Annotated in this window: 36 protein-coding genes and 2 pseudogenes (2 of these 38 cut by a window edge); 26 read left to right on the top strand and 12 right to left on the bottom strand. The window is 55.2% G+C overall.

Annotation, left to right across the window (positions count from 1 at the left end; genetic code table 11):
- From DMG62_02975 to DMG62_02965, 3 genes are all read left to right on the top strand, one after another.
- A protein-coding gene (locus DMG62_02975; GenBank protein PYY24541.1) for a hypothetical protein crosses the window boundary here: on the top strand, window positions 1–1,412 show its 3' portion. The gene continues 70 nt to the left of window position 1, outside the view; 1,412 of the gene's 1,482 nt are visible here — the last part of the coding sequence; its start codon lies beyond the left edge, outside the window; its stop codon occupies window positions 1,410–1,412.
- Window positions 1,413–1,629: 217 nt separating this feature from the next.
- Complete coding sequence (locus tag DMG62_02970; GenBank protein ID PYY24540.1) at window positions 1,630–2,106, top strand: hypothetical protein; 477 nt, start codon at window positions 1,630–1,632, stop codon at window positions 2,104–2,106.
- Between the two features lie 192 nt (window positions 2,107–2,298).
- Window positions 2,299–3,978 carry a hypothetical protein gene (locus DMG62_02965; protein PYY24604.1) on the top strand — a complete coding sequence of 560 codons (1,680 nt, stop codon included), beginning with the start codon at window positions 2,299–2,301 and terminating at the stop codon, window positions 3,976–3,978.
- Between the two features lie 65 nt (window positions 3,979–4,043).
- On the opposite strand, the gene DMG62_02960 is transcribed toward DMG62_02965, so the two are convergent.
- Entirely contained in the window at window positions 4,044–7,631 is a 3,588-nt protein-coding gene (locus DMG62_02960) for a TonB-dependent receptor (protein PYY24539.1), read from the bottom strand.
- Window positions 7,632–7,782: 151 nt separating this feature from the next.
- Here DMG62_02960 and DMG62_02955 point away from each other — a divergent pair, with 151 nt between their 5' ends.
- From DMG62_02955 to DMG62_02935, 5 genes are all read left to right on the top strand, one after another.
- Window positions 7,783–8,031, top strand: coding sequence for a hypothetical protein (locus tag DMG62_02955; protein ID PYY24538.1), 249 nt, complete (start codon window positions 7,783–7,785; stop codon window positions 8,029–8,031).
- Between the two features lie 121 nt (window positions 8,032–8,152).
- Window positions 8,153–9,865 (top strand): membrane protein, encoded by a 1,713-nt coding sequence (locus tag DMG62_02950; GenBank protein ID PYY24537.1) that lies wholly within the window; start codon window positions 8,153–8,155, stop codon window positions 9,863–9,865.
- Window positions 9,862–11,307, top strand: coding sequence for an FAD-dependent oxidoreductase (locus DMG62_02945; GenBank protein PYY24536.1), 1,446 nt, complete (start codon window positions 9,862–9,864; stop codon window positions 11,305–11,307). Before DMG62_02950 ends, DMG62_02945 begins: the two co-directional genes overlap by 4 nt.
- 77 nt (window positions 11,308–11,384) lie before the next feature.
- Window positions 11,385–12,299, top strand: a complete 915-nt coding sequence (locus tag DMG62_02940) for a peptidase T (protein PYY24535.1) — start codon at window positions 11,385–11,387, stop codon at window positions 12,297–12,299.
- Between the two features lie 387 nt (window positions 12,300–12,686).
- Window positions 12,687–16,292, top strand: coding sequence for a hypothetical protein (locus DMG62_02935; protein ID PYY24534.1), 3,606 nt, complete (start codon window positions 12,687–12,689; stop codon window positions 16,290–16,292).
- Between the two features lie 66 nt (window positions 16,293–16,358).
- Here DMG62_02935 and DMG62_02930 read toward each other — a convergent pair whose 3' ends face one another.
- Window positions 16,359–16,643, bottom strand: a complete 285-nt coding sequence (locus tag DMG62_02930) for a hypothetical protein (protein PYY24533.1) — start codon at window positions 16,641–16,643, stop codon at window positions 16,359–16,361.
- A 630-nt stretch (window positions 16,644–17,273) separates the two neighbouring features.
- Between DMG62_02930 and DMG62_02925 the strand changes: the two genes are divergently transcribed.
- The 3 genes and pseudogenes from DMG62_02925 to DMG62_02915 all read left to right on the top strand — a co-directional run bounded on the left by DMG62_02925 (window position 17,274) and on the right by DMG62_02915 (window position 24,366).
- Complete coding sequence (locus DMG62_02925) at window positions 17,274–19,100, top strand: activator of (R)-2-hydroxyglutaryl-CoA dehydratase (GenBank protein PYY24532.1); 1,827 nt, start codon at window positions 17,274–17,276, stop codon at window positions 19,098–19,100.
- A gap of 107 nt (window positions 19,101–19,207) precedes the next feature.
- Entirely contained in the window at window positions 19,208–20,551 is a 1,344-nt protein-coding gene (locus DMG62_02920) for a hypothetical protein (protein PYY24531.1), read from the top strand.
- A gap of 350 nt (window positions 20,552–20,901) precedes the next feature.
- Window positions 20,902–24,366, top strand: a pseudogene (locus DMG62_02915) (CoA activase).
- A gap of 228 nt (window positions 24,367–24,594) precedes the next feature.
- On the opposite strand, the gene DMG62_02910 reads toward DMG62_02915, so the two are convergent.
- Entirely contained in the window at window positions 24,595–26,670 is a 2,076-nt protein-coding gene (locus DMG62_02910; GenBank protein PYY24530.1) for a hypothetical protein, read from the bottom strand.
- Window positions 26,671–26,896: 226 nt separating this feature from the next.
- On the opposite strand from DMG62_02910, the gene DMG62_02905 reads away from it, so the two are divergent.
- On the top strand, window positions 26,897–27,526 hold the full coding sequence (locus DMG62_02905; GenBank protein ID PYY24529.1) for a nitroreductase family protein: 630 nt from the start codon (window positions 26,897–26,899) through the stop codon (window positions 27,524–27,526).
- Window positions 27,527–27,793: 267 nt separating this feature from the next.
- On the opposite strand, the gene DMG62_02900 is transcribed toward DMG62_02905, so the two are convergent.
- A complete protein-coding gene (locus tag DMG62_02900) occupies window positions 27,794–29,179 on the bottom strand; it encodes a hypothetical protein (GenBank protein ID PYY24528.1) in 1,386 nt (461 codons plus the stop codon).
- A 159-nt stretch (window positions 29,180–29,338) separates the two neighbouring features.
- On the opposite strand from DMG62_02900, the gene DMG62_02895 reads away from it, so the two are divergent.
- Window positions 29,339–31,699, top strand: coding sequence for a hypothetical protein (locus DMG62_02895; GenBank protein PYY24527.1), 2,361 nt, complete (start codon window positions 29,339–29,341; stop codon window positions 31,697–31,699).
- A gap of 48 nt (window positions 31,700–31,747) precedes the next feature.
- Here the strand turns inward: DMG62_02895 and DMG62_02890 are convergent, their stop codons facing one another.
- The 5 genes from DMG62_02890 to DMG62_02870 form a co-directional block, all read right to left on the bottom strand.
- Entirely contained in the window at window positions 31,748–31,999 is a 252-nt protein-coding gene (locus DMG62_02890) for a hypothetical protein (protein PYY24526.1), read from the bottom strand.
- 194 nt (window positions 32,000–32,193) lie between these two features.
- On the bottom strand, window positions 32,194–34,305 hold the full coding sequence (locus DMG62_02885; GenBank protein PYY24525.1) for a molybdopterin oxidoreductase: 2,112 nt from the start codon (window positions 34,303–34,305) through the stop codon (window positions 32,194–32,196).
- A 96-nt stretch (window positions 34,306–34,401) separates the two neighbouring features.
- The gene (locus DMG62_02880) at window positions 34,402–35,832 is read right to left on the bottom strand and encodes a replicative DNA helicase (GenBank protein ID PYY24524.1); all 1,431 of its coding nucleotides are present in this window, start codon (window positions 35,830–35,832) and stop codon (window positions 34,402–34,404) included.
- Between the two features lie 320 nt (window positions 35,833–36,152).
- Window positions 36,153–36,770, bottom strand: a complete 618-nt coding sequence (locus tag DMG62_02875) for a repressor LexA (protein PYY24523.1) — start codon at window positions 36,768–36,770, stop codon at window positions 36,153–36,155.
- 261 nt (window positions 36,771–37,031) lie between these two features.
- Window positions 37,032–38,204, bottom strand: a complete 1,173-nt coding sequence (locus DMG62_02870) for a kynureninase (GenBank protein ID PYY24522.1) — start codon at window positions 38,202–38,204, stop codon at window positions 37,032–37,034.
- A gap of 317 nt (window positions 38,205–38,521) precedes the next feature.
- Here DMG62_02870 and DMG62_02865 point away from each other — a divergent pair, with 317 nt between their 5' ends.
- The 6 genes from DMG62_02865 (at window position 38,522) to DMG62_02840 (ending at window position 47,290) form a co-directional block, all read left to right on the top strand.
- Window positions 38,522–41,110: a hypothetical protein gene (locus DMG62_02865; protein ID PYY24521.1), complete on the top strand. Its 2,589-nt coding sequence runs from the start codon at window positions 38,522–38,524 to the stop codon at window positions 41,108–41,110.
- Window positions 41,111–41,226: 116 nt separating this feature from the next.
- On the top strand, window positions 41,227–42,429 hold the full coding sequence (locus DMG62_02860; GenBank protein PYY24520.1) for an acetyl-CoA C-acyltransferase: 1,203 nt from the start codon (window positions 41,227–41,229) through the stop codon (window positions 42,427–42,429).
- Window positions 42,430–42,468: 39 nt separating this feature from the next.
- Complete coding sequence (locus DMG62_02855; protein ID PYY24519.1) at window positions 42,469–43,362, top strand: 3-hydroxybutyryl-CoA dehydrogenase; 894 nt, start codon at window positions 42,469–42,471, stop codon at window positions 43,360–43,362.
- Between the two features lie 88 nt (window positions 43,363–43,450).
- The gene (locus DMG62_02850) at window positions 43,451–44,233 is read left to right on the top strand and encodes an enoyl-CoA hydratase (GenBank protein PYY24518.1); all 783 of its coding nucleotides are present in this window, start codon (window positions 43,451–43,453) and stop codon (window positions 44,231–44,233) included.
- 216 nt (window positions 44,234–44,449) lie between these two features.
- Entirely contained in the window at window positions 44,450–44,803 is a 354-nt protein-coding gene (locus DMG62_02845) for a hypothetical protein (GenBank protein PYY24517.1), read from the top strand.
- A 357-nt stretch (window positions 44,804–45,160) separates the two neighbouring features.
- Window positions 45,161–47,290: an elongation factor G gene (locus DMG62_02840; protein PYY24516.1), complete on the top strand. Its 2,130-nt coding sequence runs from the start codon at window positions 45,161–45,163 to the stop codon at window positions 47,288–47,290.
- 1 nt (window position 47,291) lies between these two features.
- Here DMG62_02840 and DMG62_02835 read toward each other — a convergent pair whose 3' ends face one another.
- A complete protein-coding gene (locus DMG62_02835; protein ID PYY24515.1) occupies window positions 47,292–47,639 on the bottom strand; it encodes a hypothetical protein in 348 nt (115 codons plus the stop codon).
- A gap of 550 nt (window positions 47,640–48,189) precedes the next feature.
- Between DMG62_02835 and DMG62_02830 the strand changes: the two genes are divergently transcribed.
- From DMG62_02830 to DMG62_02800, 7 genes and pseudogenes are all read left to right on the top strand, one after another.
- On the top strand, window positions 48,190–49,806 hold the full coding sequence (locus tag DMG62_02830) for a trehalase (protein ID PYY24603.1): 1,617 nt from the start codon (window positions 48,190–48,192) through the stop codon (window positions 49,804–49,806).
- Window positions 49,807–50,160: 354 nt separating this feature from the next.
- Window positions 50,161–51,447 carry a porin gene (locus DMG62_02825; protein PYY24514.1) on the top strand — a complete coding sequence of 429 codons (1,287 nt, stop codon included), beginning with the start codon at window positions 50,161–50,163 and terminating at the stop codon, window positions 51,445–51,447.
- A gap of 176 nt (window positions 51,448–51,623) precedes the next feature.
- Window positions 51,624–53,237, top strand: a complete 1,614-nt coding sequence (locus DMG62_02820) for an ammonium transporter (protein ID PYY24513.1) — start codon at window positions 51,624–51,626, stop codon at window positions 53,235–53,237.
- 107 nt (window positions 53,238–53,344) lie between these two features.
- Complete coding sequence (locus tag DMG62_02815; GenBank protein PYY24602.1) at window positions 53,345–53,683, top strand: P-II family nitrogen regulator; 339 nt, start codon at window positions 53,345–53,347, stop codon at window positions 53,681–53,683.
- Between the two features lie 142 nt (window positions 53,684–53,825).
- Window positions 53,826–54,620 carry a hydroxypyruvate isomerase gene (locus DMG62_02810; protein PYY24512.1) on the top strand — a complete coding sequence of 265 codons (795 nt, stop codon included), beginning with the start codon at window positions 53,826–53,828 and terminating at the stop codon, window positions 54,618–54,620.
- 103 nt (window positions 54,621–54,723) lie between these two features.
- Window positions 54,724–55,512 (top strand): hypothetical protein, encoded by a 789-nt coding sequence (locus tag DMG62_02805; GenBank protein ID PYY24601.1) that lies wholly within the window; start codon window positions 54,724–54,726, stop codon window positions 55,510–55,512.
- 203 nt (window positions 55,513–55,715) lie between these two features.
- A pseudogene (locus DMG62_02800) lies at window positions 55,716–56,149 on the top strand (GxxExxY protein).
- A gap of 356 nt (window positions 56,150–56,505) precedes the next feature.
- On the opposite strand, the gene DMG62_02795 reads toward DMG62_02800, so the two are convergent.
- Together DMG62_02795 and DMG62_02790 are read right to left on the bottom strand one after the other, a co-directional pair.
- On the bottom strand, window positions 56,506–57,243 hold the full coding sequence (locus DMG62_02795; GenBank protein ID PYY24511.1) for an ROK family protein: 738 nt from the start codon (window positions 57,241–57,243) through the stop codon (window positions 56,506–56,508).
- 83 nt (window positions 57,244–57,326) lie between these two features.
- Window positions 57,327–57,671: the end of a DNA polymerase I gene (locus tag DMG62_02790; GenBank protein ID PYY24510.1), read on the bottom strand. Its footprint extends 2,403 nt past the window's final position; only the last 345 of its 2,748 coding nucleotides appear in the window; its start codon lies beyond the right edge, outside the window; the stop codon is at window positions 57,327–57,329.

Below are 57,671 nucleotides of genomic sequence, written 5' to 3'. Positions count from 1 at the left end.
CTATCGGGACGCTGTTTCTCATCGCGTTCCTCAATGCCGTCAATCAATTCCGGCCGCTGCTGGGAGAACGGGGGTTGATGCCAGTTCCCCTGTTTGTGCGGGAGGTGCCATTTCGGGAATCACCGAGCCTGTTCTTCTTCTTTCCGCATGACAGAGCATTTGCCATGTCCGCATGGATTGGCGTGGCCCTCTCCGCATTGATCGTCTCAAGCCTCATCGATGGATATTCATGGGCATTGCTTGCGATCTGGGTTGTGCTCTGGGCGCTGTATCTCTCATTTGTGAATGTCGGCCAGATTTTTTACGGATTTGGTTGGGAATCGATCCTTCTTGAGGCTGGGGCTTACGCCGCGGTGCTGGGCGGCTCGGAAGCAAATAGTCAAGTTGCAGTGATGTGGCTCTTCCGCTGGCTGCTCTTTCGTGTGATGTTCGGCGCGGGGCTAATCAAGCTTCGGGGCGATTCCTGCTGGCGCGACTTCACCTGCCTCGACTACCACTATGAAACCCAGCCGATACCGAATCCGCTGAGCTGGTTTCTTCACCATGGGCCACAGTGGTCGAAGAAGGGGGGAGTGCTCTTTAATCACTTTGCCGAGTTGATCGTTCCATTCGCGTATTTTTTGCCGCAGCCGTTTGCGAGCATCGCCGGAGCGTTGACGGTCATTTTTCAACTGCTCATCTTTGCCAGCGGCAATCTCTCCTGGCTGAATGCTCTGACTGGTGTTCTAGCTCTCAGTTGCTTTGATGATCAGACGCTCGGATGGTTGGGCTTGCATGGGCGGGCAACGTATCCTCCCGATCTAGTGTTTAGGATTGTGACCGGAGCCGTTGTCTTTTTGGTCGTAGTGCTGAGCGTGAAGCCGGTAAGGAACCTTGTGTCCCGGCGACAGATCATGAACACCGTCTATAACCGCTTTCATTTTGTTGGGACGTATGGCGCGTTCGGCGGCGTTACGCGCGGACGCTACGAAATCGTGATCGAAGGAACCCCTGAAACTGTCATCACCGCCTCAACCAAATGGCGCGAATACGAATTCCAAGGCAAGCCTGGGGACCCGTCGCGCATGCCTCCGCAGATCGCGCCTTACCATCTTCGCCTGGATTGGCTGATGTGGTTCGCCGCCATGGGGTCCTATCACCGGCATCGGTGGTTCATTCATCTGATCGCGAAGCTGCTTCAGGGAGATGAAGCCGTCATTGGTCTCTTAAAGAGCAACCCTTTTCCTGACCAGCCGCCACGCTTTATCCGCGCTCAGCTCTATCTGTATCGATTTTCCTCCTGGCAGGAGAGAAGAAAGTTCGGTTTGTGGTGGATACGCGAGTTGTCGGGAAGCTACTTTCCCGCTGTGTCGCTCCAGAGTCCTGCGCTGCAGATGCTCCTTCGGCAGATGCGATGGAGTGAGGTTGAGTGAAATTTGATCCCCGTCATCCATACCTTAGAGATCAATCTTCCCGCTACTCAATTCACTACGTCTTCATGCGCCGAATTCTCAGGGAAAAAGCCTGAGAAGATTCCGGGGACGAACGCCTGAATTTCCGCAATGAGTGGTCGCTGCACAGGGATAGGACCAAAACAGAACCGTGTATAACGAAACCGGCGCGCTCTACTAAGTCGCTTCTGGCACGCCAATGCAAGAAGTGAGCATGCAGGTGCTCACAATTGCCATTGGGATAAACAGCGTTTCGCGCATTGATGAACACCAGACGCAGTTCAGAGGGAGCTCTGCTCGACACCGAATGGTACGTCGTTTGCATTCAGGTACTCAGAATTCAAAATCACAAAACAGCGCTCACGAGGAACCGTTCACGCAGACAAGGTTGCAATCCTCTGGGGCACGTTTGTTGCGCAGTCCTGACCGGCCGCGCTCGCAGGCGCTGTGTTTGTCAAAACCAGCGAGTCCCAAGATGAACCGCAAGCGCCGCACCGTTCTTTGGCTGTATACGGAAGATTATGACTACCTCAGCGCTGTGGCTGAGCACGATATGGATTCGAAGAATGTCTCTATGCACCGGCTTGTGAAAGCTCTGCGCGCCGCAGGCGTAAAGAGTTTTCTGCGTCTGGACGAGACTTTAAAGCGATTGCCCCCTCCACAAGGGCGGGCTTGAGCAAACGCCGGGATCCCCGGGGCTTCTCCGTCGGAGGAGCAAGCAGCGTAATCCTTGAGGGCACGTTAGCGGAGAGGGAGCGAAGAGGCATTGAACTTCTCCGCTCCCAATACAATGCTCCTTCACCTTAGGAGCGTGTTGATGAACTCTGCTTTTGGGAGATGGCGAGCTACTCACTTCTTAATTGCAGGAATACTGTGCTTGTCTGATCGAACAGGATTTGGCCAAAACTCGGCTGACGCCAACAGGTTGCGCTTCGAGATCAGCTTCCCCGCCAGCCTAAGCAGCAAGCCGCTGGATGGTCACATCTTGTTCGGCATTGCGAAGGACGAGAAGCCGGAACCGCGCTTCCAACTGCGGGAGGAGGAGGCGGAAAGTGCGCAGTTTTTCGGACTCGATGTGGATGCGCTCGCTCCCGGGAATAGCGCAATCATCGATTCCTCTACTCTCGGTTATCCGCTGGTCAGTCTCGAAGCGGTTCCAGCCGGCGACTACTACGTTCAGGCCGTACTCAATGTCTACGAAACCTTCCATCGGTCGGACGGACATACGGTGAAGCTCCCTCCCGATATGGGAGAGGGGCAACAATGGTACGAGAAGCCGGGCAATCTCATGAGTAAGCCGCAGCGCCTGCATATCGATCCCTCCCATGGAGGAGTCGTTCGCATTGCGCTTTCTGAAAGGATTCCGCCGATTCAGCCGCCGCAGGACACGCAGTACATCAAGCATTTCCGTATTCAGAGCAAGCTGCTCAGTGACTTCTGGGGCAAGCCTGTGTACCTGGGCGCGATCGTGGTTTTGCCCGAGGGCTTCGACAAGCATCCGAATGCTCACTATCCGCTGCTGATCGATCAGGGCCACTTCCCGGCGGATTTTCGCGGCTTTCGCACTGAACCGCCAACGCCGGATTTGAAAGACCGCGCGCGTAAGCGCGCTGAGGCGCAATACAAGCTGTATCAGGACTGGACCTCTGGCCGACTGCCGAAGATGTTGTTGCTGCAGATTCAGCACGCGAATCCTTACTACGACGACTCTTATGCCGTGAACTCCGCGAATTTGGGGCCATACGGCGACGCAATCCTGAGAGAACTCATTCCCGAAGTGGAGAAGCGCTTTCGCGGAATCGGCCAGCCTTGGGCTCGTGCGCTGACCGGCGGATCAACCGGCGGATGGGAGGCGGTTGCTGATCAGGTCTTCTATCCGGATGATTTCAACGGCGCCTGGGGTTTCTGTCCCGATCCTATCGACTTTCGCGCTTATCAGATTGTGAACATCTACGAAGATAAGAATGCGTTCTGGAGGCAGGGACCCTTTGGGCGAGTCCCGCGTCCGGAGATGCGGGAGCCGGATGGCAGTCTGAAAGCTGTGATGGAGCCGGCGGTTCGGCGCGAAGAAGTTATGGGCACTCACGGGCGCTCGACTGAGCAGTTTGGCATCTGGCAGGCGGTCTTCAGTCCGGTTGGTCCGGAGGGGTATCCAAAACCAATCTGGGATCCCAAAACGGGAGAGATCGACTCCTCAGTGGCGAGCTATTGGAAGGAACATTACGACCTGAATCACATTATGCAGCGGGACTGGTCCACTCTAGGACCGAAGCTCGCAAGTAAGCTGCATATAACAGTCGGCGATATGGATACGTGGTATCTCAACAATGCTGTACATTTCGCCCAGGATTTTCTCGACAGTCCGAAAAATCCGTACAAGGTAGCGACCTTCGAATATGGCTATCGCCAGCCGCATTGCTACGAAGGGGGCGGCAACATCAGCGTGACAGAATCGGCGGCGACGATGTTTCAGCGCGTCATGCCGCAAATGGGGCAGCACATGAAGGAAACTGCGCCCAAGGGCGCGGATATGAGCTGGGATTATTGATCTGCTGTACTGCTGAAGAAAAAAGGGGAGCACATGTGTGCTCCCCTTCGACTGTCATTCTGGGTTTAGAAAGTCAGCTTCAGGCCGTATTCCAATTGCCGTGGAGAACCGGCTGCATTCACGCCAGTTCCGAGCCCTATTCTGACCGAATCACGTCCACCCGGCAGTCCAGGTTTATCTACGGTTGTGCCGTTAATGTTGCCAGCCGAACCGTTCAGCACGCTGCCGAGCGTGTGTCCAGGAGAATTGAAGTTGGCGAAGTTAAAAGCATTGTAGAAGCCAACAGACGGCTCCAGCGAAATGTTCTCTCGTATTTTGATCGGATAGGCCAGCTTGAGATCGATGGTCTTCAGCCAGGTAAGTCCCATTTCACCAGCAGGCGCGAGCGGAAGGCTGTCCATAACCGCGCCTAATAGTACGAGCTGAGATTGAGTAAACAGGCCTGCGCTGACTAGAGCCTGTCCTGCAGGCGACAGCGTGCCGGCTACAGTCTTGTTGTAATTGTTAATCACGTTGTTAAGGCTTCCGGGACTGACACTTCGGTTGAAGGCCCCCAGATTTGTTTGCGGAAGGAGATGATTGATATTGGCTCCATCCCCAACGGGGTCGCTGGAGAAGATTTCCCCAGACCGTCCTTGATTCTCAATTCTCATGTCCTGGGCCAGCGGCGAGAAGAAGTGAGAACCGAAGCTCAGCATCGGACCATGCGTAATTTGGAAGCTGCCACCAAAGGAGATCTGGTTAGTGCGATCGAGCGAGTTTGGGCCCATGTGAGCTGTGGGATTGCGGAAGTCATCGGCCTCGGGAATGAAGTCCTGGTCGGAAGCCATGCTGTTGAATCTCGAAAGCGCATATGAGATCTGATAGCTGGCTGCGGTGATGCCGCGAATCGGGTTTCCTCTGTTTCCCACCAGCTTGACTTGTAGTCCGTTGTACTCGGACCGTCCGATCGGGAAGAGCATGTTGTTCTCGCCTACTAACGGATTAATGCCCGGGAAAGCGGCTCCAGTGTTTGGAGTTATAGGATTTCCGTTGCAATCGACGTTGAAAGCAGCTGGGGTTCCGAACAGGTAAGTGTTTCCTGAATCGAGACCGCAGCCGGCAAAGTCACTGATAGTCGCTCCTGCCGCGATCGCGCAATTGATGGCAGTTGCGTTCGTACCGCTGCAGCCTGTAAAGCCGCTGGTCGTCAATGCAATGGCATTCAAAGCCGCGTTCTTGTTTAAGAAGCGCGCATCTCCAACGTGATTCGTGTCATACGAGATCAGGTAATGTTCGCCGATGTTTCGAATGAAATCGGCACTCAAAACAAGACCCTGAGCCAGCTCGCGTTGAATTCCAATATTCATTTGAATGGAGCGCGGCGTCCGATAGTTGGGAGCAATGAAACCGTTTCCAGTGGAGTTTGGTCCATTGGCTAGAATATTGCCCAGGAAGTTCCCGTTTGCTTGCGGTCCGGCAGCCTTGGTCGCCGATATGAACGTACTCTCCAGCGCGGCGACCAGCGGAAGAACGGACCCAACTCGCTGACCGCAGATACCTGTAGCTATATCAACTCCGTTGACGCTGGTGACCGTCCCGCCGCCCGGCAGCCCAAGCTTGCCGCTGGGGCAGGGACTGTCTGTGCCGAAGAATAATCCCTTCTGCAGGCGGCTCGGACGATCGAAGAGAATGTTGTTGAAGACGGCGTTTTCCCAATAGAGGCCAGTGCCACCGCGAATGACCGTCTTACCCGAGTTGCCGGGGCTATAGGCAAAGCCAAACTGCGGACCGAAGTTAGAATTCGGCTGGCGCACGCGCCCGCCGAGTCCCGTTTGCCCAAATTGGTCCAAGATGAAGGCCTTTCCAGTGCACGGAACCAGCCCGTTGAACAATGTTGGATCGATCTGATCACAGGTCATAGGCGGCAGGTCGCTGTCTTGCCGTCCGGTGTCCCGCGAGTAGCGTATTCCGTAAGTCAGGGTGAGGTTTGGTCTGACCTTCCAGCTGTCTCCCATGTAGATGCCGAGCCGGTCATCATACTGTCCACCAGCGGGATAACTGAACTGAGGGATTTCAGTGAAGAATCCTTGGCCGTTGCCGACCAGAATGGACGAGATTTTGTAGTTAAGGGGATTTCCCGCTCCGCCGGGGAAAGGTCCTGTAGCCGCGTCGGCTTGCGCGGACAACGAATTCCTTGTTCTCGCTTCGGGAGCAAGCCCATAGAACGCTGCGAATCCGCCGCCCAGAATCTTATTGAAACTGAATCCATAGCGAAGAATATGGGCGCCAAGAATCTTGCTTCCGTCGTATTTAATCTGCTTGTTCGATTGGAAGGTCGCCTGAGGGGCAAGTCGCGAAGGTCCGAAACGAGTGACCACGCCCGGAGGTCCAATCCGAATCGCCACTGGAACGTTTCCAGCAGGATTGAAGACGCCAGGGTTACCGAGGACTGAGTCTGCGATGTGATTCTGGAACTTCAGGTAGCCGAAGCGGATGCTATGGGTGAAGGTTCCCGTATTGAAATCGAGTCCCACGCCGTGAGCAGGAGTGTTATCGCGATTGGCAAAGGGCTGGTATGTCGCACCGAACGCGCTGACGTCGCTGTTTGTGTGGTACGTGAAGCGGTAAAAGAGATGCATGTCGGGCCTGATTTGCCAATCCAGTTTGCCCATTGATGTGCTGTCACTAAATTTGGCGGGATAACCCGATGGCAAGCTCTGAAATGGCGGCGGCGGACTTAACGGCGTCAGAAATGGCTGGCGGATATGTTCGAGGTTCCCAAAAAAGAACAGCCTATCCTTAATCAGCGGACCACCGAGGCTGCCACCCATTTGATTTCTCTGGAAGCGAGTGTCCTGTCCTCCCGGGAAGTTCGCGATGCCCGCGCGTTTGTCACGGAAGAGATAAAACCCCTGGCCATGGACATGATTCGTGCCAGACCTCGTCACAACGTTTACAGCGCCTGAGGAGGTCAGCTCCGTAGATAAATCCAGCGTAGATTGGCTGAGTTGAAACTCCTTAATAGCTCCAGCAGAGATGTTTTGCGTGGTCGTACCGACAGTCTCATCGCTGATATCGATACCGTCGAGCGTGATGCGAGCAGTGCGGCCATAACGTCCCCCGAACGATACGGACGAAAAACCGTTCTTCGTCGGATCGAAATTGCCTCCGTCCTGAATCTGCACGCCGGGCTCGAGCTGCGCCAGATCAAGAAAGTTCCGTCCATTAAAAGGAAGGTTCTCAATTTGCTCTGTAGTCAGAACTCCTTGGACCGTAGGCTGCTCGGTGTTTATCGCGACACTCGTCGCCTGCACTTCAATGACCTGCGATTCCTGTCCCACTTTGGCCGTGAAGTTCCCGGAGGAGATTTCGCCCACCTGCACCGTCACGGGTGTTTCAATCGTGGCAAAACCTTTGCTCTCTACGCGCACCGTATAGGCGCCTGGCGCCAAAGGTCCGGAAACGTACGCACCTCTGGAATTCGTGGTTACGACCAGCGCTTGGCCGGAAGCCTGGCTAGTGATTGTGACCTTCGCCCCGGCAACCACGGCTCCCGTTGGATCAGTGATAGTTCCTTGAATGCTTCCGGTTGATATTTGTGCTAGCAGTGCGGAGCAGCACAGCAAGAAAAGACTAAGAAAAAGAACGCGTGTGAACAGCTTGGACGTCATTTGGCCTCCTAATCGTCCTGCGAATGGATGGACTGAGCGGCTCGGCACGCAGCGAAGCGGCTATCTCTGAGCTGCTCAAGAAAACAACCAAGCAAAAGTAGTGTGGGACCCTCCCGGGTTCAGGCCGGGACTATTGCGGGATCAGAACCCTATGCAACGTGACAAAATGCGTCAGCAAGATTCGAACAAAATCAGGGAGATTGTCAAGAAAGTTGGTGACTCTGGAAACTTGCTCTTGGTGGCGTGTGGTGACGCAAACAACCGCAGAGGAACTAGGAGTGAATTTTGGCAGCTCGTTCCCTTTTTGAAAATTCGAACTATTCAAGGTGGAAGAGAGCAATGCCGGGCAACAATTTTTCACAGCAGCTTCGCATGTCATGAGATCGTTGTAAGTCTTTGATTAATTAGTACGTTGCATTCGTTGACATATTCAGGTCGAGGCTTGTTAAAAACGTCTTCGAAGTCTCCTCTTAAGTCCTTCAGGTTGCTCGGTTTTTATTTCGTCGGTACCTTGAAGATGCCTGGTAGATTCAATCCCAAAATCCGTTATTCGCAGGCTGTTCTCTTCCGAGTGCGGCGCGTCTGATCGCCTGATTCCTCGGTGGCTTTTCCTTCGCGCTCTCGGTCTTATCTACTTCTCAGCCTTTTATTCCTTGGTGGTCCAGATTCGCGGTCTGATTGGGCCTCAGGGAGTTCTTCCGGCTCGAGAATATCTGCAGGCGGTGGCGCAATCAGGGGTTGCGCATGTTCGTTTCTGGTATGCGCCTTCTTTACTCTGGATTTCTAGCGGTTCGGGCATGTTGATGGCGCTGTGCTGGATCGGCATGATCGGCTCGCTGCTCCTCCTGGTGAACTTCTGGCCTCGCGCCATGCTCGTGATCTGCTTCGTTTGCTTTCTCTCATTCATATCCACGGCGCGGGATTTCTCGGAATACCAGTCCGACGGCATGCTGCTCGAGGCGGGCTTCGTCTGCTTGTTCTTTGCGCCGCCAGGATTGCGTCCGGGGCTTGGGGCGAAGCATCCGCCTTCTGCACCCCAGCAACCACAACCCCGGCGGTTACTGGGGACCCTGCCTTCGCGCGCCAGCTTATTTCTGTTGCAGTGGGAGTGGTTTCGCATTTATTTCGAATCGGGAATCGTGAAGCTCGCGAGCGGTGAGCCGCAATGGCGAAACTTTACTGCCATGGATGAGTATTACCAAAACGGTCCGCTGCCTACGTGGATTGGATGGTACCTGCAGCATTCGCCGCACTGGTTTCATGCGACCGCAACCGGTGCCACGCTGGTGATGGAGCTCGGGCTGATCTGGATGATTCTGTTGCCGCGCAGGTTCCGCATCATCCTGTTCTGGATCGTCACCGTCTGGGAGCTCGGCGTGATCTCGAGCGCGAACTATGCGTTTCTGAATTACCTGGTGCTCAGTTTGGGAATTCTGTTGGTCGATGATCGATTTGTGCTGCGGTGGATTCCAGAGAAATGGCGTCCGCGAGTGCCAGTCGAACCTGCTGCCGCGAACTTGCCGAAAACGCAGGCAGGGCAAGCGGAAGTCTCGAAATCCGAGGATGCCGGGCAAGAGGGCTCCATGTTCCGTTTACCAGGGTTCATTCGGCAGCACTTTGGCGCGCTAAAACTAGCTGTCTCCGCGGTGATACTTACATGGATTTGCTATGTCACTGCCGCGGAGCTGGTGTTGATCGTACGTCCACGTGCTCCATTACCAACCACACCTATCGTGATGCTGCAGCCCTTTCGTATTGCAAACCAATACGGACTGTTCGCGGTGATGACCCACGGACGATACGAAATTGAGTTCCAAGGCTCTAAAGATGGACAGAACTGGATTGCCTATGAGTTTCGCAACAAGCCGCAAGTCTTGAACGACGCGCCAGGCATCTATGCTCCGTATCAGCCTCGTTTCGACTGGAACCTTTGGTTCGCCTCGCTGGGAAGCTGGACTGAGAATCCAATCGTTCCTAACACGGAGGTCCGGCTGCTTGCCAACAGTCCAGACGTCCTCAAGCTCTTTCGCGGAAACCCCTTTGCCGATGCTCCACCAAAGCAGGTGCGCGCGGTGTTGTGGCAATACTGGTTTACGACCATGGCGGAAAAGCGTGCCACAGGTAACTGGTGGAGACGGCAGTTGCTCGGACCCTACGCACCTACGCTCGAAAGTCAGCCGGATGGCAAGATCGGCGTAGTCGAAATGCCCCAGGAGCTGCCTTCCCATCGATGAACTCTGATTCGCGCAGAGCTGTGGTCGTTGGCTCCGGACCAAACGGTCTGGCGGCGGCGATCGTGCTCGCCCAGGCTGGGCTTCAGGTTGAGGTGTTTGAGGCAGAAGCGCAACCCGGCGGCGGAGCGCGAACGATGGAGCTCACGCTGCCCGGATTTCACCACGACTTTGGATCAGCCGTGCATCCGATGGCGGCGGGCTCTCCATTCTTCTCTTCGCTTCCCCTACGCGAATGTGGCCTCGAGTGGATCCATTCCCCCGCTCCGCTCGCCCATCCTCTGGACGATGGCACTGTCGTTATGCTCGAACGCGATCTCAATGAAGCCTCACGCGCTTTGGGAGAGGATGGCACAGCCTGGGACCGGCTCATGCGTCCAATAGTCGAGCACTGGCCGGGATTCGCTTCCGACATCCTGCGGCCCGTCTTCAAAGTTCCGCATCATCCGCTCCTGCTTGCGAAGTTTGGATTGCAGGCGCTAGCTTCGGCTAACTTCCTCGCAAGGCGACTGTTTCGAAACGAACGCACCAAAGCGCTGTTCGCTGGGGTGGCCGGACACTCATTCCTCGCAATGGATGAACCTTTGAGCGCTTCGTTCGGTATCGTTCTAGGCGCGACCGCCCACGCTGTTGGCTGGCCGATTGCTCGCGGTGGATCGCAGTCGATCACTAATGCACTCTGTGCTCATTTGGGAAGCCTCGGTGGCGTGGTCAGGACCGAGAGCCCGGTGAGTGATTTGGGCTTGCTGGGCGGGTTCAGGGTTGCGCTTTGCGATGTGACTCCCCGCCAACTTTTGCAGATCGCCGGAGTGCGCTTCACGCCGGCGTACCGGAGGCTTCTGCAGCGATACCGTTATGGACCAGGAATTTTCAAAGTCGATTACGCGCTTTCCAGCCCGATTCCGTGGAAGGCGGCAGACTGCCGGCGCGCCATTACGGTCCACCTAGGCGGCACCATCGAGGAGATTGCAAGCTCGGAGGACGCGATGTCGAAGGGTCGTCATGCTGAAAAGCCGTTCGTCCTGCTCGCGCAACCCACGCTGTACGACTCGACGCGTGCGCCGGCGGGGAAACACATTGCATGGGCGTACTGTCACGTTCCTAATGGATCCACGGTCGACATGCTTCCGCGTCTCGAAGGGCAGATTGAACGCTTTGCTCCTGGATTCTCCGATTGTGTGCTTGCGCGGAGAGTATTCAAAACAGCCGATCTTCAGGCGATGGACGCGAACCTGGTCGGCGGAGATATTGGCGGAGGAGCGGTGGATTTATGGCAGTTTCTGCTGCGTCCAAGTTGGCGACAGTATGCGACACCGGCAGCGGAGGTCTACATTTGCTCGTCCTCGACACCCCCCGGCGGAGGAGTCCACGGCATGTGCGGTTATAACGCGGCGAAATTGGCGTTGAGTCGATTACAAGTAGCGCGTGAATCTGGGCGCCGTTGAACAGTAGAGACGCAGCACGCTGCGTCTCCACGAACGTGATAGATGTATTAGTTTGAATTTTTTGGTCGAGGGATGGAGTGCGAGTAGATCCAGTATTGGTAGTACACGGCGGAGCTTGGGCGATCCCGGACGATGTAGTGGAAGATCATCGTCGCGGCGTTCAGAATGCGCTTCGAGTTGGTTGGGAAATTCTGGCTGCGGGAGGGTCCGCGCTAAAGGCAGTCGAGGAAGCCGTCGTCGTCATGGAAGATGATGACACCTTTGATGCTGGGCTCGGCAGTTTCCTCACGGCTGACGGCAAAGTCCAAATGGATGCCCTCATCATGGATGGCACAACCATGCGCGCCGGCGGCGTGGGATGCGTAGAGCGCATTCGCAATCCAATTCGTGCCGCGCGACTGATCCTGAGCGAAAGCCCCCACGTATATTTCGTCGGTAAAGGCGCCGAGCAGTTTGCTGCAGGACTCGGCATCGAGTTGATTGACAACAACGAACTCGTGATCGATCGCGAGCGCAAACGGCTCGCCGAAGCCAAGGTCAAGGCGGCTGCCGGCGAACGGGATCTAACCTTTGCTGGACACGATACTGTTGGAGCCGTGGCTCTTGACTCCAAGGGACACCTTACAGCCGCAACCTCGACTGGCGGCACTGTTAATAAGACTCCAGGTCGCGTAGGGGACTCGTCGCTCATCGGCTGCGGTTGTTACGCCGATGATCAGAGTGGCGCTGTCTCTTTGACCGGATGGGGCGAGCCGATTATGAAGCTCGTGCTGGGCAAATGGGCTACTGACAGGGTTGCCGGTGGTTCCGTTCCAGAACTGGCTGCGCGGGAGGCCATCGGATACCTCAACTCAAGGCTCGATGGTCACGGCGGCATGATCCTGCTCGATGCTCGCGGGCGGTACGGTATCGCCCACAACACTCCTCGGATGGCTTGGGGTGTAAGGACTAAAGCGGGTGAGCAGTCGGGTATACAGATTCCCCAGAAATAAGAGTCCCGAAGAACCTCCGCGCGGCCTTCGCGCAGGTTTCGTTTCCGCAACGAAATTCTTCTTGAGTAGATAACTTCCAGCTTGTGTTCCCGGCATTGGCGGCTTTACTGACAAACACCCGGCCGAAGGCGGCCGTAGGCTTAGAGCACTGCGCGCTCTCCTTACTAATTCCGACTCCGGCACTTTTGCGTGTGCTGTCGCGCGATGTCGTCGTCTGCCGTGTATGACGGGTTACGTTGCCGCTTGTAATCGTGCAGTTAACTGATGTACAAACCTTGCGGCAATCAGTCACGAAAACCTAATTGACGGCAGACAAAGGATCTAGTGCTGCGCCCATTGTGGTCTGAAGGTCCTAAGTTTGCGCCGATTATTCGATCAGGAGTTCTCATGAAGCGAGTTCTAAGAACGCTCTGTTGTGCGGCCGTTTTTTTATCTCTAAACCTCGTAACCCATGCCCAGAACATCGCTACGGCCAATTTGCACGGGGTAGTTCAGGACCCAAACGGAGCGGTCATTGCCAATGCCAAGGTGACGGCGCGGCTGGCTGCACAAAACCTGGAGCGCACCACGCAGTCGAACGCTGATGGTGAATATGTGTTGCTGAACCTGCCACCCGGCAACTATTCCATCCAGGTGGATGCGGCCGGCTTCGCGAAACTGGTGCAGAGTCCCGTGGTATTGACCATCGGACAAGATGCCCAACTGCCGGTGCACATGCGGGTCGCGAGTACATCCGAGCAAGTAACTGTGGAGTCGAATGCAGAACTGATCGAAACACAGCGCAGCGCCGAATCAACGACGATCGACACTCAACGAATCGAGAATTTGCCCATCAACGGGCGGAACTACATCAACTTCGCGCTTACGAATTCGCAGCTTACGCGCGACGACGCGCCGAGTATTGGAGCGGCTCCCACCTCAGGATTGAATTTCAGCGGCCAGCGTGCACGTGCCAATCTCGTAAATCTCGACGGCATGAACAACGTCGATAACGGAGTGAATGGGATTCGATCGACAGTCTCCCAGGAAGCGGTGCAGGAATTCCAAATCATCACCAACGGCTACAACGCCGAATATGGCCAAGCGGCCGGCGGCATCGTCAACATCATCACCAAGAGCGGCACGAACGACTGGCACGGATCGGCTTACGCCTATCTTCGCAACCGTAACATTCAGGCGACGAATCCCTTCTCCACCGTCAAGAACCCTGCATACACTCGCGTGCAGCCGGGAGCGACTCTCGGTGGCCCAATCGTAAAAGATAAAACCTTTTTCTTCTTCTCATTCGAAACCACGCGCCGTCATGAGACTGGGTTTTCCAGCATTGGGCAGAACAGCTTCGATCTCGTTCCTATCGATGTCTCGCGGTTTTTCGGTGCGCCACAAGGCGCGGTGATCTTCCAGGGGACCACAGCCCAGCAGGGATTTTTGAACGGAATTCCCAATGCAGCACTGGCGAATCCGGCAGTTCAACAGTTTTTGCAGAAGTATGTGCCGGTAGTCGGCGGAGGATCGGCTACGGCAGTAAACGGGAGACTGCCTGCCGCGCTCGGCGGGGGTCCGGCATTCATCACAAGCGGCGCACCATTGCCGGCTTCGTTTCACAGCCTCGCTTCCCAAATCGGGAACTTCCCAGTGTTCGAAGGGACCACGGTCTATAGCCTGCGTCTTGACCACAAGCTCACGAACAATCAGCAACTCATGCTGCGCGGCAATGTAAGTCCGAGTACGGTTACGGGAATTGAGGTGAACGGCCAGAACCAGACGTTTGGACAGAACTCTTATTCGCGCACCTCGCAGCAGACCTATCGCGATTTCGCCATCACGGCGCAGGATTCCTGGGTAATCGGAAATAGCAAAGTGAATGAGCTCCGTTACCAGTACTCTCGCCGCGGATTGCTCTACAACTTCTCTAGCGGTCCCGGTGGCGGAGACGTAGCTATCAACATCCCAGGCTATGCCTTCTTCGGACGTGAGCCATTTTCATTCGTGAACCGTACCGAGCAACGCCACGAGGCATCCGACAACTTCTCCTGGAGCCTCGGCAATCACAGCGTGAAATTCGGTGGTGACGTGAATCATATTCCGCTCGATGCAGACTTCACCGTAAACTTCGGCGGACTGTACAACTTCGGCTCACTTTCGGCAGTACAGCTCGGATTCCCCAACACATTCCTGGGAGCCAGTGTTCCCGACTTCTCACCGGTGCAGGCCTACGGGCTCGGTATTCCTCAGAGTTTCGTGCAAGGTGTCGGCAATCCGCATGCCGGCTTCACCAATAACACGCTCGGTTTCTTCCTACAGGACTCCTGGCGAATCAAGCCGAACCTGACGCTGAACTATGGCGCTCGCTACGATGTCGAGTTCACGCCTACACCTGCAGCCAGCAATGCCATGTCGGCTGCAGCACAAGACGCCTTGGGAATCACGCAAGGTATCCCGCAAGACCTGAACAACATTGCTCCTCGCGTTGGCATTGCCTGGGATCCGTTCAAAGACGGGAAAACCGCCATTCGTGCCTCGTACGGAATGTTCTTCGACCATCCACTGCTGGCTCTCGCGTTCGATTCCGACGTGGCCGATGGTTCGCAGGCTCCGCAAATCATTCTGGGCGGCGGAGCGATTTGTAATCCGCAGGCTCCTTCAACTCAAGGCGTGGGAAGTCTGAACGCGACGAATGGGTTCCAGGGTATTCAGACAAGTCAGGCGTGTGCTCTGCCTCCTGCACTGGCTGCCGGACTTCAGTACCTGCCCAACGAACAGCGATATAACGCTCTGAATGCGAATTCGCTCTTCGTTAACCAAAATTTCATCACGGCCGGCGTTCCGCTCTCAATTCTGCCGTTTGGGTTCCCGACGGCGAAGAATTTCATCTATGCATACTCGGAGCAGGCCAACTTCGGAGTGGAGCGGGATCTGGGCCACAACTATTCTCTCGGCCTTAATTACAACTACAACGGCGGCCATCACATCAATCGGCCGATCAATGCCAACCCAACACGCGGCGATCTGCTATTGAAGAACTGGCAGGCAGCGGTAGCGGCTGGAGCAGTTACTCCGAGCACGTTGCCGATTTCAGTAGCAGCTTGTGGCGTTGGACCGGCGGGACCATTCGTTCCGGCGGCGGTAACGAACTTCTTCCGGCCCTCCGGACTGAACCAGTCGCTCGTGCCCGTTGTCCCTGCACAATGCCTGGCGCTGGTACAGTCGGTCGAACAGGCAAACCATCTTGGCGTTAGCGTGCCGGTTCCCTTCAGTGACATGGTTGCCAATTACTCCAATGGCAGCTCGGTTTATCATGGGTTAACTGCCAACATACGCAAGCGCTTCAGCAACCACTACGAGTTCCTGGCGTCATACACCTGGTCACACTCGATCGACGACTCTACCGACCTGCAATCACTGCTGGCGCCGCAGGACAGCTTCAATCCTAATGCGGAACGCTCGGAATCCACCTTCGATCAGCGACATCGCTTTGTCTTCAGCAGCGTGTATCAGTCAGGCAGAGTCGGTGACGGTTGGGTGGGCAAGCTACTCAGCAATTTCACGGTGGCTCCGATTGTGGAAACCAGCTCGGGACGGCCGTTCAACATTCTCGTAGGCGCCGACCGCAACTTTGACTTCGGTCCGAACACTGATCGTCCAATCGCGGTGCCCGCCAACACTCCGGTAAACTTCTGCTCAGACGTGCCGGTTGCGTCGCGGTATTCGCCAACAGGATTCCTGCAGCCGGCTTGCTACTTGAACGGGACGCTGAATGGAAATCTGAAGCGCAACGCGGGCATCAAGCCGACGACGGTCTTCACCGACCTGCGCATCGGGCGCCTGTTCGACCTGACGGAGCGCTTCAAGCTCGAGGGCACAGTCGACATGTTCAACTTGATCAACAAGTTCAACGTAGCCGACGTGAACATTCTCTGGAGCAATGCCGGACAACCAACAGCCGCGTTCGATCCACGTCAGTTCCAATTTGGGCTAAAGCTGACGTTCTAAGGCAAAGAAACGCAGCGCCGGGCGCCCTCGCCCGGCGTTTTCTTTTGGTGTTGCGTAGGCAAGAACTCAGGCTGAATAAGGCTGCAGCTCCTGCGCAATCTCCGCCGCCTGCACCTGCTCGCCATTATTCAACCGTTCTAGAATAGAACCGAGCACCAGCTTCGCCTGATCCTTGCCACGATTGCGAATGAAGCCATCGTAAACATGCTCCCCGTTAGCCGCGCGATTGATCTCCGCCTCCCGGTTGTGGTCATCCAGCTCAGTGAAATAAATCACTTGGTAATTGCCATTACGGGCAACGTCTTTGTAGATCTCAAACATGATTTTGTCAGGCGGAGGAGTAAAGGCCATTTGTGGACTCCGTACCTAAAATTATAACGTCGCAGGTAGAGACGCAGCATGCTGCCTCTAATGGCAGGCGCAGCGAGAAACACTGAATGAGCGCACGCGACCAAGCATGACATGAAAGGAGATGCAGGACGCTGCGTCTCTATCAGTATCAGCGGATTGAATACATCTTATTCCGAAAATGACAACGACATTGGCCTGCCAATTGCTAAGCTGGCAGAGTTTGGCAGGTAATGGCGAGGACGGGTGACCACCGTAGTGGGACAGTTCGAAATCTGTACTAGTGATCGGCGCAGAGCTCGACTTGTCAAACTATATTTCAAAATGTATCTTAAAACCCACTGTGAGCATCTGAGGTAAAACCGGGTGCGGCCATGCATGAATTTCGCTCGCTGAGCATGGACAGTTTCGTTGTTCGTTGTCGTAGCAGTCGAGTTCTGCCTACGTCACGCCCGCGGCTTGCCAGCACTCCAATTACGCGTTCCCGAAACAAAACAATCGATACTGCATCTCTGAAAGATGACTTGCTGTACATCGTCTCCGTTCCCCATCTGCCTAGGCTCATTGTTCGCTCGCTCAGTCAACAACGATCAATCTTACTGACTGCCTCACGAGATCCCCACGGAGAACAACATGTCCGTCACCAAAATCGATGTTCCGCTCGAGGGTTTGACCAGCCGTCCACCTGTTTCTGTTGAAGAAGAAATTCGCCGCCGTCTTTCTGCCGAACGCGACCGCCTGTCTCGCGAAGCAGGCTTAGACAGCAAGCACGCGAAGCACTTTCATCGTCCGATTGAGCGCGCGTTTACCGCGGCTGAGCGCGATCGCGTCACGATTCTTATCGGCGGACTTACGTGGAAACACGAGAAGGTGATGAAGGCTGTATTCGAGGCTTGCGGATACAAATGCGACGTGCTGCCCACGCCCGATGTTGCAGCTTTCCAATTGGGGAAAGAGTACGGCAATAACGGACAGTGCAATCCGACCTACTTCACCGTCGGCAACCTGGTTCAGTATCTGCAGCTACTTGAGTCCGCGGGTGTCCCGAAGCAGGACATACTCGACAACTACGTCTTCTTCACCGCCGGCTCATGCGGTCCATGCCGTTTCGGCATGTATGAATCGGAGTACCGCCTCGCTCTGCAGAATGCCGGCTATGACGGCTTCCGCGTGCTGCTCTTCCAGCAGAACGACGGCGTAAAAGCGGCGTCCGGCGAGCCCGGTCTCAAGTTCACTGTCGACTTTGGCATGGGCATGTTCAACGCCCTCAACATGGGCGACATCATGAACGAAATGATCTTCCGCATCCGTCCATTCGAGGTGAACAAGGGGCAAACCGATCGGGTATTCCAAGAATCCGTGGACAAGATGTGCGCCATGCTTAAGGAGCGCAAACCATTCGAAGACCTGGAAGATCTGCCTAAATGGGCCTCCAGCTATTTAGCGAAACACAAAAATTCCGGCTGGGAGAAGTGGGTTAACTCGCTCGGGAAAGTATGGGAACACCTTTATGGCAACTCCTACAAGGAATGCTTGCAGACTGTCCACGACCATCTCGCGACGATTGAGGTTGATCGCCTACGCATAAAGCCAGTCGTAAAGATCATCGGCGAATTCTGGGCGCAGACCACGGAAGGTGACGGCAACTTCAACATGTTTGCCTTCCTGGAACGGGAAGGAGCCCAGGTTCTAGTCGAGCCAATTGCGACCTGGGTCATGTACATGATGTACCAGGTGAAAGAGCGGTGGCGCGAGAAGAAGCCGCTCGAAGTCAAGTACAAGAAGCCCGCCTGGTGGGAGCTGCGCAAGCACGCCGTCAACGAGCTGAATTTCCAGAAGAAAATCGCGATGTTGAGTGTTGGCGAAATGATCTATTCCCGCCAATACCATCGCGTCGTCGAAGCGCTTGGAGACATCGCGCATCACCTGATCGACCAGAAGGCAATGGCCGATCTGGCCATGCCGTTCTACAACCAGTTCGCGCGCGGCGGTGAAGGTCATCTCGAAGTCGGCAAGAATATCTACTACACCAAGCACAAGCTCTGTCACATGGTGCTTGCGCTCAAGCCCTTCGGCTGCATGCCGTCCACGCAGTCCGACGGCGCGCAATCGGCCGTGGCCAACGCTTTCAAAGACATGATCTTCCTTCCCATTGAGACTTCAGGCGAAGGCGAGATCAACGCGCACAGCCGTGTGCAGATGGCGCTCGGCGAAGCCAAGGTCAAGGCCCGTATGGAGTTCGACGAGGCGCTGAAGTCGACTGGCAAATCGCTGGAGGAGATCAAGAGCTACGTTGCCGATCATCCCGAGCTGCGGCAGTTGTTCTATCCCATGCCGCATCGCGAAGGCGTGACCGGGATGGCGGCGAACTTCGTGCTCCACGTCAGCGACCTGATTAACGGGCGCAAGAAGCTGTATCGCGTTCCCATTCAGGCCCGGGCTCTAGCGGCGGCTTCGTAGGCAGTTTTTTGTTGTTGTCGTTCCGAAGCGAAGCGAGGAATCCCTACCACGCCCATACATTTTCGTGAGAGTAGGGATTCCTCACCGCCAGCATCTGCCGGTTCGGAATGACAAAGCACGACAAAAAGACAACAGAAAGGAAAGAGATGCCCGAAGTTCTAGAGGCGGCAGCCCACGTTCCCGAGGCTCCGCCGCAATACAAACTCGATGTCCAGCTCCACGAACTGCTGATGAAGCCGGCGGCTCGACCCGTGCCGCCTCCGTCTGCATCGGGCGTGTTGCAGACATTGCCGATCCCGCCTTTCCCTAGCCGTCCCAAATTGCAACAAGGGAACGACGAAGATTACCTGCCCAAGGATGGCAGCCGAAAGTTCGGCCCCGCGCACATAGCAAAGGCCATGCGCGGATGGGCCATTCCGTATCTGAAGTCGCGCGTACTTCCTGGCCACCTGCATCCGATCGTGTCGTACCTGTTTACTGAATGGAAGTGCAACCTCGACTGCCATTACTGCTGGGCCTTCGATAACCGCGTAAAGGGCATGAGTGAGGACATCGCCAAGCGCTCGATCGACTGGCTGCATCAAGGAACGGGACGCGTCCTGGCCCTCATGGGCGGCGAGCCGCTGCTGCGCCCGGACTTCGCCCACAAGGTCACTTACTACGCGACCAAGAAGGGCTTCTGGGTTTACATACCCACTAACGGACGCCTGCTGCGTCCTGACGTAATCGACAAGCTCGGAGACGCGGGAGTGGGAGTGGTGAATCTGGCCATCGATGCAGTTGATCTGAAACCCGGACTCCCGAAAGCGCTGGTTCCTATCCGCAAGAACTTCGATTACCTGATCAAGCGCCAGTTCCGTTACGGATACTCAGTCTTTATCAATATCAACATCTGCGGCAACAACATGGACGATGTCCGCGAGCTGACGGAGATCGCGCACGACAATGGCGTGGCCACGGACTATCACATCTGTGAGTCGCCGCTGACGGAGCAGGAGCATTTCAAGCATCTTGAAAACAATCCGACGTACATCACCGAGAAGCACTGGGATCAGGTAGATCAGCTGCTCGATTGGCTGGTCGCCAAGCAGCGAGCCGGCTACAAGATGACGAACTCCACGTCGCGCATTTCCGAGATGAAGCAGTTCATGCGCGGCGGACTTCAGGATTGGAACTGCCGCGCCGGGCAGAACACGTTGATCATTCGCACGAATGGAACGCTGGCGCCGTGCTTCCCCATGTATAGCGCGCATTACGACTGGGGCACGATCGAGAACCACAAGTTCGAGCCCGGTCCGCTGAACGAGATGAAGAAGTCGTGCCAGCCGCACTGCTTCTCGACGCTGAACCACATCGTCGGCTTCTGCTACAACGACTCTCGCGTGATTAAGTGGCTGTTCAAGCAGGCGATACATGGGTTTCAGGGTGTTACGAACTGGAGCGACGATTAGGTTTTTGTTCTTTGTCATTCCGAGCGTAGTGCAGTCCCGATTTTGGGCTGCGCGAAGAGAGGAATCCCTACGGTGCCGAGAATGCGAGCGACACACAGGTGTGTGGCACGAACTGACTTGGTCTCAGTCGATAGGGATTTCTCGCGCAAAGAGGCGCTCGAAATGACAAAAGACTGCAAGAGACTTAGGAGACCGCAGTGTCAGGAAACCACGATCACAGCAACGGTTGCTGCGGAAGCAGCAAGTCGATCAAGCTCGACGTAAAACTCGGCGAGCTCGTCGCCACTCTTCCTCGACCCAAGCCCAAGCCGCGCACGAATCCTGTGCCGCTGGGCGAGACCAAGCTCGCGTATTACGTTGGAGTCGATGTTGGCTCCACGACGGTGAAGACGGTGATCGTCGATGTCGCCACCGACCAGATGATCTGGTCCGACTATCAGCGTCACGAGACTAAGCAGCCGGAAAAAGTTCTAGAGTTCCTCCATCGCATGCAGGCCGAAGCCGGCATCGCGCCCAACAACTGCCGCATGTTCATCACCGGCTCCGGGGGCAGCAACATTGCTCCGCTGATCGGCGCGAAGTTTGTACAGGAAGTCACAGCAGTCTCTCTTGCGGTCGAGAAACTTCATCCCGAAGTGAATTCCGTAATCGAACTCGGCGGGCAGGACGCCAAGATCATTGTCTTTAAAGAAGACGAAGCCAGTGGGCGCAAGAAAAAGATTCCGTCGATGAACGACAAGTGCGCCGGCGGCACCGGCGCGGTGATCGACAAGATCAACGCCAAGCTCAAGATTCCCGCCGACGAACTGTGTCAGCAGGGCTATCACGGAATCAAACTGCATCCAGTAGCTGGAAAGTGCGGAGTCTTTGCCGAGACTGATATCAATGGCCTGCAGAAGCAGGCGGTCCCGCCCGATCAGCTCATGGCCTCGCTCTTCGACGCCATCGTCCTGCAGAACCTTTCGGTGCTCACACGCGGGCACACACTGCGTCCGCATGTCCTTTTGCTCGGCGGTCCTAACTGTTTCATAAAGGGAATGCGCGAAGCCTGGCAGCACAACATTCCCAAGACTTGGGAAGAGCGCAAAGTCCCGATCCCGGAGGGAATGACTCCCGAACAGCTCATCAAGACTCCCGACAATGCGCAATATTTCGCGGCGCTGGGCTCCGTCGAATTCGGCAAGGACGAAGATCCGGACGTCGGCTGGTATCAAGGCACGTCCAAGCTCGAGCACTACATAGATGTGGGACGGCTGGAGGAAAAATCACAGTCCGGCGCGGCAGGTCTCAGCGCCTCCGACGAGGAACTCGAAAGCTTCAAACAGAAGTACACCATCCCCCGATTCAATCCGGCGAAGTTCACGGCTGGATCGACCGTGCGCGGATTTGTGGGCGTCGACGGGGGTTCTACTTCGACGAAAGCCGTGCTGTTATCGGACGAAGGCGAGTTGCTCTGTAAGGCCTACCAGCTCTCGAACGGAAATCCGATCCAGGACACCATCGACATGTTTCGCTCGCTGCGACAGCAGGTAGAGGCGCAGGGTGCGACCCTCGAAGTTCTAGGCGTGGGAACAACCGGCTACGCGAAGGATGTTCTGAAGGAAACGCTGCACGCTGATGTGGCGCTCGTGGAAACCGTCGCGCATACGGAGTCGGCGATGCGCTTTTACGACGATCCGCACTGCATCGTCGACGTCGGCGGTCAGGACATCAAGCTCATCGTCCTCAAAGACGGCCGCGTAAAGGACTTTAAGCTGAACACGCAGTGTTCGGCGGGCAACGGATACTTCCTGCAGTCGACCGCCGAGTCTCTCGGCATAAAAGTCGAGGAATACTCCGATATCGCTTTTTCGGCGAACCAGATGCCGATCTTTGGTTACGGCTGCGCCGTGTTCATGCAGTCGGACATTGTCAACTTCCAGCGCCAGGGCTGGGCGGCAAAAGAGATTCTTGCGGGACTCGCGGCGGTGCTGCCCAAGAACATCTTCCTCTACGTCGCCAGCATTCCCAATCTGGCAAAACTGGGAAAACGCTTCATCCTGCAAGGTGGCACGCAAAAGAACCTGGCAGCGGTGAAGGCCGAAGTCGATTTTGTGAAGTCGCACTTCCGCAGCGAACAGGCTGAGGCCGAAGTCATCGTTCACGAGCATTGCGGAGAGTCCGGCGCAATCGGCGCGGCAGTGGAAGCGATGCGTATCTTCAAGAATGGCCACGAGAGCACCTTCATCGGTCTCGACCCGGTGCAGAACATCAGCTATCGCACTACGCGCAACGAAAGCACGCGCTGCTACTTCTGCAAGAACAATTGCCTGCGCACCTTCATCGACGTGCAGACCGGCGAGACCGACAACTGGAAGGCGCCGGCATTTAAGTCGAAGGTGCCCTTGCAAGCTGGCGAGCAGCGACTAATCATTTCGACTTGCGAGAAAGGTCAAGTCGAAGACGTGAAGGACATGCGTGGTATCAAAGCCGGCCTCGATGCACTGAAGGAAGCGAATCCCAATTACGTCGAGATCGCCGCATCGGGTGTATGGCGCTCGCAGAATCCGCCGAAGACTGCTGATCCGATCCCAAATACTAAGTGGACGTTCAAAGCCGAGGTAAAGCAGCGTGCTGAGTTGATGAAGAAGCGAGCCGGGTTCCGCGTCGGCATGCCCAAAGTGCTGAACATGTATGTGTACGCGCCACTGTTCAGCGCGTATCTCGAGACACTCGGGCTGGAGCCGGAGAACATCATCTACTCCGACTACACCAATCGCGACATGTACAAGGCTGGCGCCGGGCGCGGCGCGATCGATCCTTGTTTTCCCTCGAAGATTGGCATTCCGCATGTTTATAACTTGATCTTCGTGAAGCACGCCAAGAAGCCACTGCATGCGATCTTCTTCCCCATGATCGACGTGCTCACCACCCACCTCAAATGCACGACGGGCTCGAATGCGTGCCCAACGGTAACGGCGACACCAGATGCGGTGAAGGCGGCGTTCACGAAAGAAGCGAATGTGTTTGCCGACAATGGAATCGAGTATCTCGATCCCATTGTGAACCTTGCCGATCGCAAGCTGTTCGCCCTGCAGATGCATCGCGCTTGGGCTCCAGTGCTGGGCGTATCAGAAGAAGAGAATGATCGCGCCATCGAAGTGGCTTTCAAAGCCCAGGAAGCCTACGACGACGGGCTGCGTAAACGTGCTCGCGAGACGCTGGACATGCTCGAGCGCGAGAACCGTATTGGGATCGTGATGCTTGGGCGTCCATATCATCATGATCCCGGCGTGAACCACGAGATCATGGAGGAGTTCCAGAAGCTTGGCTATCCCATCTTCTCGCAGAGCACTCTGCCGATCGACGAAGACATCCTCGACCGGTTGTTTGGCGACGAAGTTCGCGCTGGCGTGATCAAAGACCCGCTCGATATCACGGACGTGTGGAAGAACGCATACTCGGCCAGCACCAACCACAAGATCTGGGCGGCAAAGTTCACGGCGCGCCATCCGAATCTCGTAGCGTTGGAGATCTCGAATTTCAAGTGTGGTCACGATGCGCCAATCTATTCGGTGATCGAGGACATCATCGAGAACTCGGGCACGCCGTATTTCGCTTTTAAGGATCTCGACGAAAATAAGCCGACCGGCTCGATCAGAATTCGCGTGGAGACCATCGATTACTTTCTGCGCCGCTATCGCGAAGACATGGTTAAAAAGCGTGAGGCGGTGAATAGCATCGATGTCCAGCTCGCGGAATACGAGCGTAAGCTGCGCGAAGAGCTGATGGCGCAGAGTTCACAGCAGGAATACGAAGGCGTGGGCGCGGATTAGCGCAAACTTGTCCCAATCAGTCAGGAAGGTTTTGAAGGGCCACGGCTTCAGCGAACCAGAGCCGTGCCATCTGCGGGTTCTTAAAGTCCGCTTCAGCCGCTGAGGGATTTCTTCAAATGGGAGGAACAGCCTCAGGGACTGAAGCCCGATTTTCGGTAGGTTTAATAGCACGGCTCCGCTTCGCTGAAGCCGTGCCCCTTCAACAACAATTCAGACTTACCTCTAACGTTACTTCGGCGCTGGCTGCTTCGACTTCATAGCAGACTTCAACCCCTCACTGTACATCGCTCCGTAAGTCAAGTACTGCTTCACGGCATCCCGCGGATAGCTCATTTGAACCTTTACCGCTGCCGTGCTCCCGGCAGCAGTAAGCATAGGATTTATTCCTGCAAAGTAGGTTGGAAGATTTAGCTTTTTGAACCGAACGACGACCTGATCGCGAAGCATAGGATCGAAGCGCGTTCCGTATTTGTCGACGAGCGCCTTGATTCCCTCGTAATCGCCTTCCGCCTTGATGCGCATGATCTCCGCCAGCAGCATGCCCACACCTTTACGCATGAGCTCGTAATCCTTTACTCGGACGAAGGTCTTTCCATCTCGATCGAACTGCTCAATCGATCCAGGAACTTTGTCCTGAATGTAATGAGTGATGAGTTGACGATCGCGTTGATGATCTTCCTCGATCGTCTGTCCTTTGGGCATGCGACGCAATTGGGTTAGGGGCGCCAGCGCAGCGGAGTCGTACATTGCCTTCGCGACTTCAGTCTGATTGCTAATGAGGCCAAGCTCTTTCAGTTTTGGATCAAAGGCGTTCCACAGTCCCATCAGATCTGCGCGTCCTTCTTCAAGCGTGGAGAAATATTCCTTGAGGTATGCTTCGGCGCCACTCTTCAGGCGATCGCTCAGCTTGCCTGAGCCATGGCCGATTACCTCGTGCATCGCCGTGAACAGATCCTCAGCTTCGTCTCCGTACTTTTTTCCACGAGCAATCACTTCGGCATCGGAGCCGAATTCCTCCAGCGAGGAGAATCCCGCAGCGTCGTTCAGCGCGCGGCTGCTCCCGGTAAAAAGAAAGTTCTTCGTGCCGTATTTTTCGTGAATCTCGTTTTCGTTCGGAAGGTTGTCGCCAACCGTGTTCACGTGAAAGTCGCCAGTCTCGATCAGTGTCTCGACCGCTTTCACGACCGGCGCCTTAAACGCAGTCTTCTTGTACTTATCGTTCCAGGGAGCCTTCTGCTCGAAGTATTCGGCGTTCTGGGCGAGCTTAATCATCGCATCGGTGACTTTTTTGTCTGTTACCGATACGAAAGCCTGTGAACTGCCCTTTGCGCCTCGCGCATCGCGATAGACTTCGATGAATCCATTGGCGAAGTCGACCGTAGCATTGTTCTGTACCCAGTCGCTGCCGAACTTCAGCCAGTCGGCTGGATCACCGGTCTGGTAGTAGCGAATTAAATCAGCGATTACCTGCGCTTGTGCTGGATCAGCGATTGCTTTGGCGTTCTCGAGATATTCGTTCGCTCTTCTTAAATAAGTAGCGTACAAGCCCGCCGGCACGCTGCCATCGGGAGTGCCGGCACGATACACCTGTTCTTGAAGCTTGCCATCGCTGCCGCGCACGACACGCGAGTTCAGCGGATGCGATTCCTTGAAATCCTTCAAATCGTTCAATGACAGGCCGGCATAGAACGTATTCGAACTCGCCTGAATGATGTCTTTACCGCCGGACGGGCTCTTGGCGGTATTCATGGGTTCGAAATTAGGATCGAAGATTGGCGCCTTGAGCTCATCGAGTTCTTTGTTCAGCGCATCTTCTGAGGCGAGGGGCTGCAGATCGGCGTACGTTGTTTTGAAGGCTCCGTTTTTCTGCGCGGTCAGCACAGCCTGTTTGAATTCCTCAAAAGAAAAGTCGGGCAGGAATTTCTGTGCTGTGTTCTCGTTGTGATTGCCGCGATTGCCCCAGAAGAGCTTCGCGTAATTCGTGATCTTTTTCATCACTTCTGGATCGACGCCTTGGGGACGTGCGACGATCTCCTCGAGAAGCCTCTTCTCGCGCAACGCATGGGCCGACAACTGGTCATAGATAACGGGATCGATGGCGATGGCCGCCTGTGAGAGCCAGTATCCAAGCGCCTGCTGGTTGGAGTTGAGCGAATGAAAGCTCTCGGCGTTGAGCTGAATAAATCCGGTGTCGCCGATGCGATCTACAAGCGTGGACTGGGAAGTAGCGGAAAGTGAGGGTTTCTTTTTTGAAACCGTCTTCTGAGCCGTAGCGAATGACGCGAAACAACAGATGAAGATCATTACCAGAAACCAGCAATACACAAGCCCTCCTTCGGACCTGACAAAACCCTTTATGTTAAATGAGTCAGAGATTAGCGTAGATGGGCTCCAACGAGCTACAGGCAAACACCGTGCGAGGTCGCGCGTCGGTCGTTGTCCATATATCAACGCATTTTCGATCCCTCGGTTGCATTCTTCTTAATAGAAGAAAGAGTTTTGTCAAAAAGAATTGTGGGAGAGCTCACGAATGAAAGATGCCGTAACGGTTATCCGCGAACGCACGTCGATAAATCTGTTTGATCCGAACAAACCAATTAGCGAGGCTGAGATTCGCGAGATCATAGCCGATGCAACCCAAGCCCCGTCCTCCTTCAACATTCAGCATTGGCGATTTGTCGCGGTCACCGATCCTGAGAAGAAGAGACTATTGCAGGCTGCGGCCCACAATCAGGCGAAGGTCGGACAAGCATCAGCCACGATGATCGTCCTCGGGGATTTGCGCGGATACGAGAAGCTAAGCACGATCCTCGCTCCGCTGGTGAAGAGCGGCAAGATGACTCAAGAAGCGGCCGACAGCGGCGCAAAGCGAGCCGCGGCAGCTTACGCAAGCAACGCGCAATTCCAGCGTGATGAAGCCATCCGATCTGGAGCACTCGCGGGGATGACGTTCATGTTCGCAGCCCAGGCTCGCGGATATGCGACGGGGCCAATGATCGGATTCGATCCTGAGCAGGTAAAGAAGATATTTGGCATCTCTGATCGTTATGTGCCGGTAATGCTCATAACTCTTGGCTATCCCGCTCCAGGCAATGCGCCGCGTAAGCCTCGTCTTAGCGTGGACGAAGTCTTGGCTTTCAATCAGGGAAGAGAGTTTTGATCAGTGCGTTTTGATTACGTGGTTCCGGCCGCCTCGGCCGGTACTAGGCTTGCGCTGTTTACAACTTGACTTGATTCGCGGGACCAAGGTGTGATTTGTACTTTGTCTTACAATGCGTTGGCAGCAAAGATTCCGGCCGCGGGCGGGCCGGAACCACGTAATCAACGCAAACCCGCGAATACAACACCCCCATCATGACTGCAGCCAACCTGCTCCTTCGTCTAGCTGCGATGCTGCTCGCCAGTGTTTTCTGCAGGAGAGAGAACCTTAGCGTAGGTGCTGAGCGAATTCTTCTTCGAGTTGCGAGTAGTCGTCGTGAATGACGGACTTTAGAGACTCTTCCGGACTTTGACCTTCGCTTAAGCTACGCATGATGTCGGCAATGCGGTTCATGCCGTAGGCGTTGCGAATATATTCCACGTAGGCCAGCGACTCGATGTAGGCGATGGCCGCCTGATTGGAATCGAGACCGATAAAACTACCTTCTATCGACTGCAAAGGGGCTTGCTTCCCGTTCTGGAATAAATTGCTCAAGGGAGTGCGATACTTCGCGGCAGATTGCGGTTCGACCAGCTGCGCCAATCCTTCGTTCAGCCAAACGGGACATTTTCCGTTCGTAGCCTGACGAATGAATGAATGCGCCAGCTCATGTTTCAGAACGCGGGAGAGATCGGGCGTAACTGATGTTAGTCCCTCAATGGGAATGCGAAGCTTGCCGTCGTTAAGGGCCGCCGTCCAACTGGGAGCGAGCGTGACGTCAAAGTAAGTTTGGTTGGTATAGAGCACCACCGCGATTGGATCTCGCGGCAGCAATCCCATGGTGGAGACGAGGTCAGCGAAATGCCGCTCCAGGGTGAGAAGGATCTGTTCGCGTAATTTCGGCGATGCCTTATCGCCTTCATAGCGCATATTGAAGTGAGTGCTGGCATCATTGCGAAAGTCGGCTTCCGCTTTTGCTTGACGTGAAACGGCCTTCAGGTACGCATCCACTTCAGGATCATTTGGATCAAGCTCCTTCGCTCTCTTGAATTCGGCCAGAGCATCGTGAATCCTGTCGTTTTTGTAATAGGCGATTGCCAGGATTTTGTGTGCGAATGCGGACTCTGGGCTCTTGTGAACTGCGTCTTCTGCGTAGCTCTGTGCCAGAGAGGCTCGATCCTGTTTCAGGAGCAGCCAGGCGTATGTAGCGGCGGCGTCCCCGTTGCCGGACTCGAGGCTGAGAGCACGCTCCATGTGGGTGAGTGCGTCGTCAGTTTTTCCGTGTTGCTGTTCCTGAATGGCGAGAAGGATTAACGCAGATGCGAGCGCCGATTTGTCGCCGCTCGCCTCGATTTTCGCCAGACGCTCTGGTGTTATCTTTCCATCAGGAGCGACTTCGTTAAGACCGGCAGCGTCAATTCTGGGAGCTGCGACGTTGCCAGAGACATGCGCGGGGCCCGAGGCACTGGATGCGCTCTCGATATGGTCGACTGAAGACTTAGGAATGGCGTACTTATCGTCGCCAATGTCATACTCCACCCGGTCGCCTGTATCCCTTACACTGTCGGCCCGAATGGTCTGCCCATTCTTGAGATGAATGGTGTCAGCCCATGCACAGGAGAGCAGGCAGATACAGATGGTGAATCGAAGATGCACAGAGCAGCATTCTAGCAACGGACTTCCGCGCCTTATAAGAAGGTTTCCTCCGAGGATCTGACGTTGGTAATCGCGAATCTCAAAATTCGAAGGACATGGCCTTACGTTCTATGCGTTGGATTAGCGGCTGTAGCCATTGTTTGTGGGTCTCCCGTTTCAGTTAGTGCTCAGAATCCGATGCCGACGCCCGGGGTGGCTCTCTATCGCAGTCTGCGAGATTCCGGTTTGGATCTGAAGAATGTTTATCGCGTACGCGATGCTGCTTTTGATAGAGAAGATCTACATTTTGCCCTCAATGAGGGCTGGCTTATCGTTGGGGAACAACTCGAGGGTCACATCAACTGTGCTTTTTTCGTAGGCGACGGTGAGGTGCTTTTAATTCCGCCGGATCTGGGAGAGCGAGCTTCGCTGGCGCTCTTCCTAAACACTGCAGTGCTGGAAGAGAAATTCACGTCGGCTTATTTCCGCTTCTTCGACGATCATTTCCTAGAGGAACTCGGACCTGGTCTGCGTAAAGGAGAGAATCCGGAAATTCTGGACAGGTCCAACGCTGCAGCTAAGGAGCTCGCGAAGACAGATGCTCTGCGCTTGCTTTTGGCGTACTTGAATACGCCCGCGAATTCCCCGGACCCGACGAGGTTTTTACATACGCGCGTAGTGGGAGCGAATCACGGAACATTTGACATTTTTTATGACGAAGCGGCTCCCGAGCAGATCGGTGTTGGTCAGGTGGGACACGCAGCCGGTGGTTTCGCATTCTACAACGTCTGGACTTCTTTCATTTCGCGCTCGCACCGCAAAGAAGAGCCCTCGGCTACTGCAGGATTATCGCTTCTTCCGAAAACATTCCGCATAAAAGCAAGCGTGTACCCGCCAGAGACGATTGAGGGAGATGCCGAGCTGGAGCTTGATGTCCTGCAGCCAGGCACGCGTGCAGTTCTCTTTGAATTGTCTCGGTTGCTCAAAGTGTCGTCCATCATTATGAAGGGCAAGCCGCTCGAATTTCTTCAGAACGACGCCGTGGAAGGATCTCGGATTGCGCGTGAAGGGAATGACTACGTTGCGGTGATTCTGCCGCAGGCCATGGCCAAGGGCGAGACAGTGAGGCTGCGTTTCACGTATTCGGGATCTGTGCTGGCTGATGCCGGCAACGGCCTGCTGTACGTCGGCTCACGCGGCAACTGGTATCCCAATTTGGGATTGAACATGGCAATGTTCGACCTTGAGTTCCGCTATCCCGCCGACTGGACACTGGTGGCGACAGGCAAAAGAACTGCCCTCCAGACCAGCGATGGAATGCAGGTCTCCCGCTGGGTATCCGAGCGAGCCATTCCTGTTGCCGGTTTCAATTTGGGGCACTATCAGGAATCCGCTGTCATGGCTGGCGGCGTGAGGGTGGAGAGTTTTGCCGCCGCCGGCGTCGAGAGCAGCTTTCCTGCAGCTACGCAAACGATGGTAGAACCGGTGATTCCTGCTCCGCATCGTCCAGGTCAGCCACACGCAGTGCAGGTGCCGCTGCCCAGACCGAAACCTGCCGGCGAGGCTGCTGCCAGTAGTGCCGCCGCCACTATTGATTATCTGAGCCCACGAATTGGCGCTTATCCGTACAGTGCTCTCGCCTTAACGCAGCTTCCCGGCACCGTAAGCCAAGGCTGGCCGAGTCTGGTCTTTCTCTCCAGCTACGCGTTCGTGCCGCAGAACGAGCGCGGTGGTCCGCGCTCGGAGTTTGATCGCGTCTTATTTGAGCGCCTCATGGTGCCGCACGAAACCGCTCATCAATGGTGGGGTGATTCGGTCTACTGGACGACCTATCATGACCGTTGGATCTCCGAGGCGCTGGCGAATTACTCGGCTATGCTGAGCTTCGAGGCCGACTATCCGAAAGATTTCAAGACCATACTGCGCTACTATCGGCTCCATCTTGGGGAAAAGAACCCTGAAGGCAGAGTCAATCGCGAAGCGGGGGCTGTGACGCTTGGAAACCGCTTGAACTCCTCCATCTTTCCGGGCGGATTCGATTTGATTGCCTACGGCCGCGGAACGTGGCTGGTGCACATGCTCCGTGAGTTTCTGCGTGATGGCTCAGGAGTTTCTGGGGAGTACGCCGACGACCTGTTCTTTTCCGTTTTGCGCACTCTGCAGCATGACTACTCTCGTAAGCAGATGAGCACGCGTGACATGCAGCGCGCGTTCGAGCGCGCACTGCCCAAGTCGCTTTATCACGAGGGCAAGCCGTCTCTTGACTGGTTCTTCAACGGCTGGGTGAACGGCACAGCAACGCCGAAGTATCAATTGTCCAATGTCCGCCTTGAACGCAAAGGGACTGCTCTTCGCGCTTCCGGAAGGCTTTTGCAGAAAGACGCTCCCGAGGATCTTGTGACTGCCGTACCCATCTATGCCGAAACAGTCAGGGGCGACTTGAGATTCTTAGCCAGGGTCTTCGCTGATGGAGAGGAAACGGCTATTACGCTCACAGTTCCTGCTGGAACAAGAAGGCTGGTCGTTGATCCATACGGGACGATCCTGACCTCGCCTTAAGATCAAATAGAGACACTAGGCTGGTCAAGCATCTTACTGGAAAGGGAGTTAGAGTTCGGCGGCGCGGGCCTGGTCTTCGATTGCCATATCTTTGAATTCGCTGGAATCGAAAACTTCTCCGCATTCCTGGCACTCTACAAATTCCGCGTCGTCCTCACGCGCCACTACGCGCACGCGAGGATGCTTGCAGACTTGTTCTATGCTGATTCTCTGGGGTGGAAATTTAGCGGGTTGGGTAGTACTCATAGTGCGGGAAATTTCTGATCCGGTTCGGCTGATTTTAGCCTCAGTGGAGACCATGTCAAGGGTCTATTTTCGGCCAGCACATTACGATGATGTCCATGGAAAGGCAGTTGTAAGTAGTAAGTTCTCGGTTTTTCAGCGAAATGGGATTTGGCGCGCACTCCGCTTCGCCAAATCTCTGGATCGAGCTATCCGCGAAGCCCTAAGCTGTTGGTTTAGAAGCTGATGCGACGATCGCAACAAGTAAGTGACTACTTACGCTGAGACTCAATTTTCTCGACTTCCACCAGACACGAGTAAAAGGTAGGGCCGCCTCCCAAATCGGTAAGCCGTTCAGAAGTCAGGGCATTAATCCCAATTCCATCGGGAGTAAGCTTCGCCCAGTTGAGTCGGCTGGCGACCACGCCTTCCTGTACCGTGCCATCCACCAAGGCAGTGAGACGTACCTCGCCACGATGGTTGAAGACCCTGACTTGGTCGCCACTGGTGATTCCTCGGGCATCGGCATCCTGATGGCTCATCTCCAGTTTGTTAGTTTTGGGTTCCAGCGAGAGGAGCGAGTCGACATTGCAGAATGTTGAGTTCAGAAAATTGTCAGCTTTGCGGGAGAGAAGTTCCAATGGATACTTGCGAGCGCCTTCGGAATGGCGAGATTCTACCGGAGGCTCAAATTTGGCCACCGGATCCAAGCCCAGCTTCACTAAATCGTCGTTCAGGATTCTGGCTTTGCCGTCCGCAGTGGAGAATCCGCCATTGGCAAACGGCAGGAAGTCATCGCTTCCAAAGTTAAGGCGCACATGACCTTCGCGCTCCAGTCGAGCGCGGTTGATCCCTTTCAACCAAGCATCGGAGGAATCCAAAGCGCCATCAATCATCTCCTCGACTGATTCGCGGAAGCACGGCTCTGGGAAGCCCATGTGCTGGGCCAACTCGCCAAACATCTGGACGTTAGACTTCGATTCGCCGACAGGTTCGATGGCTTTTTCCGAAATCTGCAGGTAATAGTGGCCGTAAGCCTGCTGAATGTCCTTCTGTTCGAAGAAGGTCGTGGCTGGGAGAACGATGTCCGCATAGTCAGTCGAGTCGGTGAAAAACTGGTCGTGCACGACCGTGAACAGATCGCGACGCAGGAAGCCGCGTACGACATCGTTGTGATTGGGGGCGATCGTTGCGGGATTAGAGTTGTAAACGAAGATTGCCTTGATGGGTGGGTTGTCCATCGCTGTTAGTGCGCGTCCCAATTCGGACATATTCACCACACGAGCTGGTCGTTCGAGCGGACTGGTCTTCATCAAGTCCGGACGTTCGAGGAACTCTTTGTTCAGCCTGAACGCGCCGCTGCAGGAAAGCTGGATGCCGCCGCCGGCGTGCTTCCAAGCTCCGATAATGCAGGGCAGCATCGTGATGGTACGAACATTAGTGCCGCCGTTCTGGCTGCGCTGCACACCATAGTTGACGCGTATGACTGCGGGAGTAGTAGTTGCGTATTCCCGCGCCAGTCTCACCACGTCTTCTGCAGAAATGCCAGTCCACTGAGAAACGCGCTCCGGAGGATATTCACGCACGCGCTCCGTAAGCTCATCGAAGCCGTTGACATGCTTACGTACATAGTTGGCGTCATAGAGGCGCTCTGTAATGATCACGTGCATCATGCCCAACGCGAGCGCGGAATCAGTCCCCGGATTGATCGGCAGATACCAATCCGCGCACTGCGCGGTACGCGTCTTGTAAGGATCGATTACGACGAACTTGGCGCCATTGCGACGCGCTTCTTCGATAAACGGCCACAGATGCACATTGTTGCCGTGAATGTTCGCGCCCCAGGCGATGATGTACTTTGCACGAGGGAACAGTTCCGTATCCGTACCGATTTTGCGTCCGAGAACCGAAACCAATGCTTCGCCGCCCGCAGTCGCGCAGATTGTGCGGTCGAGCTGCGAGGCCCCAAGTCGGTGAAAGAAACGACGGTCCATCGACCCGTAGCTGAGCACCGCCGTCGTGCCGGCGTAAGAATAAGGAAGAATCGCTTCCGGTCCGAACTCATTGCTGATCTGCTGGAATTTCCGCGCTATCTGGTCATAGGCCTCATCCCAGGAAATTCGTCTGAAAATCTGCGCGACATCAGTGCCGCTCCGTACACCATGTCCTTTTGGCGCGATGCGCGCCATTGGATACTGAACACGATCTGGGGAGTAGACGCGGTCGAGATACTTCGTAACCTTGGCGCAGAGAAATCCGCGTGTGACTGGGTGATCTGGATCACCGCGCAGGCGCGTTGCGCGGCCGAGATCGTCAACCGTGATAAGCACGCCACACGAGTCAGGACAATCGTGCGAGCAGGCAGCATGAACGACTCGGGCCATGAGATGAATTCATTATAGAGCCAGGCGTCAGGTGCGTTTTGGTTTGCAGAGTCGAGACAGTCCACAAGCAGGACACGGCGCAACGATTGCGACAAGTCAGTATTCTGAAGGTGGCGGAGCGCCGTCCATCATGTTTTCGAAGCGAGTGGAGTTCTTGAGAAACGCCAGCTTCACGCTGCCTGTCGGTCCGTTGCGCTGCTTGGCAATGATGATTTCGGCGACGCCTTCGATCTCTGGCGGCACTTCCTCCCGGCGCATGTAGTACTCCTCCCGGAAGATAAAGGCGACGACATCGGCATCCTGCTCAATCGATCCTGATTCGCGCAAGTCCGAAAGCTGCGGACGCTGTTCGCCTTTCCCGCGACTCTCCGGAGCACGGCTTAACTGAGATAAGGCGATCACCGGCACTCGCAATTCCTTCGCGAGCGCCTTCAGTCCGCGCGATACCGCAGAAACTTCCTGGGTACGGTTCTCGTATCGCTTTCCGCCGCCGCCGCTCATGAGTTGGAGATAGTCAACGACGATGAGATCAAGCTTGCCGTTATTTTGCTGCGCCAGACGGCGCGCTTTCGCGCGCATCTCCGTGAGCGAGATGCCGGGCGTATCGTCGATGAAGATCTTGGCTTCGGCGAGCGAGTTGAGCGCGCTCACGAGTTTCTGCCGATCATCGCGGCTGACAAAACCGGTGCGAAGTTTGTGCGAGTCCACGTGAGCCTGCGAGGAGAGCATACGCAGGACAAGAGCCTCGCGTGACATTTCCAGGGAAAAGACCCCGACAACTTTTCTGCCACGAACGGCGGCATTCTCCGCGATATTGATCGCGAATGCGGTTTTTCCCATTGAGGGACGGGCGGCGATGATAATCAGGTCCGATGGCTGGAGACCGCTGGTCAGCTCGTCAAGCTTTTCGTAGTACGTTTCCAGGCCAGTGATGCGCTGACCACGTTCATACAAAGCGTCAACGCTCCCGAAGGATTCCTTGACGATTTCAGGAATCCCGAGAAAGCCCTGGCCGATTCGATTTTCCGAAATCTGAAAGATTGCCGATTCCGCAGCGTCGATAATCTCTTCCGCAGGATCGGCCTGTTCAGCGGCACGTGCCATCGCTCCGCTGCACGCGTGAATCAGAGACCGCAGCAGCGCCTTGTCGCGCACAATGCGGACGTACTGTACGATGCTCGGACGACGGGGCAGCCCGTCAGTGAGCGATGAAATGTAAGCGACGCCGCCCACTGATTCGACTTCTTTTCTCTTAGAGAGCTCTTCTGTGAGGGTGATGATGTCCACCGGTCGGCCGGTCTCCATCAAGTCCATGATTCGAGCAAACAGACGCCTGTGCGAATCGAGATAAAAGTCGTCCGCTTTAAGCGTCTCAGCCGCTTCGTTGTATGCGAGGTTGTCGAGAAGGATGGCGCCGAGGATGGACTTCTCAGCCTCGATGCTCGCCGGCATGCCTCGTTCGAGATTTAGATCCGCAGTAGCCAAGGTCGCGAGACCGGATTGTAAGCGGAAATATTCGAGGTTCATCGGGCGCCGCTGGTGCACCTCTGTGGGTAGCTTGTGAATAAGAAAGTTTTTTGTGGGAATTTGTGAAAGAGATGCCTCGGTGTTGAGGAGGTGCACGCAAACATGTGCGTAATCGAAGATGTTTGGCCCGGAGGGCCTGAAGGTAAAGCCCAGCACCAAAGTCTTGGGTAAGGAGTGGAAGAGATTAAAGTCCCGGAGGGATGACACCGGAGATTGCTGTCGTGCCTCCGGCGCTCAGAGAACCCATTCTTGCCCCAGCACTATTCGTGCCGGGCTTCGCATGATGCCCCTCCGGGGCGACTTCCTGGCTCAGCCGCCTCCTAATACTTCCTCAGCACACCAATCACTCGACCTTGAATCTGCACTGCGTTTGCTGCGACCATAATCGGCGTCATAGATGTATTAGCCGGCTGCAATCTCACCTTTGGTCCTTCACGATAAAAACGCTTGAGAGTCGTTTCGATGCCTTCGATCAGTGCCACGACGATCTCACCGTTCTGCGCATTTTTCACGCGCTCGACCATCACGTAATCACCGTCGACAATGTGTTCATCCTGCATCGAGTCGCCGCGAACTTCGAGCACGAAAACTTCTCTCGACCGCGTGATGTCATCGAGTCCGATGCTCTCTGGATTTTCGAAGGTCTCCACCGGACGGCCGGCAGCGATGCGTCCGAGCAGAGGCAAGCGCTGAGATTCAACTTGCTTTTGGCGCGCTCGCATTCCTCTTACCGGCAGCAAATCGATCGAGCGGCTGCGGTTGTAATCCCGCTTGAGGAGCCCCTTTCGCTCTAAGTTCGTGATGTGCTTATGCACAGTCGCAAGAGAACGCAGGCCCATTCCGGAACCGATCTCGTCGAAAGATGGCGAGTAGCCTTTGTTCTGAACGAAGTTGGAAATGAAGTCGTAAATTTCGCGCTGCCGCTTGGTGAGTGCCATACGCGAATAAGTGTCACGAAGAAAAGGCGAATTGTCAACGAAAATTGTGCAAAGTTGCTTTCGTTCTGTACCAGGTTAGGTATGGCTCCGAAAGTCAAACACAACCACTCACGCAGAGCAATGCTGATTTCGGCGATGGACGCAGATTTTTACTTGGGTGGAAACAGATTCGGAGACAGCAAACACCGCCTGATCTGCTTGTGTATTCCCTGATGAGCGTTTATCTGCGTGAGTTGTTGCGTCTGATTGTCGAGCCATGGTCTACTTTGCGACCGCCATGGCGTTCAGGATTTCTTCTGCGGTGGCAATCGCAGTCTCGATCTCCTGATCTGAAGTATAAAAATGCGGCGACATACGAACGCCTGCCTTAGGACGCCAGTCCACGAGCACGTCACGCTTCAGGAGCTCGGCGCAGATTTCCTGTGAATTGGGCATGTCGATCGAAACGGTTCCTCCCCGATTTTCCGGATCGCGGGGAGTGTTTACCTTCCAGCCCCGCGCATCGGAGAGTTCGATCAGCTTTGCAACCTGGCGCTTGGACTTGGAGCGAATGTTACCGATTCCTGCTTCGGCAATGATCTTCAAGCCCGGACGTGCTGCGTAGAGCGCCGGCACATTGGGCGTGCCGTTCATGAATTTGTATGGCGGATCAGCGTACTTGATGGGGCCGATCTCGAAGTGAAAAGGCTTCTCGTGTGCCACCCATCCGGTAAGGCGAGGTTGCAGTTTCTTACCGAGATCAGGGCGCACGTACAGATAAGCAGTACCTGGTCCGCCACACAGCCACTTCAGGACTCCGCCGCAGGCGAAGTCCACATTCAGAGCGCGAACATCTACCGGCACTGTGCCGAGAGACTGGAAGGTGTCGAGAACTACGTGTGCGCCGACACGATGTGCGCGGTCGATGATCGCCTTGGCATCATTGATGTAGGCGCTGCGAAAGATGACGTGCGAAATCGGTACCAGGAGAGTTTCTTCATCGATCGCCGCCAGCAGCCGTTCGGTAGGAACATGGATTCCGTCGTCGGTAGGCACCATGTGCACGCGAGCTCCAGCTGCGCGCTGAGCTTCCCAGAAATACATCACCGAAGGGAAGTTCAGGTCGGTATAGACGACCTTGTTGCGCTTACCGGAAAAATCGAAGCAGGAGGCGACAACCGCCTGGCACTGCGTCACATTCTGATGAAGCGAGACGGTGTTGGAATCGCCATTCATCAGTCCTTCGATGAGTCCCCCAACTTCGTGCCCAAGCATCCACCAGGTTTCTTCCCAAGCGCGCACTCCGCGCGTTGCCCAAACTTCGGCGTACTCGTTCAGAGCCCGCTGCGCTGCCCGCGGCATAGCTCCCAGCGAATTACTGATCAGATAAGTGGTATTCGCCAGGATGGAAAACTCCGGACGGAAGCGGAGAAGGTCATCGGCCATGAAGAGCATTTTAGCCTGAGTGCAGCGGAGGGGAATGGCGTGATCGGGCCATTGGGAATCCTATGTCATTCCGAACGAGGTGAAGAGTCCCTATCGCCGCCGATGCCCTTCAGGCCGACTTCTTCAACGCAATGAAAGCCAATTCACTGGCTATCGCAACGTATTTTCGTATCGCTAGAGACTCCTCACTTCCTTGGGAATGACAAAGGGCATCGGCCCGCTGACCGATCCCGCGATTTACCTATGACTTCCGTGCCTTCGTAATCAACACAATCATTGGGGCTTGCGTGGAGTAACGCTTACAATCGAAAGGGTTCGCTACCTGAATGGCAGATTTTTCCAAACGTCTCGATAAAGCGGAGAAGTTGCTTCACAAGGGCAAAGTTGACTCCGCCCTGGAGGAATATCTTTCCATTTTGGACGTCGATCCCGGCAACGATAAGGTTCGCCACACCGCAGCGGACCTGTTTCTTCAGACGAATCGCAATCATGAGGCTGCTGCGCTCCTGAGCGAGCTTTTCGATCGAGAGCTCGCCATGGGTGACAATGCCAAAGCGCTGGTTACCTATAAGAAGCTGACTCGCGTCGCTCCGCCCAAACTAGGCCAGATACTCCGTTTCGCCCAGGTGGCAGAACGCAATGGAAGCCGGCGGGAGGCACTCGAAGCCTACACCACGGCGTTTAACGGATTTTTGCAGGAGCGCCGGGAGAATGAGGCACTGTCGGCGATGCGCCGGATGGTGGCGCTCGATCCCGAGCCCCGAAATATCAGACGAATGGCTGAACTTGCTTCTAAACTAAACGACCGCCAGACGGCCGCCGAGGCTTTCCTCAGAATGGGAATTGAGGAACAGGGTGAGGGACGATCGGCCTTTCAGTGGTTCGAGCGCGCTCACCAGCAGGATCCCGGAAATCCCAACATCGCCTTCCAGTTCGGGAGCGCTCTCCTCGCCAAGAATGAGACAGAGCGGGCGCTGCAGATATTCGAAACCGCGGCCACAGGGCAGAACAGCCTGCCGGAACATCGAAAAGCCTATGGGATGGCCTTACTCGAGGCCCACCGTCCCAAAGAAGCCACGCCAGTCTTGTGGGCGCTGTACGTCAAAAGTCCCGCACGGCTCAATGATATGGATTCCCTTCTTGGAGAGCTGTTGAGCCAGCAGCATTACAAAGAAGCTCTCGACCTGGCACGCAAGATCGATGCCCAGCAGCAGCGACTGGGGACGCGAAAGGAGTTCGCGGCTTTTCTGCGGGAGGTGATTGAAGCTCATCCTCCCGATGCTGAATTTCTCGTTTATCTGAGCGAGCTGTTTAACGCTACCAACCGCGAGCACGATTATTGCGATGCTCTCATGCAGCTATTTCAGCTTCGTTACGCGGCGGGAGATTTTAGCCGTGCAGCTGATGCCCTTGATCGCGCAACCGACGCTGATCCTTATCTCGAAGGCTCTGAACGCCGCCTTGAGTTACTGCGCGGCAAAATCGACTCGAACCGCTACCGGAATATCGCAAATCGGCTTCAGAAAGCTGGAGCAGAGCCGGTCATGGACGAGTCGGCGGAGCCACAAAAGGCGGAGATAAAAGCTTTGGTTGATGCAGAAGCTGAGCCCACTGTGCTCGAGGACCTCATGCTTCAAACGGAGATCTTCATGCAATACTCCATGCGCTCAAAGGCTCTGGAGCGGCTGGAGCGCATTCAGAAACTTTTTCCGCAGGAAGAGAAGAAGAATGAACAGCTGCGTCAACTCTACGTGAGCGCGGGCATCGTTCCCAAATATGGCGAAAGCTCCAGCCGTCCCGACGTCGCGGCAGAGCCTAGCGTCGAGTCAATCTCTGCACCGATAGGTTCTCGCCCTGCTCCTGGCGGGGATGATTCTGTCGACAACTTGGCACGCGTAACTGAGATTACGCGGAATATTTATCGCCAGTCGAACGTAAAGGGCGTTTTGTTCGCAGCAGTAAATGATGTTGGGCGTCACTGGAATGCGAGCCGCTGCGTCGCCGGCCTATGCAGTCCGGGCAAGCCGCCATCAGCCGCACTGGAGTATTGTGCGCCTGGAGTAAAGCAGTCGGATGTGATGGCCATCGTTCGTATGATCGGAGTGCTGCAGAACATCGCGGTGCAGCGCGGATCAGCGGCGATTGACGATGTGGCGAAGGCGCCGGAGCTGAAGGGAATCGATCAGTACCTGAAGGCGCTGGAGCTGAAATCAGTTCTCGCTTGTCCGCTTATGGACGGCGATCAACACGTTGGAATTCTCATTCTGGAACAGACCGACAAACGGCGAGCCTGGCGCTCAGCTGATGTCGTGGTGCTGAAGACAATTGCGGATCAAATGGTCCTGGCAGTGAACAACGCGAAGCTCCGCAATCTGATGAAAACGCTGGCCGTGACCGACGAAAAATCGGGCTTGCTCAAGCGCGCATCGTACATTGACGTGATGATGGCGGAAGTGAAACGCTCGCTGCAGCAGAATGTTCCCATGACGCTTATGCTGCTCAATTTTGGCAAGGTGAGTGCGTTGTCGCGAGAGGCAGGAGAGAGCGCTCTCGAAAATTTGATGCAAAGCCTTGGGCAGAGCATCACGGCGAACATTCGCCAGACAGATATCGCTATTCGCTATGACCGGACTACCATCGCGCTCATTCTCGGGGATACCAAAGACACCAACTCCTTCTTCGTCATCGACAAATTCCGCAAGGTCATTGCAGGCGTGAAGGTTCCAGGAACCGAGAGTCCGATTTCGATGACCGTGGGCGTCGCTGGCGCTGTAATTCAGAAAGAGTACGATCCGATCGATATTGTGACCGAAGTGATCAATCGCGCCGAGCAAGCCTTGGATGTCGCACAGTCTCAGGGGCCAAACTCCGCTCATGCGATGGCGCCTATTACGGAATCGGCTGAAGTGGCCTAGCGGCTCTTAGCTCGAGCCTGTTGGAAATCCCTTCCTGATACACTCAAAAGTTTGCTCCAGCCGGCTGAAGTTACGTCTGCTGACCTGGGCATTCACGTTCACCAACGGGTTACCTCATGCTTCAGCCTCAAGATATTGCCATTGTGAATGGCGCTCGCACGCCTATGGGCCGCTATTGCGGCAAGTTGCGCGACTTTACTGCTATGGAGCTTGCGGCGATCGCCAGCAAGGAAGCGATTCGTCGCTCCGGCGTGGAGCCGGCGGAGATCGATCATGCCGTATTCGGAAATGCGCAGCAGACCTCGGGCGACGCGCTGTATGGGGCGCGTCACGTAGCGCTACGCGCTGGTTTGCCCATCGAAGTTCCAGCGCTAACTGTAAATCGCTTATGCGGATCGGGAATGCAGTCGATCGTCACCGCAGCCCAAATGATTCAGCTTGGCGAATCGAAGATCGCGCTCGCCGGCGGAATGGAATCGATGTCGCAAGCGCCTCACGTCATTCGCGGGGCCCGCTGGGGCTTGGGCCTGGGCGAAGGCAAGATGGAAGATTCCCTCATGGTCGCGCTGCTCGACACCTACTGCGGACTTTATATGGCGCAGACAGCCGAGCGGTATGGCGGACAGCAAGGCATCACCCGCGAGATGCAAGATGAATTTGCTCTTGGTTCGCAACAGCGAGCTGCCGACGCGCAGAAATCATGCCGCCTTGGCGAGGAGATTACGCCGGTTGCGCTCAAGGACCGTCGCGGCAATCCCACCGGCGAGACGTTCGAGAAAGACGATCACCTGCGCCCCGACAGCACGCTCGAAGGCCTCGCGAAGCTGAAGCCTTCATTCGGTAAGGAAGGTACCGTCACCGCAGGAAACGCCAGCGGCATTGTCGATGGCGGAGCGGCGGTTGTGTTGATGCCAGTTGCGGAAGCCCAGAAGCGCGCTCTCAGGCCCTTGGGACGTTTGGTGAGCTGGGGCATTGCCGGTGTAGATCCCAGCATCATGGGCAGCGGACCGGTCCCAGCGACGCGAGCTGCGCTGCAGAAGGCTGGGCTTACGCTGGATCAGATCGACGTCGTGGAAGTGAATGAAGCCTTCGCGGCTCAGTATCTCGCGGTGGAGAAGGAACTCGGACTTGATCGGGAGAAGACAAACGTGAATGGTGGAGCTATCGCGCTGGGACATCCCCTCGGCGCGACTGGCACACGACTCGTCCTCACGTTGTTGTACGAGCTTCGACGTCGCAAAAAGCGCTACGGATTGGCCACTGCCTGCATAGGTGGTGGACAGGGAATCGCGGTGATCGTCGAATCGTTAACTCCATAGATCTCTGAAACTTTCCGGAACAATGGAGCTCAAGGAAGAATGCAAATCAACAAAGTAGGTGTACTCGGTTGTGGCTTGATGGGCTCAGGCATTGCCCAAGTGGCTGCACAGGCTGGCTACGAAGTCACCGTCCTTGAAGCTGAGCAGAAGGCCCTGGACAAAGGTTTTGCCGGCATCGATGCGTCATTGGCGAAGTTTGTCGAGCGCGGTCCGGAGAAGGGTGGCGTCACCGCTCAGCAGAAAGACGAAATCCGCGCGCGCCTGAAGGGCACCCAGAAGAAGGAAGATCTCGCGCAGTCTGACATCGTCATTGAAGCTATCATTGAGAACATAGACGAGAAGAAGAAGGTATACGCGGCGCTCGATGGAATCGTGAAAGCCGATGCGATCTTTGCCACAAACACTTCCTCGATCTCCGTTACGGAATTAATGACGGCTACGAAGCGTGTCGATCGATTTATTGGCTTGCACTTTTTCAATCCTGTGCCGCTGATGAAGCTCGTCGAAGTCGTGCGCACCATCGCTACTGCCGACGACGTCATCAATACAGCAGTCGAATTCGGAAAGAAGCTCGGCAAGGTGCCGGTGCGCACCTCCGACAAGACGGGATTCATCGTAAATCGCCTGCTGGTGCCTTATCTGTTGGACGCCGTTCGCGCGTACGAAGAAGGTGTCGGTTCCATTCCTGACATCGACAATGCCATGAAGCTGGGCTGCGGCTATCCTATGGGACCGTTCACCCTGCTGGACTTCGTAGGGCTCGATACCACCTACTACATTACTCACGTGATGTACGACGAATTTAAAGAGCAACGCTTTGCTTCGCCGCCATTACTCAAGAGACTCGTTCTGGCGGGTTGGTACGGAAAGAAGACTGGCAAAGGATTTTACGACTGGAGCGATCCGAAGAATCCACTTCCGGTGAAGCTGTGAGCAGCTGGCGATGAGCAGTTAGCGATTGGCAATAAGCTGAATGTCGCGATCCCAACCTGGTCTTAGAACTAGTTATTGAGAACTTGCTATGACTTTTGAAAGTCTCGTCTTCGAGAAGAAGAACAATATCGCTTATGTCACCATCAATCGTCCTAAGGTCCTTAACGCCTTGAACATGGCGACAATGGGCGAACTGCGGAATGCCTTTACTGATCTGAAACAGGATCGCGAAGTACGCGTCGTGATCCTCACCGGTGCGGGGGAGAAGTCCTTCGTCGCTGGAGCTGACATTGGCGAGTTGCAGAAGAACAATCCTGTCGAGGCAAAGGAGTACACACATCGCGGGCAAGCCGTGCTCGACCTGATCGAGAATCTCGGCAAGCCGGTGATCGCCTGCATCAACGGATTTGCTCTCGGCGGCGGATGCGAGATCGCCATGGCATGCACGATGCGCTTGGCCAGCGACAATGCCAAGCTCGGCCAGCCCGAAGTGAAACTCGGGATCATTCCTGGCTATGGCGGAACGCAGCGCCTGCCGCGCCTTGTTGGAAAAGGCATTGCCATGCAGCTTCTGCTTACCGGCGAGATGATCAGTGCGCAGGAGGCGCATCGGATCGGACTGGTAAACGAAGTGCTTCCGGCTGCTCAGTTGATCCCGCGCGCTGAAACAATTGCGCAGGCGATCATCAAGAACGCTCCGTTGGCAATCCAATACTGCCTGGAAGCTGTGAATCACGGCATTGAATTGACTCAGGAGGAAGGCCTCTATCTCGAAGCGAGTCTCTTTGCCGTTTCCTGCGCAACAGAAGACAAGAAGGAAGGCACCTCCGCTTTTCTGGAAAAGCGTGCCGCAAATTTTCACGGTAAGTAACCGCAAGTAACTTTCGATTTACTACTGCACAATCCGGCTGCCCAACATCCGTTGCAACTCAGCAAACAATAAAATCGGCACGCCAACAGGCGTCACAGTGAAAAATTTGCAGAATCATGGGGTTTCGATCCGCTCCCCTGTCTGAAATATCAGCTACTTACAATTGGCCCGTTGGCTGCACCTTTGGTGCACTGCCAGAAACCACGGAGGTCAAGCATGTTGCAGCAACGCCATCTAGCAGTGGACATGATGCGCAGCGGACTCGACCGGCGCCGCTCTTCCATGCGCATTCTCCTTGCGATTCCCGCAGAAGTAGTTTGCCATGAAATAAGCCCCAGACATCATGCCGCGCTGGTACGCGACATCAGTCTTAGTGGGGCGTTCCTGTATTCCGGCTTCACCCCTGCCGTCAATGCGGAACTCACAGTGCACTTCGCTGTCCCGCTGGCTGGAAGAAATGTGCGGGTTACATGTCACACTCAGGTAGTTCGCGTCGAGAAGTCTCCGCACGGCGGCGCGACTGGATTTGGAGTGCGGTTCCGCAATCACGACGTAAGCGTCATCCATTGAAGGCATCTGAGGCTGCCCCCGCCACTTGCAGCCGGACGGTTTGAGCGGCGTCGGTTCTCCGTGTTACGATTCCGTTTCTTTCCAGGGCTTGAGCCCGTCTGCTGCGTCCCTCAGCAGCGTGTGATGTCCTATGGCTTTCCTCGCCACGACGCGAATGCTCGTCTCCGCGCGAGCAGTGTGCGAGGAGCCTGAATCCCAAAAGTCAGGGAGATGGCGCCCGGGCAGAGTAGGATCGCGTCCGTGTCAACGGACGCGAAGCTCCCGCTCAAATTTCTGCCGGTCACTGCACTCCCAACCAGCCGCCTCTAAAAACGCAATTCCAATTACATTTCAGCTCCGAAGCGAAAGGGGTCCTTCGTGAAGACTTATGAAAGCGCGAGTCTGCGCAATGTTGCCGTTCTCGGCCACTCCCATTGTGGGAAGACATCCTTAATCTCAGCCTTGCTGTATACAGCTGGCTCGACTCCCCGCCTCGGAAGGGTGGACGACGGTTCGGCGGCTACCGCGTGGGACGAGGAAGAGATTGCCCGGCAGATGTCGATCGCGATGACGCCGGCATACTGCGAATGGGACAAGTGCAAGATCAATCTGATCGACACGCCCGGCTTCAATATGTTCCTGCATGAGGCCAAGGCGGCGCTTGTTCCCGCGGAGGCGGCGCTGATCGTAGTCGATGGCGTGAGTGGCGTTGAGGCAATGACCAGCCGGGGTTGGGATTACGCCGCTGAGATGGACATGCCCCGCATTATTGTCGTGAATCGCATGGATCGTGATCGCGCGGACAAGGACCGTGTGCTGGAATCTCTCAGGGCAGCTTTCGGACGGCAAGTAGTACCGGTATTCCTTCCGATTGGCGCCGAACGTAATCTTACAGGCGTCGTGGATTTGGTCACGATGAAGGCTTACACGTATTCCATGGGCGGCAATGGAAAGGGAAAGGAAGGACCGATTCCCGCAGACCTTGCCGAAGAGGCCAAGGCAGCGCATGAGGCGTTAGTCGAGTTAGTAGCAGAAGGCAAAGATGAGCTGATGGAGGAGTTTTTCGAAAAGGGAACGATTCCTGAAGATCACCTCATCGGGGCGTTGCACGAAGCCATTCGCGAAGACCGGATTTTCCCGGTTTTGTTTGCTTCAGGGCTCGGCAACATCGGCACAGATCACATCCTGGATTTTCTCGTCACATACGCGCCGACTGCAGCCGAGAGCGCGCCGATACGATTGGCCCCAGGGACGTCATCTGGTAATGGCGCCAGCGGCAATGGTGCCTCAAGCGAGACGCTCACCATCACCGACTCGGGTCCGCTGGCGCTCTACGTTTTTAAGACGATCTCTGACCCATTCGCAGGTCACATCACATTCTTCAAAGTTTTTTCCGGAGTTGTAAAGAACGACGCGACCCTACACAACTTCACCCGCAATGTGGGCGAGAAGTTTTCTCATCTGTCGGTGATGCAAGGAAAAACAGCGGTAAACGTCAGCGAGTTACATGCCGGCGATCTCGGCGCTGTGGCAAAGCTCAAGGGAACCCTGACAGGCGACAGCCTCGGAGAGAAGTCCCGCCCAGTGAACTTTTCGCAAGTCACGTTCCCAGAGCCTGCGATTACCTTTGCCATCGAGCCCAAGACGCGGGCCGATGAAGACAAGCTGGCCAATGGTCTTCATAGGCTGATGGAAGAGGACCAGATGGTGCGCTTCTTCCGCGACGCGCAAACGAAGGAATTTCTCATTGCCGGAACTGGCCAGCAGCATATTGAAGTCATCGTCTCCAAGCTGAAGAAGCGTTATCACACGGAAGTAGTGCTTAAGGCTCCAAAGGTTCCGTACAGGGAAACGATTCGCGGCAAAGCCGACGCGCATGGGCGTCACAAGAAGCAAAGCGGCGGCCACGGACAGTTTGGCGATTGCAAGATCAAGATGGAGCCGTTGGCTCATGGCGCAGGCTTTGAGTTTGTTAACGACATCTTCGGAGGCGCTATCCCGAAGAACTTCATTCCCGCAGTAGAGAAGGGAATCGTGGAAGCGGCGGGTCGCGGATATCTTGCCGGATATCCCGTCGTCGACTTCAAGGTGAGCCTTTATGACGGCTCCTATCACGAGGTGGACTCCAACGAACTCTCGTTCAAGATGGCCGGCCGTCTCGCCTTCCGGCAAGCTATGGAGCAGGCTAAGCCAGCCCTGCTTGAGCCGATCATGCATGCCGAGATCTCCATTCCTGACGAGTTCGCCGGCAGTATCATGGGCGATTTAAATTCCCGCCGTGGCCGCATTCAGGGTATGGACAACAAAGGTGGAATTACCGTGGTAAAAGCAGAAGTCCCCATGGCGGAGATGCTGTCGTATGGCGTCGATCTCACCTCAATGACGCAAGGTCGCGGCAGCTTCTCCATGGAGATGCACCATTACGACATCGTGCCCGCGGCCCTGCAGGAAAAAATCATTGCGGCGGCCAAAGCGGAGCGCGGCGAACTGGTAGAGGTGGAGGAATAAGCTATTTTTCGCGTCCCGCCGGCTTGGGCCGGTCTGACTTAGGCGGTTTCGGCAGATTAGGACGAGGACGCTTGGGGCTCTTCGGCGGTTTTGGCAACCGGGGTTTAGGAGGCTTGGGAGCCGTCAGTGCCGGCCATTCGGTAATGGGAAAAGGACTGGGGCCAGAGTTCGAAGGCGTCGGCGACTTCAGAGCGATATCAGCGAGCTGCAGATAATAACCGTAGGGCGGATCGACCAGACCACGGCGTCCACGTTCACCCTTAATCGTTCTTTCCAGTTCTGGCGCGATCCAGAGTCCGCGGGAGTTTACCTTTTGCACCCGCGCCTGTCCCTTTTTTTTCCGAGTCATTCCCGAGCCGCCATAGCTGGAGTTCTTTCACCCCACCATAACTAAAAGGGAGCGCTGCAGCGGTTTTGATTGGCCCAAAAACGCGCCTTAGTACCAAATAGTTAATTTTCGTGGTTTGGAGTCTGCTCTGCAAAATTCACTGTTAATTCGCTGTTACGTCACATAACAGCGAAAATATCAGCGAAAAAAACAGCGAATTTTTTTATCCCGCGGGAAGTCCGCGTCAGTACTGGCGATCAAGAAAGAGGCAGTGAATTAACAGTGAATTAACAGCGAATTGGTTTTGTGCCAGTGGGCGAGGCCGTCGCTCCTGAGCGAAGGTGGGAGGGTTAACCACTTTGTTATTACAGTTACCGTTTTCGGATTGATTTGCCGACACCATCTGAGAGAATCATGAACCGGGAAAACCACTTTGACAACTGAATTCATGGATCAGCGCGCATCTTGGATATTCACGCATGCACAGCCAAAGGAAAGTATCAGCCTGTTGCAACGCTCTGGCGATTGGGCTCGCATATTCGTCGCCGTTTGCCTGCTGTCCGTCTGCTCCATGGCGCAGTCAGCGGACGCTCAGGGTACTGCCAGTTCACATCCGCTGAGCGCGGCACAGGTCAAAGAGCTCAAAGACTACATCCATTCTGCCTGGACTACCCTTCGCCGCTCCCAGACTGAATGCGGCTCCCTGGTCGACACCAAACTAACCACCAAGCCGGTGCTGTACATACCAGCCGATATCCCGACGCCGCCGGCCGTTCAAGCGCTCGAATCGAAGTGCGGCAACCGCGTAGTAAAGCTGCCACGGCCGATTCAGAAGATGGGCGACGTGAAAGTCTCAGAAGTTCAACCGCCGGGGCTCTTGTATCTGCCGAATCCGTACGTTGTCCCGGGCGGACGGTTCAACGAGATGTACGGTTGGGACAGCTACTTCATCATCCGCGGCCTGGTGCAAGACGGCATGCTCGAGCTGGCCGGCAACATGATCGACAACTTCTTCTTCGAGATCGAGCATTACGGCGCCATTCTCAACGCGAATCGGACGTATTACTTCACGCGCTCGCAGCCGCCGTTTCTTACCTCGATGATCCTGGATTTCTATCAGGCGGCGCAGAAACAATCGAAGCCACTCGCGGACCAGAAATGGCTTGCCCGCGCCTACGCCTATGCCGTCCGCGATCACCAGCTCTGGACGCAGGAGCCGAAGCTCGCGGGAAACACCGGCCTCTCTCGCTACTTCGATCTCGGGGAAGGTCCGGTTCCTGAAATGGGAGATGATCCTACCTACTACTCCGACGTAACCAGCAGCTTGCTCGCCATAGACGACGACGCTGCCCAAGGATACGTAGGCTCAGATGGCGACAGGAGGTCAGCGCAGACCGGTCCTCAGTTCCAGGTTGAGGTCTGCGCAATCCAGGACGCAACCACCTCCGGAGCGCGGCATTGCTCGGAAGCCAAACGCGTAAGCCTGGCTCGTGATTATTACAAGGGCGATCGCGCAATGCGCGAGTCAGGATTCGATATCTCGTTCCGTTTTGGGCCGTACAGCGGATCCACTCATCACTATGCTCCCGTTTGCCTGAACAGCTTGCTTTATAAAGCCGAGCAGGATCTCGCGCAAATGGCAGAGATGCTGGGACGATCGGAGGAGGCGGCCAAATGGAAGCAAGTCGCCGAAAACCGGAAACAGGCGGTCAACAAATATTTCTGGAACGCGCAGGCAGGAATGTACTTCGATTACGACTTCCTGCATGACCGCCAGTCGAACTACTACTACGCCACCACCTTCTATCCGCTCTGGGCCGGCCTCGCGAGTCCTGAACAGGCGCAAGCCGTGGCGCGCAATCTAAGTCACTTCGAACATGCCGGCGGCATTGCGATGAGCGATCGCGTCACCGGCATGCAATGGGATCTGCCGTATGGTTGGGCACCGCTGCAGTTGATTCCCGTAGAGGGACTACGGCGCTACGGATTCAATCAAGAGGCTGACCGTATCGCGGAAGAGTTCGTCTCCGACGTCTACGACAACTTCAAGCGCGATCAGACGATTCGCGAGAAATATGACGTAACTACGCGCTCCACTCAGGCCCAGGTCTCAGCCGGGTACAAGACGAACGTCGTAGGATTTGGCTGGACCAACGGCGTGAGCCTGGTGCTCCTAAATTCAAAATAGGTCAGAACAGTCAGGTGCATTCTCTGTGAATGCGGTTCAGCTTTGCTGCCGTGGTGAGAACGCCCCAGGGGGCCGGAGTTCGCCCCCGTACACTATTTGGAACGTCTATTACGCGGATTACTTTTAGTGATTAGCTAAATTCCTGATGTCGCCAATAACTAACTCTTCTAATCTGTAATTACTATCCTTCCCATAACTGCACTGAATACTTGCCTAATAAAACTAAGATACTCTTATGCGGCGAATTCAAGATATGCATTGGACGAAGTCCATAGTTCGCAAATAGTGTTGTTGCTCATTACTCATGCAGCCCGATGTTCTCTCAGCATGAGATCTCAAGAGTGAGTCATCAACATGAAGAGTTACAACCGTCTCGTCACGCGCATACTTGTGTTTTCAACGCTCCTGTGTTCTCCGGTTCTCTCGCGGGCGCAAAGCGATACCGATTCCAAACCCGCGGCTTTAAATAGCCGCATCGAGGAACTGCAGAGAGAGCTTGACGACCTTCGCTCTCAAATGGCAGCTCTCAAGGAAGCCCCTGCTCATCCAGCCGGCTCAGGTTCATCAGCTGCGTCGTTGGCCTCCAGCAGCGGTGCTACTTCGATTGCGAGTTTGCTTGGTCCTACGACCCTGAGCGGGTTTGTCGACATGTATTACGGCTACAACGCTAATCAACCAGTGAGTCGCAGCAGCGGATTTCGCAGCTTCGACGCGCTTTCGAATCAATTCGCTCTGAATCTGGTTGAGCTTGTCGTGGACAAGACGCCCGAGGTTACCAATAGCCGAACCGGTTATCACATCGCGCTCGGGTACGGACAGGCGATTAACGCCGTCAACGGATCCGATCCTGGCGGACTCGGTTTCGATCAATATCTCAAAGAAGCTTATTTCTCATATCTCGCACCAGTAGGGAAGGGACTCCAGGTAGATTTCGGAAAGTTCGTAACTCCAGCGGGAGCCGAGGTCATCGAAACCAAGGATAACTGGAATTATTCGCGCGGTCTGCTCTTCTCGTATGCGATTCCCTATTACCACTTTGGCGTACGGGCGAAGTATGCGTTTAACGACAAATACTCCCTCACTGGTTACGTGACCAACGGCTGGAACAATGTCGTGGAAAACAACACCGGCAAGACCTATGGCATGAGCCTTGGTTGGAATCCGACAAAGAAGTTGAGCATTGCAGAGAATTACATGGCGGGCCCTGAGCAGGGCGTGAATTCTAACTGGCGCCAGCTTTGGGACACCGTTGTCACCTACTCCGCTACTTCAAAGCTGACGCTGATGGCCAACACTGATTACGGCCGTGGCGACCGTATTGCCGGAGTTGTGAATCCTGTCTTCTGGACTGGAGTTGCCGGGTACGTGAAGTACGCGCCCACCGAGAAGTATGCGTTTGCAACCCGGTATGAGTACTACAACGATCATGATGGCTTCACCACTGGCACTCAGCAGCACTTCAACGGAATTACGGGAACGTTTCAGCGTATGGTGGCGAGCCATATCCTCACTCGTCTGGAGTTTCGGCGCGATACATCGAGCCAGCCAACTTTCGCGAAGGGTAACAACTTGCCGGTAAAAGCGCAGAACACGGCTACTGCTGGACTCGTCTTCATGTTCGACAGCAGGGAAGCTAAGTAGGAATCCAGGCAAGATCAGCTTCCGTGATATGCGCCATAAACAACACAAATAACAAATTAAGTAAATAGCTGTAAGCAGAAATATGTATTGGACTTACGCCGGCATTGTCAGTAGGGTGTCGATGCGCTTACTGTATACCGCCCGCAATATCTCTACAGAGGAAGGCTATAAGTGTCATGAAAAGACAACCAACAAAGCTGTCTCTATCGGCTAAATTATCCCGCCTGTCCGGCAGAATGCGAGATCCTGAGTGGCGGCGCTACGGAAGGCTCTTGCTTGCCGGGAAGGCGATCGGCATCGGCTTGGTTTTGTTGATCGTCGCATTTAGCGCGGGCTTGCTCGGCACACGAGTGCTCGCGGCGGAAACCGGAGTTAAGGCTGCAGACATCGTCAATCCCATCAATACGGTGTGGACGCTGGTTGCTGCTTTCCTGGTATTCGGCATGCAGGTAGGCTTCACCATGCTCGAGGCCGGCTTTTGTCGAGCGCGCGAAACCGTAAACGTGTTGATGGAATGTATTGTTGACACCTGTCTCTGCGGCCTCCTCTTCTATGCCTTTGGTTTTGCCTTCATGTTCAGCCACGGCAACGGCTTCATCGGATATCACTGGTTCTTCCTGAGAGACGCTCCCGCAACTTATGAGGCCAGCGGAGTCGCCTTCATGGCCTTCTGGCTCTTCCAGTTTGCTTTTGCAGATACCTGTTCAACAATCACCTCAGGGGCAATGGTCGGGCGCACAGGATTTGTTGGAGACCTGCTTTACAGTGTCGCCGTTTCCGGCTTCATTTATCCGATCATCGGCCACTGGGCCTGGGGACCTGACGGTTTCCTGGCTCTGATGGGAAGCCCCGGGCAGTTCCTTCCCGGATTGGGAATGGGATTTCACGACTTTGCCGGATCTACTGTGGTGCACACAATCGGCGGCTTCATCGCTTTGGCCGGCGCAATCGTGCTGGGTCCTCGCCTTGGCCGCAAGTTCAAGCGCGATGGCGGAGCTCCGATGCTGCCGCACGATCTGGTCATCGCCGCCAGTGGCGGACTTCTCCTTTGGTTCGGTTGGTACGGCTTCAATCCCGGCAGCACATTATCGGCAATGGATTTTGAAGGAATCGGCAGAGTGGCTACGAACACCACGCTCGCGGCGTGCGCGGCGGGTTTGACCGCCATGGCTTACGCTTACCTCGGCAGCAAGAAATGGGATGTGGGTTTCACCATAAACGGATTTCTTGCAGGCTTGGTGGCAATTACGTGTCCGTGTTATTGGGTCAGCCCGACTGGATCGATTCTTCTCGGCGGTGTCGCTGGTGTGCTGGTAGTGCTCGGCGTCGAACTGCTGGAATGGCTGAGGATCGATGATCCCATTGGAGCTGTGCCTGTTCATGGCTTGTGCGGCATCTGGGGAACACTCTCATTAGGGCTATTCGCTTGCGGAAAATATGGAGCCACGGGGCCACTCGCTCCTGATAATTCTGCGGCCCTGAAGGGACTCTTCTACGGCGGGGGAACGCAAGTTCTGAAGGCGCAAGCACTGGGCAGTTTGATCATTACCGTGTGCACTTTCTCGGTCGCGTTAGCAGTAATGTACCTGGTAAACGCTACCGGAACATTACGGGTATCCAAAGAAGGCGAGCTTTACGGGTTGGATTTGCACGAACACGGGATTTCCGCCTACCCAGAGTACGTGATCTCCTCTTTATCGCGTCCTTCCGGCGTAGCAGTTCAGCCGCAGGTACTCGATCTGGAACCGATGCCAATCCACACTGTCAGCCGAGTAGCAAGTGGCGATTGACATAACAGCGCAGCAGGTCCGGTTAAAAGCAATCCGGACTTGCTGTGTTGCGGTTCTGCATGAGGATCACGCGATGGCAACAATCAGCAGCACAGGCGAAGAGGATCATGACTAAAGTCGAGGCGATTATTCAACCGTCGGTCTTTGAGAGCGTCAAGGACGTTCTCACGGAGTTAGGCGTTGAGGGAATGACCGTAGCTGACGTCCGGGGGCATGGGCGGCAGAAGGGACACACGGCCACATATCGTGGTCGGGAATATTCTGTGGACCTGTTGCCGAAGATCAAGCTGGAGGTTGTGGTGGAAGATGAAACGGTGGACTCTGTCGTCGACGCCATCGTAAAAACTGCCGCGACCGGACGTATTGGAGATGGTAAGATCTTTCTCTACAAAGTGGATGAGGCGATTCGCATTCGCAATTACGAGCGTGGAGTAGCGGCGTTGTAGGCACATCACGGACATACTTCGGCCAACGCAGGATTGATCGCAGGTGCTGAAACCCACCGTATCCTGTTCTTAGCCCATAAGGTGTCAGCATCCCACACCAACGCTGTATATTCACGAGACTAATGATAAAGACAGACGACGAATGACCAGATTCGCTGCGAATCTTTCAAGTTTATTCACCGAACTTATCTTTCCAGAGCGCTTCGAGGCGGCAGCTAAACATGGGTTCACTGCCGTTGAGTATTTATTTCCCTACGATTACTCAAAAGAAGATCTTGCTGAGCTACTGAAACAGTTCGATCTCCAGCAAGTGATGTTTAATCTGCCTTCGGGGAATTGGGAGGCCGGCGAGCGTGGTCTGGCCTGCGATCCGCGCCGCATTTCAGAATTTAAAGAGGGCCTGGAAATGGCAATTGACTATGCCATAGCTCTCGACTGCAAGAGATTGAACTGTCTCCCCGGCATCATGCCACGCGACAGTTGTCCTCTCACTATTCATGAAACTTTGGTAGGAAACTTACAGCATGCGGCCACGCGGTTGGCTCAGCTCAATATCAAGCTGCTGATTGAGCCTATTAATGTGTACGACAACCCTAACTTCTTTCTCCATCGGTCATCACATGCTCTCGCAATTATGAACGAGGTGAATCATCCCAATCTGTTTCTGCTGTATGACGTCTATCACATGCAGATTACCGAGGGGAACCTTGCCAGCACGATTGCGGAAAACATCCCGCGCATCGGTCATCTGCAGGTTGCGGATGTGCCTGGACGCAACGAGCCCGGCACTGGCGAAATCAACTTCAATTACCTCTTCCGGCATCTAGATGCGATGGGCTATGAGGGTTGGGTCGGTTGCCAATACAATCCGCTGCTTACCACCGAAGAAGGCCTGCAGTGGTTCGCACAGTATCAGACTGAGTCGAGTCCTGTGTAGTTCCGCACGACCGATCATCTCTATCCCAAGTAGAATTTCATTCGTGGCTTTGGAGAGGCTTTTCCTTGCAAGCTGTGTGCGCCTGAGGAGGTTTTCCGGCCGAATTCATTTCTCGCTTGTCCTTCTCTTAACACTTGTGCTCGCGCCGGCAGCAGCCGGCTTTGATCTTAAGCAGAAGACGCGCGACGCATACGACCAATATCTCTCGTTAGCTGAGAAGAAGGTGGACGCGGAGCAAAGTGGCCCTAATTTCTTCTGGGGAGACATTACTCCTCGTGACGAGCAGCTCAAGCAGGGCGAGATCGTCATCGAGAAAGCGACGCTGGCTTTCTCTAAAGCTGCCAAAGTGCCGGACGGACTGATACATCACTGGTCAGGTTTCGTCTTCATTCCCAACACGAACCTCGGCAAGGTGCTCTCGTTTCTCGAGGATTACGACCATCATCAGCAGTACTACAAGCCGGACGTTGCGCGCTCAAAGCTGCTGCATCGCGACGACGATCACTTCGTTGCCTACCTGCGCTTTGCCAAGAAAAAGATCATCACCGTGGTCCTGGACACGGAGCACGACGCACATTACTACAGGCTCGATGCGCAACGCGCCTATAGTCGATCGCACACGACGCGCGTCAATGAAGTCGAGAATCCGAATCAACCCGATGAGCGCCAGAAGCCAGCAGGGCACGGTGAAGGATACATGTGGAGCATGGATACGTACTGGCGATTCTTGGAACGGGACGGCGGAGTCTACGTCCGCTGCGACGCAATCTCCCTGACACGCGACGTGCCCACTGGCCTGGGCTGGCTGATCGGACCGTTCATCACTTCCATTCCGCGGGAATCGTTGTCGGCTACGCTGAAAGCTACGCGCTTGGGCTTGGAACGGCGGTAAGAACATTGAACACGGAGGTCACGGAGATTTGGGAGGGTTGCTTCGATTTTTGGATACTGCAACGGGATCTTTAAGATTTGGGCCATTCGGGCCATCTACAACGCGATGTTTGCCCTCTGGCTTTGTGAGGACTCCGGGCTCGAAGTAGAATGCGAACCCCAAGAAATTGAACACGGAGGTCACGGAGGGCGGGGAGGCAAAACGTGGAAACAGGCGCCAGGCGGGCAGTCTCACATTCTGAGTTAACTCACGAAATTATTAAGGCAGCTTTGGCCGTTCACTCAGAGCTTGGGCCTGGATTACTTGAAAGCGCTTATGAAGCTTGCCTTGCATATGAACTTCGCAAAGCAGGATTGGACGTCAAAGCTCAAGTGCCGCTACCTCTTGTGTACCAGGGTGTGAAGATGGATCTTGGTTATCGCATCGATCTCCTGGTCGCCGATGAGATTGTGGTGGAGATAAAGTCAATCGAGGCTGTTGCGCCAGTGCATAAAGCACAATTGCTGTCGTATCTGCGATTAAGTAAGAAAAAAGTCGGGCTACTAATCATTTCAACGTCACTCATCTAAAAGAAGGCATTCATCGCGTTGTAAATGGCCCAAATCTAGAATTACCCAACCGGTATCCACGACAGTAAAGAAGCCCCTCCCCATCCTCCGTGACCTCCGTGTTCACTTTTTTGGGTTTCGTAGTTTACTTCGAGCCCACGGTCCCATCCGAACGAGGGCATACATCGCGTTGTAAATGCCCCAATCTAAAATTGCCCAACCGGTATCCACGATCGTAAAGAAGCCCTCCCCAACCTCCGTGACCTCCGTGTTCAAATTTTTTGGGTTTCGTAGTTTACTTCGAGCCCGCGGTCCCATTCGAACTAGGGCATACGTAGCGTTGTAAATGGCCCCAATCTAAAATTACCCAACCGGTATCCATGATCGTAAAGAAGCCCTCCCCAACCTCCGTGACCTCCGTGTTCAATTTTTTGGGTTTCGCAGTCTACTTGGAGCCCGCGGTCCGAACAATGCCGTGGCGTACGCTTTCGTCCTGCCACATGCGGAAGCCGCCGAGGAAGGCGTTGTTGTTGCTTCCGAGGCGCACTCCGGCGGGGAGATCGGTTAGCTTTTTGGCGTTGCCGCCGCCTAAGACGACGTCGTCGGCTTGAACCGCTTGCCGCAATTGCACCACGGCTTCGAAGACATTCTTTTGCCACTTCTTTTGGCCGAGGCGTTCGAGGCCGCGCCGGCCGAGGTAGTCCTCATACGTGCGTCCTTTCTTGTAGGGAAGATGGGCGAGTTCCATGGGTTGCAGGACGCCGTCGACGATCATCGCCGATCCCAATCCGGTACCGAGTCCGAGAAAGAGCATTCGGCCTTTTTTGTAGCTGCCGAGGGCTTGCATGGCGGCGTCGTTGATGACCTTGACAGGCTTACCAAAGGCTTTTCGGAAATCAAACTTGACCCATCCTGGTGCGAGATTGAAGGGCTCGCTGATGGGACGGCCCTGCACAACCGGTCCGGGATAGCCGATGGAGATGACCTCGTAAGGCCAGTCCTCCACAGCGGCCTTTACCTGGCTCACCATCTCGCGCGCGGTGAGGGTCGGGCCAGAAGGAACCTTGCGCATTTCTTTTTGTCCGCTGGCCAGCAGCTTCACGTTGGTGCCGCCGATATCGATAGCCAGCACTTTATATTTGTTGTTTGAGAAGTCTGTTCCGGATGGATTGTTGGAGTTCATGTGCGCGTGATCAGAGAGAGACTATCGCAAAAGGACGAAGCTGACTTTTGAACGTGGATCTGCCCGGATCCACGTTCTTGAGGCTATTGCAAGTCGCGCCAATTGTGCCCTACACCAATGTCCACCATAAGCGGCACTTTGAATGGGTACACGTTCTGCATGTGCTCGCAGACCAGTTCGCGCATGGTATCGATTTCCTTTTCCGGGACTTCAAAGACGAGTTCATCGTGCACCTGGAGCGTCATCCGGGAGCGCAGTTTGCGATGCGAGAGTTCGGCGTCGATCTTGATCATCGCGAGCTTGATCACGTCGGCAGCGGTGCCTTGCAGTGGCGTATTCACCGCCGTGCGCTCGGCGAAACCGCGCATGTTGGCGTTTTTGCTGTTGATGTCGGGGATGGGGCGAACCCGGCCGAACAGAGTGCGCAC

The organism is Acidobacteriota bacterium (assembly GCA_003225175.1).
Taxonomy (GTDB): domain Bacteria; phylum Acidobacteriota; class Terriglobia; order Terriglobales; family Acidobacteriaceae; genus Gp1-AA112.
Note: the sequence above shows the minus strand (reverse complement) of the source record. Positions and strands in the feature narration are given on the sequence as shown.

Excerpts from the sequence above, each read along its gene's own strand:
- DMG62_02890 (PYY24526.1), bottom strand. The coding sequence starts at position 31,999 with ATGGTCTCCACTGAGGCTAAAATCAGCCGAACCGGATCAGAAATTTCC.
- DMG62_02945 (PYY24536.1), top strand. The coding sequence starts at position 9,862 with ATGAACTCTGATTCGCGCAGAGCTGTGGTCGTTGGCTCCGGACCAAAC.
- DMG62_02810 (PYY24512.1), top strand. The coding sequence starts at position 53,826 with ATGACCAGATTCGCTGCGAATCTTTCAAGTTTATTCACCGAACTTATC.
- DMG62_02885 (PYY24525.1), bottom strand. The coding sequence starts at position 34,305 with ATGGCCCGAGTCGTTCATGCTGCCTGCTCGCACGATTGTCCTGACTCG.
- DMG62_02855 (PYY24519.1), top strand. The coding sequence starts at position 42,469 with ATGCAAATCAACAAAGTAGGTGTACTCGGTTGTGGCTTGATGGGCTCA.
- DMG62_02895 (PYY24527.1), top strand. The coding sequence starts at position 29,339 with ATGCCGACGCCCGGGGTGGCTCTCTATCGCAGTCTGCGAGATTCCGGT.
- DMG62_02825 (PYY24514.1), top strand. The coding sequence starts at position 50,161 with ATGAAGAGTTACAACCGTCTCGTCACGCGCATACTTGTGTTTTCAACG.
- DMG62_02905 (PYY24529.1), top strand. The coding sequence starts at position 26,897 with ATGAAAGATGCCGTAACGGTTATCCGCGAACGCACGTCGATAAATCTG.
- DMG62_02880 (PYY24524.1), bottom strand. The coding sequence starts at position 35,832 with ATGAACCTCGAATATTTCCGCTTACAATCCGGTCTCGCGACCTTGGCT.
- DMG62_02845 (PYY24517.1), top strand. The coding sequence starts at position 44,450 with ATGTTGCAGCAACGCCATCTAGCAGTGGACATGATGCGCAGCGGACTC.
- DMG62_02835 (PYY24515.1), bottom strand. The coding sequence starts at position 47,639 with ATGACTCGGAAAAAAAAGGGACAGGCGCGGGTGCAAAAGGTAAACTCC.
- DMG62_02930 (PYY24533.1), bottom strand. The coding sequence starts at position 16,643 with ATGGCCTTTACTCCTCCGCCTGACAAAATCATGTTTGAGATCTACAAA.
- DMG62_02970 (PYY24540.1), top strand. The coding sequence starts at position 1,630 with ATGCAAGAAGTGAGCATGCAGGTGCTCACAATTGCCATTGGGATAAAC.
- DMG62_02860 (PYY24520.1), top strand. The coding sequence starts at position 41,227 with ATGCTTCAGCCTCAAGATATTGCCATTGTGAATGGCGCTCGCACGCCT.
- DMG62_02870 (PYY24522.1), bottom strand. The coding sequence starts at position 38,204 with ATGCTCTTCATGGCCGATGACCTTCTCCGCTTCCGTCCGGAGTTTTCC.
- DMG62_02935 (PYY24534.1), top strand. The coding sequence starts at position 12,687 with ATGAAGCGAGTTCTAAGAACGCTCTGTTGTGCGGCCGTTTTTTTATCT.
- DMG62_02920 (PYY24531.1), top strand. The coding sequence starts at position 19,208 with ATGACAAAGCACGACAAAAAGACAACAGAAAGGAAAGAGATGCCCGAA.
- DMG62_02795 (PYY24511.1), bottom strand. The coding sequence starts at position 57,243 with ATGAACTCCAACAATCCATCCGGAACAGACTTCTCAAACAACAAATAT.
- DMG62_02960 (PYY24539.1), bottom strand. The coding sequence starts at position 7,631 with ATGACGTCCAAGCTGTTCACACGCGTTCTTTTTCTTAGTCTTTTCTTG.
- DMG62_02830 (PYY24603.1), top strand. The coding sequence starts at position 48,190 with ATGGCGCAGTCAGCGGACGCTCAGGGTACTGCCAGTTCACATCCGCTG.
- DMG62_02925 (PYY24532.1), top strand. The coding sequence starts at position 17,274 with ATGTCCGTCACCAAAATCGATGTTCCGCTCGAGGGTTTGACCAGCCGT.
- DMG62_02910 (PYY24530.1), bottom strand. The coding sequence starts at position 26,670 with ATGATCTTCATCTGTTGTTTCGCGTCATTCGCTACGGCTCAGAAGACG.
- DMG62_02815 (PYY24602.1), top strand. The coding sequence starts at position 53,345 with ATGACTAAAGTCGAGGCGATTATTCAACCGTCGGTCTTTGAGAGCGTC.
- DMG62_02875 (PYY24523.1), bottom strand. The coding sequence starts at position 36,770 with ATGGCACTCACCAAGCGGCAGCGCGAAATTTACGACTTCATTTCCAAC.
- DMG62_02820 (PYY24513.1), top strand. The coding sequence starts at position 51,624 with ATGAAAAGACAACCAACAAAGCTGTCTCTATCGGCTAAATTATCCCGC.
- DMG62_02850 (PYY24518.1), top strand. The coding sequence starts at position 43,451 with ATGACTTTTGAAAGTCTCGTCTTCGAGAAGAAGAACAATATCGCTTAT.
- DMG62_02955 (PYY24538.1), top strand. The coding sequence starts at position 7,783 with ATGCAACGTGACAAAATGCGTCAGCAAGATTCGAACAAAATCAGGGAG.
- DMG62_02865 (PYY24521.1), top strand. The coding sequence starts at position 38,522 with ATGGCAGATTTTTCCAAACGTCTCGATAAAGCGGAGAAGTTGCTTCAC.